The 57671-nt window shown below is 50.0% G+C and carries 50 protein-coding genes and 1 tRNA gene (1 of these 51 running past the window's edge); 20 read left to right on the forward strand and 31 right to left on the reverse strand.

Annotation, left to right across the window (positions count from 1 at the left end):
* A protein-coding gene (locus tag JFL75_RS06905; RefSeq protein WP_215625948.1) for a DUF4954 family protein crosses the window boundary here: on the forward strand, positions 1-1129 show its end. Its footprint begins 1151 nt before the window's first position; 1129 of the gene's 2280 nt are visible here — the last part of the coding sequence; its start codon lies beyond the left edge, outside the window; it ends in the stop codon at positions 1127-1129.
* Between the two features lie 75 nt (positions 1130-1204).
* A complete protein-coding gene (locus JFL75_RS06910; RefSeq protein WP_215625949.1) occupies positions 1205-1894 on the forward strand; it encodes an MgtC/SapB family protein in 690 nt (229 codons plus the stop codon).
* A 9-nt stretch (positions 1895-1903) separates the two neighbouring features.
* Here JFL75_RS06910 and JFL75_RS06915 read toward each other — a convergent pair whose 3' ends face one another.
* From JFL75_RS06915 to JFL75_RS06945, 7 genes are all read right to left on the reverse strand, one after another.
* Positions 1904-2206: a YkgJ family cysteine cluster protein gene (locus tag JFL75_RS06915; protein WP_215625950.1), complete on the reverse strand. Its 303-nt coding sequence runs from the start codon at positions 2204-2206 to the stop codon at positions 1904-1906.
* On the reverse strand, positions 2207-3334 hold the full coding sequence (locus tag JFL75_RS06920) for a diacylglycerol/lipid kinase family protein (protein WP_215625951.1): 1128 nt from the start codon (positions 3332-3334) through the stop codon (positions 2207-2209).
* A gap of 528 nt (positions 3335-3862) precedes the next feature.
* Positions 3863-4519, reverse strand: a complete 657-nt coding sequence (locus JFL75_RS06925) for an HAD family hydrolase (RefSeq protein WP_215625952.1) — start codon at positions 4517-4519, stop codon at positions 3863-3865.
* Positions 4516-5934, reverse strand: coding sequence for a xylulokinase (locus tag JFL75_RS06930; protein ID WP_215625953.1), 1419 nt, complete (start codon positions 5932-5934; stop codon positions 4516-4518). Before JFL75_RS06930 ends, JFL75_RS06925 begins: the two co-directional genes overlap by 4 nt.
* Before the next feature lie 4 nt (positions 5935-5938).
* On the reverse strand, positions 5939-7171 hold the full coding sequence (gene prs / locus JFL75_RS06935; protein ID WP_215625954.1) for a ribose-phosphate diphosphokinase: 1233 nt from the start codon (positions 7169-7171) through the stop codon (positions 5939-5941).
* Positions 7172-7318: 147 nt separating this feature from the next.
* Positions 7319-9199, reverse strand: a complete 1881-nt coding sequence (locus JFL75_RS06940) for an alpha/beta hydrolase (protein ID WP_215625955.1) — start codon at positions 9197-9199, stop codon at positions 7319-7321.
* Positions 9200-9376: 177 nt separating this feature from the next.
* On the reverse strand, positions 9377-10588 hold the full coding sequence (locus JFL75_RS06945) for an OmpA family protein (RefSeq protein ID WP_223292790.1): 1212 nt from the start codon (positions 10586-10588) through the stop codon (positions 9377-9379).
* 83 nt (positions 10589-10671) lie between these two features.
* On the opposite strand from JFL75_RS06945, the gene JFL75_RS06950 reads away from it, so the two are divergent.
* The 5 genes from JFL75_RS06950 (at position 10672) to JFL75_RS06970 (ending at position 14748) form a co-directional block, all read left to right on the forward strand.
* Positions 10672-10745 (forward strand) — tRNA-Ile (locus tag JFL75_RS06950).
* Between the two features lie 314 nt (positions 10746-11059).
* Positions 11060-12040, forward strand: coding sequence for a tyrosine-type recombinase/integrase (locus tag JFL75_RS06955; RefSeq protein ID WP_215625956.1), 981 nt, complete (start codon positions 11060-11062; stop codon positions 12038-12040).
* A 31-nt stretch (positions 12041-12071) separates the two neighbouring features.
* Positions 12072-13175 (forward strand): hypothetical protein, encoded by a 1104-nt coding sequence (locus tag JFL75_RS06960; protein WP_215625957.1) that lies wholly within the window; start codon positions 12072-12074, stop codon positions 13173-13175.
* Between the two features lie 214 nt (positions 13176-13389).
* A complete protein-coding gene (locus JFL75_RS21005; RefSeq protein ID WP_223292791.1) occupies positions 13390-13584 on the forward strand; it encodes a helix-turn-helix domain-containing protein in 195 nt (64 codons plus the stop codon).
* Between the two features lie 147 nt (positions 13585-13731).
* On the forward strand, positions 13732-14748 hold the full coding sequence (locus JFL75_RS06970; RefSeq protein ID WP_215625959.1) for an AAA family ATPase: 1017 nt from the start codon (positions 13732-13734) through the stop codon (positions 14746-14748).
* A gap of 335 nt (positions 14749-15083) precedes the next feature.
* On the opposite strand, the gene JFL75_RS06975 is transcribed toward JFL75_RS06970, so the two are convergent.
* Positions 15084-15413 (reverse strand): hypothetical protein, encoded by a 330-nt coding sequence (locus JFL75_RS06975; protein ID WP_215625960.1) that lies wholly within the window; start codon positions 15411-15413, stop codon positions 15084-15086.
* A gap of 165 nt (positions 15414-15578) precedes the next feature.
* Here JFL75_RS06975 and JFL75_RS06980 point away from each other — a divergent pair, with 165 nt between their 5' ends.
* The 8 genes from JFL75_RS06980 (at position 15579) to JFL75_RS07015 (ending at position 26892) form a co-directional block, all read left to right on the forward strand.
* Entirely contained in the window at positions 15579-15803 is a 225-nt protein-coding gene (locus JFL75_RS06980) for a helix-turn-helix domain-containing protein (protein WP_215625961.1), read from the forward strand.
* A 200-nt stretch (positions 15804-16003) separates the two neighbouring features.
* Positions 16004-16273 (forward strand): hypothetical protein, encoded by a 270-nt coding sequence (locus JFL75_RS06985; protein ID WP_215625962.1) that lies wholly within the window; start codon positions 16004-16006, stop codon positions 16271-16273.
* A gap of 440 nt (positions 16274-16713) precedes the next feature.
* Positions 16714-19158, forward strand: coding sequence for an N-6 DNA methylase (locus tag JFL75_RS06990; protein ID WP_215625963.1), 2445 nt, complete (start codon positions 16714-16716; stop codon positions 19156-19158).
* Positions 19152-20930 carry a restriction endonuclease subunit S gene (locus tag JFL75_RS06995; RefSeq protein WP_215625964.1) on the forward strand — a complete coding sequence of 593 codons (1779 nt, stop codon included), beginning with the start codon at positions 19152-19154 and terminating at the stop codon, positions 20928-20930. Before JFL75_RS06990 ends, JFL75_RS06995 begins: the two co-directional genes overlap by 7 nt.
* A complete protein-coding gene (locus tag JFL75_RS07000; RefSeq protein WP_215625965.1) occupies positions 20923-21945 on the forward strand; it encodes a virulence RhuM family protein in 1023 nt (340 codons plus the stop codon). The genes JFL75_RS06995 and JFL75_RS07000 overlap by 8 nt, the downstream gene beginning before the upstream one ends.
* A complete protein-coding gene (locus tag JFL75_RS07005) occupies positions 21938-25051 on the forward strand; it encodes a type I restriction endonuclease subunit R (RefSeq protein WP_215625966.1) in 3114 nt (1037 codons plus the stop codon). Before JFL75_RS07000 ends, JFL75_RS07005 begins: the two co-directional genes overlap by 8 nt.
* The gene (locus tag JFL75_RS07010; protein ID WP_223292792.1) at positions 25051-25746 is read left to right on the forward strand and encodes a M48 family metallopeptidase; all 696 of its coding nucleotides are present in this window, start codon (positions 25051-25053) and stop codon (positions 25744-25746) included. Before JFL75_RS07005 ends, JFL75_RS07010 begins: the two co-directional genes overlap by 1 nt.
* A 630-nt stretch (positions 25747-26376) precedes the next feature.
* The gene (locus JFL75_RS07015) at positions 26377-26892 is read left to right on the forward strand and encodes a hypothetical protein (protein WP_215625967.1); all 516 of its coding nucleotides are present in this window, start codon (positions 26377-26379) and stop codon (positions 26890-26892) included.
* 236 nt (positions 26893-27128) lie between these two features.
* Here JFL75_RS07015 and JFL75_RS07020 read toward each other — a convergent pair whose 3' ends face one another.
* The 11 genes from JFL75_RS07020 to JFL75_RS07070 form a co-directional block, all read right to left on the reverse strand.
* Positions 27129-27452, reverse strand: coding sequence for an MBL fold metallo-hydrolase (locus JFL75_RS07020; protein WP_215625968.1), 324 nt, complete (start codon positions 27450-27452; stop codon positions 27129-27131).
* Positions 27453-27764: 312 nt separating this feature from the next.
* Positions 27765-29261: an InlB B-repeat-containing protein gene (locus JFL75_RS07025; RefSeq protein WP_215625969.1), complete on the reverse strand. Its 1497-nt coding sequence runs from the start codon at positions 29259-29261 to the stop codon at positions 27765-27767.
* Positions 29262-29628: 367 nt separating this feature from the next.
* Positions 29629-30438, reverse strand: a complete 810-nt coding sequence (locus JFL75_RS07030; protein ID WP_215625970.1) for an MBL fold metallo-hydrolase — start codon at positions 30436-30438, stop codon at positions 29629-29631.
* 2 nt (positions 30439-30440) lie between these two features.
* Positions 30441-31940: a tripartite tricarboxylate transporter permease gene (locus JFL75_RS07035; protein WP_215625971.1), complete on the reverse strand. Its 1500-nt coding sequence runs from the start codon at positions 31938-31940 to the stop codon at positions 30441-30443.
* Positions 31941-31950: 10 nt separating this feature from the next.
* Entirely contained in the window at positions 31951-32400 is a 450-nt protein-coding gene (locus tag JFL75_RS07040; protein WP_215625972.1) for a tripartite tricarboxylate transporter TctB family protein, read from the reverse strand.
* 40 nt (positions 32401-32440) lie between these two features.
* Positions 32441-33448, reverse strand: a complete 1008-nt coding sequence (locus tag JFL75_RS07045; RefSeq protein WP_215625973.1) for a Bug family tripartite tricarboxylate transporter substrate binding protein — start codon at positions 33446-33448, stop codon at positions 32441-32443.
* Positions 33449-33505: 57 nt separating this feature from the next.
* Positions 33506-34483: a hydroxyacid dehydrogenase gene (locus tag JFL75_RS07050; RefSeq protein WP_215625974.1), complete on the reverse strand. Its 978-nt coding sequence runs from the start codon at positions 34481-34483 to the stop codon at positions 33506-33508.
* Positions 34480-35577, reverse strand: coding sequence for a 4-hydroxythreonine-4-phosphate dehydrogenase PdxA (gene pdxA / locus JFL75_RS07055; protein ID WP_215625975.1), 1098 nt, complete (start codon positions 35575-35577; stop codon positions 34480-34482). Before pdxA ends, JFL75_RS07050 begins: the two co-directional genes overlap by 4 nt.
* A 3-nt stretch (positions 35578-35580) precedes the next feature.
* The gene (gene dapA, locus JFL75_RS07060; protein ID WP_215625976.1) at positions 35581-36486 is read right to left on the reverse strand and encodes a 4-hydroxy-tetrahydrodipicolinate synthase; all 906 of its coding nucleotides are present in this window, start codon (positions 36484-36486) and stop codon (positions 35581-35583) included.
* Between the two features lie 18 nt (positions 36487-36504).
* Positions 36505-37659: an iron-containing alcohol dehydrogenase gene (locus JFL75_RS07065; RefSeq protein ID WP_215625977.1), complete on the reverse strand. Its 1155-nt coding sequence runs from the start codon at positions 37657-37659 to the stop codon at positions 36505-36507.
* Entirely contained in the window at positions 37656-38936 is a 1281-nt protein-coding gene (locus tag JFL75_RS07070; RefSeq protein ID WP_215625978.1) for a four-carbon acid sugar kinase family protein, read from the reverse strand. The genes JFL75_RS07065 and JFL75_RS07070 overlap by 4 nt, the downstream gene beginning before the upstream one ends.
* A 208-nt stretch (positions 38937-39144) precedes the next feature.
* On the opposite strand from JFL75_RS07070, the gene JFL75_RS07075 reads away from it, so the two are divergent.
* Positions 39145-40935, forward strand: coding sequence for a sigma-54-dependent transcriptional regulator (locus JFL75_RS07075; protein ID WP_215625979.1), 1791 nt, complete (start codon positions 39145-39147; stop codon positions 40933-40935).
* 4 nt (positions 40936-40939) lie between these two features.
* Here the strand turns inward: JFL75_RS07075 and JFL75_RS07080 are convergent, their stop codons facing one another.
* From JFL75_RS07080 to JFL75_RS07115, 7 genes are all read right to left on the reverse strand, one after another.
* Positions 40940-42319, reverse strand: a complete 1380-nt coding sequence (locus JFL75_RS07080; protein WP_215625980.1) for a hypothetical protein — start codon at positions 42317-42319, stop codon at positions 40940-40942.
* Between the two features lie 236 nt (positions 42320-42555).
* Positions 42556-43239, reverse strand: a complete 684-nt coding sequence (locus JFL75_RS07085; RefSeq protein WP_215625981.1) for a hypothetical protein — start codon at positions 43237-43239, stop codon at positions 42556-42558.
* Between the two features lie 273 nt (positions 43240-43512).
* The gene (locus tag JFL75_RS20915; protein ID WP_215625982.1) at positions 43513-44382 is read right to left on the reverse strand and encodes a cytidine deaminase; all 870 of its coding nucleotides are present in this window, start codon (positions 44380-44382) and stop codon (positions 43513-43515) included.
* A 263-nt stretch (positions 44383-44645) separates the two neighbouring features.
* The gene (locus JFL75_RS07100; protein WP_215625983.1) at positions 44646-44927 is read right to left on the reverse strand and encodes a PG0541 family transporter-associated protein; all 282 of its coding nucleotides are present in this window, start codon (positions 44925-44927) and stop codon (positions 44646-44648) included.
* Position 44928: 1 nt separating this feature from the next.
* Entirely contained in the window at positions 44929-48081 is a 3153-nt protein-coding gene (locus JFL75_RS07105; RefSeq protein WP_215625984.1) for an efflux RND transporter permease subunit, read from the reverse strand.
* Positions 48078-49013, reverse strand: a complete 936-nt coding sequence (locus tag JFL75_RS07110) for an efflux RND transporter periplasmic adaptor subunit (RefSeq protein WP_215625985.1) — start codon at positions 49011-49013, stop codon at positions 48078-48080. Before JFL75_RS07110 ends, JFL75_RS07105 begins: the two co-directional genes overlap by 4 nt.
* A 17-nt stretch (positions 49014-49030) precedes the next feature.
* Entirely contained in the window at positions 49031-50317 is a 1287-nt protein-coding gene (locus tag JFL75_RS07115) for a TolC family protein (protein WP_215625986.1), read from the reverse strand.
* Positions 50318-50453: 136 nt separating this feature from the next.
* Here JFL75_RS07115 and JFL75_RS07120 point away from each other — a divergent pair, with 136 nt between their 5' ends.
* From JFL75_RS07120 to JFL75_RS07130, 3 genes are all read left to right on the forward strand, one after another.
* Positions 50454-51242 (forward strand): response regulator transcription factor, encoded by a 789-nt coding sequence (locus tag JFL75_RS07120; protein WP_215625987.1) that lies wholly within the window; start codon positions 50454-50456, stop codon positions 51240-51242.
* Between the two features lie 107 nt (positions 51243-51349).
* Positions 51350-51781 (forward strand): MarR family winged helix-turn-helix transcriptional regulator, encoded by a 432-nt coding sequence (locus JFL75_RS07125; protein ID WP_215625988.1) that lies wholly within the window; start codon positions 51350-51352, stop codon positions 51779-51781.
* Positions 51782-52066: 285 nt separating this feature from the next.
* Positions 52067-53407: an MATE family efflux transporter gene (locus tag JFL75_RS07130; protein ID WP_215625989.1), complete on the forward strand. Its 1341-nt coding sequence runs from the start codon at positions 52067-52069 to the stop codon at positions 53405-53407.
* On the opposite strand, the gene JFL75_RS07135 is transcribed toward JFL75_RS07130, so the two are convergent.
* Both JFL75_RS07135 and JFL75_RS07140 read right to left on the reverse strand, forming a co-directional pair.
* Entirely contained in the window at positions 53394-54191 is a 798-nt protein-coding gene (locus JFL75_RS07135; RefSeq protein ID WP_215625990.1) for an EFR1 family ferrodoxin, read from the reverse strand. The genes JFL75_RS07130 and JFL75_RS07135 overlap by 14 nt on opposite strands.
* A 117-nt stretch (positions 54192-54308) precedes the next feature.
* Complete coding sequence (locus JFL75_RS07140) at positions 54309-55286, reverse strand: DMT family transporter (protein ID WP_215625991.1); 978 nt, start codon at positions 55284-55286, stop codon at positions 54309-54311.
* A 110-nt stretch (positions 55287-55396) separates the two neighbouring features.
* Here JFL75_RS07140 and JFL75_RS07145 point away from each other — a divergent pair, with 110 nt between their 5' ends.
* A complete protein-coding gene (locus JFL75_RS07145; protein WP_215625992.1) occupies positions 55397-56071 on the forward strand; it encodes a cyclic nucleotide-binding domain-containing protein in 675 nt (224 codons plus the stop codon).
* 22 nt (positions 56072-56093) lie between these two features.
* Here the strand turns inward: JFL75_RS07145 and JFL75_RS07150 are convergent, their stop codons facing one another.
* The 3 genes from JFL75_RS07150 to JFL75_RS07160 all read right to left on the reverse strand — a co-directional run bounded on the left by JFL75_RS07150 (position 56094) and on the right by JFL75_RS07160 (position 57657).
* Positions 56094-56618 (reverse strand): hypothetical protein, encoded by a 525-nt coding sequence (locus JFL75_RS07150; protein ID WP_215625993.1) that lies wholly within the window; start codon positions 56616-56618, stop codon positions 56094-56096.
* The gene (locus JFL75_RS07155; RefSeq protein ID WP_215625994.1) at positions 56615-57031 is read right to left on the reverse strand and encodes an SRPBCC family protein; all 417 of its coding nucleotides are present in this window, start codon (positions 57029-57031) and stop codon (positions 56615-56617) included. Before JFL75_RS07155 ends, JFL75_RS07150 begins: the two co-directional genes overlap by 4 nt.
* Before the next feature lie 137 nt (positions 57032-57168).
* Positions 57169-57657, reverse strand: coding sequence for a DUF2004 domain-containing protein (locus tag JFL75_RS07160; protein WP_223292793.1), 489 nt, complete (start codon positions 57655-57657; stop codon positions 57169-57171).
* Between the last annotated feature and the right edge of the window lie 14 nt (positions 57658-57671).

Consider the following 57671-nt stretch of genomic DNA (forward strand, 5'->3'; position numbering starts at 1 on the left):
CGGGCTTTCGGTCACCCTGAAACACTCCAGCCGTTTCGCCTCCTTTGTGCTCATTTCAAAAGGAGACTATCCCTATGAGCTCAACATCACCCTTCCCTTTTCTCTGGTTAACAACAACACGAAAAAGGACCGCCTGGAGGTGATGCCCGCGTATTTCTGGCTCTACAATATGTACGCCCTGGAACGGAATTCCTGGAAAACCGCGGCCCGGGATAAACGGCTGAAAAAAATCCAGCTGATCGAGACCGACTATCTGGCCCCGGACACGGCGGAGGAAATAATAGAAGCCCTCGGGTTCCTGGAAAACTGGATGGTTAAGGCAGGGTTAAGCGGGGAGGAAGAATTAAACAGGACCGAAGGAAACGGATACGGCCCGCCGGATTCCGGCGGGGATCCTGAGGATCCCGAATACGCGTATATTCCCGCGGCGGATGAGGAAATCCCCTGCACCGGACTGGAACGGCACAGCCGGGGAACGGTTATCCTGAAACCCCGGAAAGCCCGGGCAGCCTACCGGGATATGCTCCGGTATTATTCGGTAAAAACACTCATCGGTTATATGGAATCCCGCCCGGATATGGATTTCGGGGATCTCAAACGGGAAATGGAAGACCGGGAGCCCGGCTGGGCCGCGGCGGCGGCATCCCATGGAAGGGTCCGGGACTGGACCAACCTTGGAGGCCAGATCGTACCGTCATTCAGGATTGACAATCTGAGGGAACAAATCCGCTGCGGAGAGATGCGGAGCTGGGACGACATCCACGCCGAATACGGCCGGATGGCTTCATTGTATCCCCTGGACAAAGCCCGGCACGCGTGGTCGGTGCTGGCCCTTCTCAGGAACGAAGACGGCACCGGGGAAAAATCCGGCGGCAGCGGCGGTATGGATTCCTCCGGGTTCAGGGATGAACTTTTTTACGCAGGAAAAACAAAAAAATGGCTCACCGGTCAGGTGTACCTGAGCAGGGCAAAGGATTTTAATGATCCCTTCAGGGCCATAACATACCGGAACAGAGCGGAAATGGAACAGGTCACCGGGGCACCGGATGGTAATTTCTTCGTCAATCTTATGCGGGAAGAACTGGCGAAATTCGAGGCTTCGGTTACGCGGCTGGCGGCCCGGCTGTAAAAAAACCTCCGGAAGGCAGTCCCGCGGGATTTACACCCTGTGGAGTTTTTTTATATTAGCCGATATAGTATATATATGGACACACCAGTTATTACAGAAATGGATATGGTTATCCGCCTGTGCCTCGGATTTGTGGCAGGGGCCATTATCGGTTTTGAACGCTCCAGCCGGCGGCAGGTCGCGGGGCTGAGGACCCATATTCTCATTGCCACCGGGGCAACCCTTCTGATGATCCTTTCGATCTGGCTTCCCCAGGAATTCAATTCCCTGAAAAACGGGGATCCCGGACGGATTGCCGCACAGGTCGTATCGGGCATCGGGTTTCTCGGCGCCGGTGCCATTATCCGTTTGGGCAATAACGTAAAGGGCCTCACCACCGCCGCGTCCCTGTGGCTTATTGCCGCCGTGGGCCTTGCCATCGGCGCCGGCATGTTCCTGGCAGCCGCGGTGACCGAGATTATAACCCTGGTAACCCTTATTCTTCTGGATGTATTCGAAAAGAAACTCTTCCCTTCGGAACGGAACAAGATTCTCGAGCTTACCTACAAGAGCAGCATCCCCGATACCAAGGAAGCCATGAAAATACTGAAATCCTTCGGAGTCAGGATCCAGTCGGTGGACGTAAACCAGTCCATCGGCAAAGACAAAGGCGCCCGTCTGCGGCTTCTGGTGGGAATGCCCGACTCAACGGATATTTCGAAACTCGCCAAGGCCATGAAAACCACCGGCAATGTGGAACGCTTCGAAATGAAGGAAAAATACTAAAAACCAGTTTTATGAGGAAACAGCCGGCACCGGTTCACTCCGGTCCGGCGCGGTGAGCGCCTCCAGCTGTTCCAGATACGCCAGGGCTTCTTCCCGGGAAGAGCCGCACATTTCCCGCAGCGGTTTGAGGGATCCGCAGACCGGCGGCCGTCCGGGGGTTCCGTAGATGGAACAGCGGAGATCATCGGCCAGGTGAATGCAGCGGACCCCCGCGGGTTTTCCGCCGGGCAGACCGGGCATGGGGCTGGAAATAGACAGGGCGATGCAGCAGGCGCCGCATCCGGGGCGGCACGCCAGAATTTCACCTTCCATTTATAGCTTCTTCAGTATCGGAATAACCGGCTCGGTGAGTTCTATGGCAGCGGGAAAATCGCCGTCCTCCAGACGTACGGTCTCGCCGTCCATCTGGGCCAGGATCGGATACGCGTAGCGGAATTCAACCTTGCTGGCGCTGAATAATCTGGCTTCGGGCTTATCGATATGGGTGCCGGTGGTAAACTGCCCTTTTAAGGCAACCTTTCGCAGCAGGGACATCTGCCGGACCTCGCAGACATTGCGGTCGTCCGGGAGTATCCATTTGTGGGAACCATAGGTCCTGTGCCCGCTGGCGCCCATTGCCAGGAGCAGCACCGGTTCGGTAAAACGGGTCACCTCCCTGCCCGCCTCGTCAAAGGCAGCCACGTCCATGGTCTTTACCTTGTAGATCCGGTCGTACAGCAGGGACGCGATATCCACCCACAGTTTATAGGAATCCCCGGGAAGATTGCCTTTCATCTTATTGGTCATGTGGGTGACAAAGGCGTCGAGCCCCACGGAAAGGATATTGAAGGCCAGGAAAGGGCCCTTGTCCTTATTCGCCGTGGTGAGCCGCAGCGCCCGGGCATACTCAACCCGCGCAGGATGTATCAGCAGGTCCAGGGCTTCACTCAGTTCCCAGCCGTCGGAGCCGTCGTTGCCGGTCCCCATGGGAAGCCGCAGAATAGCGCAGTTTGAACGGACCGCCGCGGGGGCCGCGTACAGCGAGAGCTGCGCCTCCAGGCTGGTCCCGTCCCCGCCGGCGGTGATGATAAGGTGAAATGGCGCCGGCCCGCTCTCAGCGGCCATGGCGCCGGCTTCATCCATAAGAGCCTCCACGATGGCCCCGGCATGCCCCGGACCGTTGGTGGGAACCAGCCCCAAAGAACCAAGCACCCCGGATCCGCCGTCAAATTCCTGGGCAGTCCGGGACGGACCGGACCAGGCGGAGCGGACCGGACTGTTCCGTGCCTTTTCTGCGTAAGAACTCAGCACGGAAAAATGCCTGTTCCACCGGGATTTGATGGTAAAGCCCCCGGCTTTCGGGTTGGCGATTACGGTCCAGGTCAGAGGACGGCCCTGGGCAAGGGGTGTCCGGGAACAGATATCCGACAATCCGGCGGCAAAGGCTTCAATGGCGTCCATGGATCAAGCGTGGCATGAAAAATCCGGCCCGTCAAGGACCGGTCAGGGTGTCTGCAGTATATATATATACTGTGCCGGACAAAGCAGCATGGAGTAACAGATCCGGGGGTCCTGCCTTAGGGTATGGGGTATGGCGGCGCATCGGCCTGCGGCCTCGAAAGCCGCTCATACCCCATACCCTAAGGCACCCCGCGTTACCTATTTCGGACCATGCTGCTTTGCCGCTGCGGTATACTGCAGATACCCTGCCGTGGCGGGGGGGCTGGGTGGTGAAAGACATTTCCAGATATCCCAGGAACCAGAAGTGGGGTTGCTGCAGCCAGGGGTCATGGCCTTCGGACGTGCGCCGCCCTCCCCGCAAAGGGCAGCACCGAGCCGGTTAAGCCTGAAAGCACCTGTCCGCAACGGTAACGCCGGGTGTCGGATGAAAAGAAATACCGCTTTGCGGTGTTTTTTCATCCGACGGGCCCCGCGGCCCCGGTAACCCACGGGTGCTTTCAGGATTGTCAGACTCTGCGCTCCCCCGCATCATACTTTGTTGTTTTGCAGGACCGGGCCGAGTTTGTAGACATCGGACACACTGTCTACCAGAATACCGCCCATGCCCAGTTCCAGGGGAAGGGCGATATCGATATCGTACCGGTCGCCGATGGATACACAGGCGCCGGGTTCCGCGCGCAGGTCCGCCGCGGCTTTCAGGAACGGCGCCTTATGGGGCTTTGAAACGCCGCAGGTATCAAGGCCGATGACGGCTGAAAAAAACGGCATGACCCCAAGGATGGCGAGGGTTTTCCTGGCCACCAGGGAGGGATTGTTCGTGACCACCCCCAGGGAATAGGTCCGGGAAAGCTCTTCCATGGTTTTCTGCAGTTCCCGGTCTTCGGAAAGAAAATCCGCCGGTTCCAGCAGTTCCTCCCGCCACCGGACGCTTTCCTCTATGGGGATACCGAAGGCGACAAAGGCGTTTCCCATGCTCAGGGTTTTGCCGCCGTTGTTCCCGGACCATTCATCGCGGTATTCCTTAAGCTGCTTCATCATTTCTTCAAATGAAACACCCCGGAGTTCCGCCAGCCGCTGTACGGGGTATTCCTGCTGAACCCGGTTGTACTCCGCGTGGGTATAAAGGGTCATATCCATATCGAAAATAAGCGCCTTGATCTGTTCGGGAAGCTGATAACATTTCATGGGAAGAGTGCCTCCAGTTTCGAGCTGATATCCCGGTACCGGCCGTATTCCTGCCGGTACTGTCCGTGAATGGCTCCATTCGGCATATAGGTTTCTTTTATGTGCACGATCATTTGGCATGCCTCATCCAGGTCCGCCGCGTCTCCCAGGGCCGTGAGCGCGAGGCAGGCGTCTCCGGCAAGTTCGCCGTCGGCAATTTCCATGGCATGAAGCACTGTCCCTGATATATCCGCCTTGAGCTGGTTCCAGAGGGAGTTCTTCGCCTGCCCTCCGGAAATCCGCATCTCCGTCACCGGAAAACCGTTTTGTTCAAGAATATCGAGGGCGGAAAGGACCTTAAACCCGATGGATTCCACCACAGCCCGGCCAAGTTCCGGCCGGGAGCTGAGACCCGCGGTGGAAACGAGGGCGCTGGGAACGGTAAGGCTGCCGCCGGAAAGATCCGGAAAAAAGAGACAGCTCCCGGAACCTACCGGACAGCCGTCTTTTCCCTGGGCGCACCGGATAATTTCCTCCAGAATAACTTCATAGGAACGGTCCTTCTGGCCGGTGATTTCCCGGAACCATTCAAAAAGCCGCCCCGAACTGGGGATCATGGCCCCTACACTCCATAAGCCGTCCTTTACATGGGGAAAACTCCCGAGGCCGCTCCCGGAATCCGCTGGAACGGTGCTGCATACGTTGATGCCTTCGGAGCTTCCGGCCCGGTCGCAGACGATCCCCGGTTCCAGAGCCCCGACGCCGATGAGGGCCACAATAAAATCGGGCCCACCGGCGACTATGGGGATACCCCGGGGAATCCCGAAATTCTCCGCCGCCCCCGGGGAAACCCTTCCGGTTACCCGGCCCAGGCCGATATAGGGAGGGAATTTCTCCGGATCGAGCCCGAAGAGCCGGCACTGTTCATCATCCCAGTAGTAGGGAGTATAGGCAGGCGACGGAAGGGTGGTAACCGCGTCCGCCCCCAGGCGCCACGCGAGCCAATCCTGGGAAGCGAAGAGGTACTGCGTCCTGTTGTAAGCGGCGGCTTCATTCTCACGGAACCAGGCGGCGCGGGGCAGGTACATGGATTTCCGGGCGGGATCCCCCGGGGGCACGGAAATAACCTTGTGTTTATCGTGCCAGTGGAGGGGCGGAAGCGCCCCGCCGTCCCGGGTTACGGGCACAAAGGTGGGTCCGTTCCCGGAAATACACACGGCGTGAGGCACAAGTTCGGAATGGCGGGAAAAAAGAAGCCCCAGGGCCCGGCGGAGGGCTTCTTCCCAATCCGCTGCCAGAACGGTTCCGGCAGCGACCTGGTCGCCGGGATACGCCTCCCGGGCAAAGGCCCGTTCCCGGCCGCTGCTGTCAATGAGGGCCGCTTTGAGGGATGAGGTGCCGATATCCGCGCACAGGATTATACGTTCGGAAGTCATTACATTAATTATCGGAAAAAAGCTTGTTTATAACTGCCCGGTTGTCCAGCAGGGAGCTGAGGGAGCGGCCCTGGTGCAGCCGGGAGATGGTCTTGGCAAACAGTTTCGAAATATTGGCGCTGATATACCATTCCCGCTGGAGCAGCGCCTCATGGTATACCGCGTTGGTCCCGATAATCCGGTGGAAATACCCATTCTTATACGCTTCATCAAAATGTTCTATGGCATCCCCGGAAAAGAGCGGCAGACTGACCGCGCAGATAACCCGTTTTGCCCCCTGTTCCTTGAGGAATTTCATAGCCTTAAGCAGGGTTCCGCCGGTGCCGAGTATATCGTCAGCCATGAAAACGGTTTTACCTGATACATTACCCAGGAGCTTGATCTCGGCAATGTTGTTATCCAGGGCGTTTTGGGAAACCTTGGAGTAATCCCGTTCCTTGTACAGAAGGGCCAGGGGTTTTTTAAGGGCCGTGGCGTAGAATTTATTCCGGTCCACCGCGCCGGTATCAGGCGAAAGAACCACAAAATCATCGCTGTCGATGGATTCCAGCTCCGCCAGTTTGCGGATAATCTGGTAACTGGCGTGGAGATTTTCCATGCGCATGAAGTTGAAGGCATTGCCGATTTCCCGGGAGTGAATATCAAGGGTTATGATCCGGCTGACCCCCAGGGATTCCAGAATCCGGCCGACCCGGCCGGCGGTGAGCCCTTCCCTTCCCTTTTTCTTATGCTGCCGGGCGTAGGGATAGGTGGGAATAACCAGGGTAACCCGTTCCGCTCCGGCCTGTTTGGCGGCATCCACGGTCACGAATATGGTCATGAGATGGTCGTTTATGGACATGACCTTGGTGGTTTTCCCTTCATTAAAGCTCAGGGGATAATGGTTTTCCACATCCTGAACAATGTAAAGGTCCTTGCCGCGGATGGATTCAAGGATTTCCGCCTTGATTTCGCCGTTGGGAAACAGGCTGAACCGGGCGGGAACTTTAATGCGCGGAGATCGGTATTTCTGGATCTGCCCGGGAATACAGGCGTTGCTGGAAGCCACATCATTGATAAAATTTACCTTTCTGATGGCCGCTTCTTCTTCCAGACCGTAATGTTTCGCCAGTTCCGATACCATATAGGAAAAATGCTTATGGTATACTTTCCGGAGATGACTGATCACCTCCCCGGCAAAACATTCGCCCCCGGGACATGCAAGAACCCCAAGATTTGCAGGATTGGAATAGTTCATGAATACTAACTTAGTACCATAATAAGCCCCGGAGGTCAAGCCGGGGCTTATTATGCACAAAATCAGTTTTCCAGAACCACTACCAAATATTTAACAGAACTGGGCTTATTACAAAATAAACCCTACCTTCCGGTTTTTAACCGTTTTTTATAAACCGTTTGCGGTAAAATGGCGGCTATGGCACGACATAGAATTCAACATACTGCTCATATAGAATGCGCTGTTGTGTCCTCCGTCCCTTAATTCCCATGTGACCGGTATGCCAAGGGATACCAGATATTCTGCCACAAGCTGAGTATTTGCAGGGCTTACCATAGTATCCTGGAGCCCACAGTCCAGATAGAAATCCATAGTTTTCAAGGTAGCTGCCGGGACTGTATCAATAAGAGTATTAGTTGATGCGCCCACGGCCCCCATGTGGCTTGCTATGGATGAATACAAATCCGTATGCTTGAGGCCTATCTTAAACGCACCGCCGCCGCCCATGGAAATGCCTGTCAACGCCCGGAATTTCTTATCCTGCAAGACCCGGTAATTTGACTCTATCTGACCGCGTATATCTATGGTAATGTGGTCTTCCCAGGGCCCGGCACTGTCTGAAGGACCGCCGGCCGGAGTAGTTGTATTTTCATAACCGGAGCTCTTTCCGGAATCGGGCATAACAACAATCATTTCTTTTATTTTTCCTTCCTTTATCCAAGCCTCCATTTTATCCTGGATTTTATCCACGTTTATAAATGATTGTCCGGTACTGTTAATGCCATGAAGCAGATATACAACTGGATACCTGGCTGTTCTGTCAGTGTAATACGATGGAGGCAGATATACTGAATATACCAGTTCCTTGCCATTCATTTCAGTCAACGCAGAAGTATAGGTTACTGAATAGCATCTGTTATAGTTTCCTTTTTCTTTTAATTTATAATTATCAAAAATAAAATATATATAATAATTTTCATCATCAAGAATAACCTCCGACACAGCCCCCTTCCTGCCGGTAATTACCCTATGGGCTGTATAGCATCGATCTTTATTATTTAGCTTATAAAACCCGTTGTTGGTATCCTCCACAATGATCGTATCATACAGGGAGAACCACTCTGACACCTGGGCAACCTGCTTAGCTTTGTCCAATTCATTATTCTGGTATAGGTCCGATAACGTTGCGGCATAGGCCTTTATGTTCTTTTGCTCAAGTGCTGTTATCTGGGTTGCGACTAATTCACCCAAAACACCGCTTTTCGAGATTGAATCCGTCGGAAGTCCTTTCAGATACCGAGTCGCCGATGCAGTGGCGGATAATGCCATGGTACGATCATAAAACCCGCCGTAGGAATTATTATTATAAACCCGGATACAGATTTCATTTTTTCCGGTTTGGAGTAATGAAGAATCTACCGTATATTCACGGCTAACCTCCCAGTAGGATTTTTCAAACCTAAAGTCACCGGATTGGTCAAATCCTCCTAAAGAAGGGACTAAAGAAGCCGGAGCCTGTGTATTATCTGCCTTTTTAAATCCACTGGCAGCTACCGGAGTTCCGTTGATATACACTACATCCATATCATCAATAATACTCAGGAGCAGCGTAACCGTTGGTTCCGCCAGAAATCCCTCAGAAATAGTTATTTCCTTACACCACCATGATTCAGACCATTTCGGGAAGACATCTGAAGCAAGCAGCGTGTTCCGAGCATCGGTAGTGCTCCCATCATTGGTCATTTGCAACAATCCGCCGGTAGAATAATCATTCGATGGTCCTTGGACGATATCCCATGTTTTAAAAACAGCCGCAGCGGGGATAACCGCGCTGCTGTCATCAGTCCAGGTAACGGTACAAGCGTTATAAGCAAAATATTGAAACATATTTGAATATTTGCGGTAAACCTTAAAATACCAGTCTCCGCTCAGGTCAATATACTGATTTTTAAATTCCTCTTCCGCTGATTTGATATCAGCACCGGAGAACATGTCACATGCCATAACTACAAGACAGAACCCGACTAAAAACCATAATGCCTTTCTCATGTGAAACTCCTTTCTAAAGAATTTATTAGTTACTTACTGAAAGAAATTATCATGACTTTTAGGAATTCGCAACAAAAAAAGAAATAATTTATTTTATGGGAATAATAGACAAAATGTTGTTTATACGAATGCTACTTTCATATAAATGAGAAAAATAACTGATTTAAGCAGAAATACTCAGTTTTCCAGGATGGTGATTTCCACCCGGCGGTTCTGTCTGCGCCCGGTTTCACTGCGGTTGTCCCCCAGAGGCTTATCCGCGCCGTAGCCGCGGACCACCACCCGGTCGGGAGCGCGGACCTGTTTTCCGATAAGGTAGTCCGCCACCACACCGGCCCGTTCCAGGGAAAGCTGCCGGCGGCCGGCTTCGGTCCCGGCCATGGCCGTATGGCCGCCCACCAGAATATCCCGGTCTTTGTACCGGAGAAGGATTTCCGCAATTTTGTCGAGTTTGGCCTTTTCCCGTTCCAGAAGCACCGCGGAATCCGGCTCGAACTGGATATCCTCAAGGCTGATGGCGACCCCTTCGTCGACGATGCGGACCGTGGTATCCTCGATTCCGAGGCGGGCAATATCCTCGGTAATTTCGGTGACCATCCGGCTCTTGTCCATGGCAGGGGCTTCGATTATTTCGGCGTCCGCCCTGCCCCGGTACTCAACGGTCTGGCCGTTGGAGAATTCAAAAATCATTCTGAATGATTCCTCATAGGCAGCGGCCTGGCCAAGGTCAAAATCCCAGAAAACCAGCTGGTCCGACGCGCCCATGATGCGGACCGGCCAGATACGGCCGGAGACGGCCTTGGGTTCGGAAAAAATACGGTATGAAACGGAAAACGCCGGATATTTTGAGCCTTTCCACTCCCTGTTCCCCAGGTAGGTATAATTCGCGGTAAAAGGAATGCGGTACGGTTCCTGAATTCCGAAAACATCCCTGAAATCGTGCATTTCATGGCCCTCGGCGGACCAGGTATCCCCGGGCACCACGTTTCTGCCGGGAAAAACCGGGACATTACGGACCACCGGCATATAGTATTTGGGATCTATGGTGATATACCCCTGCCGGTCCCGGCCGAATACCGACTCGTATTCCCGGGCCCACTGGAAGCTTTGGCCCCCGTATACACCCTCGGACCGTTCAGCGGTCTGGAACCGCGCGGAATGGAGGCCAAGGCCGTCACGGATGTCGGTAACTTCCACCGCGATACGGTTGAGAATCTCCGCCCGGTGGCTCAGACGCCGGTCAACGTACACATCCTCATTGACCGTGGAAAGAATCCGGTACCGGTCGCCTTTGGTATGTTTGTATTCAAACTGTTCCGCCAAAAGCGGCATTCCGAGGATAGTTAATATAATGAAGAAAATCTGTGTTTTATACCGGAATTTATGCATACAAGCCCCCGTATACGTATCGGCAGCCCCGGGGCCTTTATTGACTTTTTCGCCCATTCACGGTAAAAAGAAATAAACGTATAGGGCCTATAGCTCAGTTGGTTAGAGCTGCGGACTCATAATCCGTCGGTCCCTGGTTCAAGTCCAGGTGGGCCCAGAAATACAAATCCTTACTCTGTAAGGATTTATAAGCACGAAGTTAAACGCTTCCACCAGTGAAGGTGTGTTTATTTTCTGACTGTACAAAGGATGTACAAAAGGGGATAAATGCGCCTTTTTTATTTATACAAGCGGACGAATGACGGCTATTGGTATGTCACCTTCACCATTCCTGAAACCGGGAAGCTGGGGGCTAGAAGGAGTACCAGAACCACCAACAGAGGAGACGCGGAGACCATTGCCCAGCGGTGGCTCAAAGAAGGAGTCCCTTCTACCCCCCGGACAAATAAAAATCTATTCTGTGATTACCTCATGGATTTCTGGGATTTTGACACCTCCTCCTATTTCCGAGAAATGAAAACTATGGGCAAGGAGCCCAAACGCCGCCATTCCAGGGATATGCAGAACATCGTCCAACGGTACTATAAGGACTATTTCAAGAAGAAACTCCTCATCCAAATCGATGAGATGGCCATACAGGATTTTCTTGTCCATCTCAAGATAGATAGGGGGCTTTCCGCATCCACCGTCAACTTGGCAAGGAATGCCTGCTTTGTGGCCTTGAAATATGCTAAGAGACGAAAGCATATCCAAAAATTTGATTTTGACGCCGTCCTCCGGGCCAGTGGGAATATTAAAGAAAGGGGTATCCTTGAGCGGGAAGAGGCGGAAAAAATATTTACCCTCCCCTGGCGAGATCCCCGTTCCCGGCTGATAAACCTTATCGCCTCCCAAACTGGGATGCGGCTGGGAGAAGTCAGATCTCTTCGGATTTGCGATATACACGAGGATAAAATCAACGTGGAACACAGTTGGAGCAAAATTGACGGCGGCCTAAAATCAACCAAGAACCGGGAAAGGCGGCAGGTTCCTATTTTGCCGGAACTCTATAATGAATTGCTTGCGTATATAAAAAAACACCACAGAAGCAGCAGTATTAATTGTCTTATGTTCTCAGGGGAAAAGGCGGAAACACCTTATGATGAAAAACAAATAAAGAAAGACTTTTACGCCGTTCTCTACGCGGCGGGAATAAGTGAAGCCGAACGGAAGGAACGGAATATCGTATTCCATAGCTGGAGACATTACTGCGCCAAAAACTTAGCCCAGGTTACTAATCGTACTATTGGTATGGCGATCCTGGGACACAAGACAAGCATTATGTTTGACCACTACGCCAGCCATATTGATAAGGAAACCTTTAACAAAATGGCTCAGGCCATTAAAGAAGGCTTAAAGCCAGGAGGGGGGCAGGAACCCGAAATAATGTTTCCAAAACAAGCGAACGGATAAAATATTGATTAGAATATAAGGTAGGTATGTAATGTTTCAGAATTACATACCTACCTTCTTTATATTAGAGGCCGATATGTGGTTCCTGAAATCACCCCGGAACGCCCAGCCGGTGGACGCCCAAACCTTCTTCTATGAAACATGGCAACAAGACCCGTATAAGCTAATCCCCCTGATTGTACTTCATGAAAAACTTTCTTACTGCCTTCAACTGGATAATGCTTTTACCCTCATCTGCCATTACCATGCGTTGTCGTGGGTGAAAACTCTCACTATGGGAAATGAAGAATATGAACTTCTGGATTCGGTGGCTTTTCCTTCCCCTATGGAACAGGTTGTCCAGTATTACCACCATGAGGCCGATACCATCGACGGGCATTCCATGAAATATTTTAATCCCGACCTTTCGGTGAAGAGCTTCATTGATTCCACTATGCGGAGATTCGCAAAAACAGATGGAAAAGAAAGGGCCCTTTTGCAGAAAGAGATCGCCGGAGAAATATGGGAAACACAAAATGCGGTCTGCCATACTGTTTTCGCAGAGATTGACAAATATGACACCCAAGGATTCTTGAATATTTTCAAGGTCGTACATGGCGTTATAGTAAATAAAAACTATATGCTCCGTTGTTTAGAAGAAGCCCAACGGGAATACCCGGAATATGATCTTCTTCCGGAAGTTTACAAGCTTTGTTCCCAGATCGACAGAAAAGTGGATGAAGTCAAAGAATCCATCAGCAATGTGTTTTATGAATTATCCCAACTTTATAATACCATTCCGAATAAGATTAGGCAGCAGGATTTTCATTGGAGGAAGCTCTATATGTTTGCCAAGTATCCGGATATGTTTGACGTGGTGGAAGCGCTTCAACATCTTGAAGGTTCATCGGGCAGACCTTATATAACCGACAATGGCAATTCCTTTGGCTGGAATGATACTTATGGGGTTCTCGCAGGACTTATCAGGGAACGAATCAACCCCAGCCTTTCGGGAAAGCGGGATTGGGAGCCGTTTATGCTGGCTTTTAACAAAGACACCCTCTGGGATGATGCCCGTAAGGAATTGTCAGATAAGGCCATTGTGAAAATCAAGAAAATCAACAGAGCTATTGACGATTATCTGCAAATGGCTTAAATCCTATGAATCCTTCCTTTCCTATGATTAGTCCATATCAATAATAACTTATTAGCCATAAAATTCTTACATTTCCATCCAGCTTGGAATTTTCCACTGAATCAAGGAATCTTTTCTATTTCTTTCCATATACCATCTCCTTACCTTGCGGTTCATAGAGCCGCTAATAAATTTGAGGAGGTGCATTATGCACACAGACAATTAAACCAGTTCTTTGATTTCTTCATTTGGAGAAATCCTATCCCGCAAACAGGTCGCACGGTTTTTGCAGATCGGAGTTTCCACTCTGGATACCAAAATTCCCCCATCTGCTCTCCCCCGGATTAAATTAGGGAAAAGCGTCCGCTTTCTCCGTTCAGATGTGGAAGCCTATGTCCTGGAAAACCGGATTGGTGGAGGTAAAAAATGATTGGCGAACCCTGGCTTTCTATCTTTCAGCAGATAAAACAAGAGCAGCCGCCCTATGGCAGCATAACACTAGAACTTGTTTTTCATGATGGGGACTTAAAACATTATTATCTCAAGCGGGGTGAACGGTACAACATAGAACCAGTCAATGAAGACACGAAATGAAAACAGGCCTATCGCCGAATTAAATAATCAAGAACTTCATTTTGAAAAGGTGAAAAACCGGAAGGTAATTCTGGATGTACTTACCAGTAAGGAAATCCATGAGACCGATTATCCGGCGATTGAGTTCCTGGTGGATGGACTAATCCCCGCCAGGGGCCTCACCTTACTCTGCGGAGCCTCAAAGACCGGAAAAAGCTGGATGGTTCTCCAACTGCTTCATGTCCTCTGTTCCGGGGGAATCTTTCTTGGCCAGGAGGTTGCAAACCCTTGCTCCTGCCTCTATCTGGCCTTGGAAGATTCTCCCAGTCGGCTTAAAGGCCGGGAAAGAAAGATGGGGGTGGCTCCGGCGGATAATCTTTTTATGACGACCGCCTGTCCGTCCAATGGAGAAGGAATCAAGGCAATAAGGGACACCCTTGAGGCACTTCCAGAGGTGAAGGTAGCGGCTATAGATACCTATGGCCGCTTTGCTTCCGGAAGAAGTGAAAGCACCTTCCAGAATGATTATGACTGGATGGGCAGGCTTAAAACCTTGGCCGATGAATGTAACATAGCCCTTATCCTGGTTCACCATACCCGGAAGATGAGGGATGAACTTGACGCCTATAATGAAATTTTAGGGACCACCGCCAATATGGCGGTGGCCGATTCAATATTACTTCTTATCAAAAACCGTTTCTCCAATGATGGCGAGTTAAGCTGTACCAGCCGTGATTATGAATCTAAAACTCTACCAGTGAGATTTGATACTGCCTCCTGTACCTGGAAACTCCGGGATGCTTCAACGTTCCGGGCCTCCTCCCCGGAACGGCAACGGCTATTAGATATTCTCAAGGAACATGGAGAAATGTCACCAGCAGAACTTGCCACACATATCAACAGCACTCCAAAAAATATTTCCAATATCCTTGCGGCCATGAGTAAAGAAGGCATAGTAATCCATGGGTCGAAACGAGGGTATTGGAAGGTAATATTAGAAAGTCCTCCTGAAGCTATGTAATCCCTACAAAAAGCGAATCACAAAAAAAATCTATGATTCTATTAGCCTCATGTGCTAATAAAAATGACCAAATATGGCCCGCTTTTTCAGGGCAAGATAAAGCGGGTTAAACAAACAGAGTTAATTCATTATGTAATAGAGAGATACTTGTTTAACATCTATCATCGTGTTAAACATACGTTAGTCAAATCACTCTGGCCCAAGGAATTAGATGTTTAACGTTTCTTTTTTCGGGAAAAAATATGTATTGGGAATATTAATATTGTAAATTTGGAATTAAAACACCTTGTTTTTCCATTTGCTTAGCCATTCCGTGATATACTATTTAGCGTGGCCTAACATCGCTCTCTATCAAAATAATCTCTAAATTGTACCAGGCTATTGATAACTGTCTCGATGTCCATTTCGACTCCGTAATAAAGGGAATCAACTAAATCCGCGGCCTCCTTTACACTATCCAAATCGGGTAATAAATGGCTCCATATCCACTTTACCTTGTTTGCCACAGATAAGGACTTAACGGCTAATTCAAGCATATCCTTTTCATTTATTGTTGCCACTGATACCGGCGGCTTCTGCGGAGGGATTCTATCAGATTCCTTAGTTTCCTGGTAATTTCGCTTGGATTGTATTCCAGCCTGATTCTCTGAATAGTCGTTAAACATTTAAGAACTCCTTTGGAATAGGATTAATTTTTCCAGGATATTTTGACAAAAGGATTCACTTTTTATTGGTCAAAGTAAAATTAGTAAGTTTTAAAATATACCTACTGGCAGAACGGAACATTTTCTCATTTTAGTTAAACTCTACCAGTAGAGTCAAGAGAAACTATGCATAAACTAACAAAAATTGCGATAGATAAAATATGCCGCAGAAGAAATGAACTTGGTTTGAGCTATGAAGCTCTTGCCAACAAAGCAGATATTTCTAAAAGTCATCTGTTTTATCTTGAGAATCAAAACAGTCCTAAGTCCATTGATAATCCTAAAATCGAAACGCTGATTAAACTTGCCGAAGCCTTGGATATCCCCTTCTACAAACTATTCATAGATTAAATTATTTTTGTTAAATAGAGCTTGACTCTACTGGTAGGTATGGTATGATGGTGCAAAGACGTTCTACCAGTAGAGTCATTATCAAGAATTAGTTTTCTGCTGATATAGCTTAGCATTCCGCAGAAACAATCCGGGAAAAGGCATAACAGCATTTACTTTTCATTTTTGATTCCGCTGTTTGCTGGCTTTGGAGGTGACCCATGGGGTGGGAAGAAAACAAAGGGGAATTGTTGGAGATAGCCGAAAAAATTAATTTTTTAGCGGTGACAGCCCAGCACATGGAATTCAAAAATGTGAAAGAGGCCCAGAAGTTTGTAACAGATTCGTCACTGGTAATGATGAGGCAGAGCCAGGACTTGTATCATGTTGTGGCGGAAATGGCAGAAAATATACAGGCAGAGCCGCCCTCATACGAAGAACCTACCCCAAGGCCAAAACAAAAAAAGTTAAGACAGATAAAACCCGCATGAAGCTCAATGTGGTCATTAAAAAAATGGTATTTAGCGTTGAATGACGCTAAATACAGCAAAAATGGCCATATTCTTACAGAAATAATGCTGTCTGACAAATAAATCTATATATCATAAGGAGTTATACCATCCATGTCAGACACGGAACGAAATGTCTGACAAATAACTCTATACGACATAAGGAATTAACCCTGTTTGTCTGACATCCTTTATCTTGCCCTGTATGCGGGCCATAAATGGTCAATTTATTAGCGTTAAATGACGCTAAATCACAATTTTTGGAATAACCCATTGGCATGGCCTCAAACCTGCTTTAAAACCATGTAACCAGGAACTCCCATGTCGGAAGGATCGCCATACTGATGAAATACGCATTTTACAATACTCGTTTTTTCAGATACACTTAGCATGGATTGGTAGGCTCATAAGGAAACGAAATAATGGCGATCAAGAAATCTGAATTATATAGCTCTTTATGGGCGAGTTGCGATAAATTGCGGGGCGGCATGGATGCGTCCCAGTATAAGGACTATATCCTGACGCTTCTATTCGTAAAGTATGTCTCAGATAAGTATAAGGGCGTAAAATACGCCGATATTACTGTGCCGAAGGGCGGCAGCTTTGATGATATTGTCGCATTGAAGGGCAAGGACAATATCGGCGAGGATATGGATAAAATTATTGCAAAACTCGCCGAAGCTAACGGACTGCGTACCGTCATAGATAATGCCAAATTCAATGACGAAACCAAGCTCGGCAAAGGCAAGGAGCAGGTCGATAAGCTGACCGGCCTTGTTTCCATATTTCAGCGGCCAGAATTGGATTTCTCGCACAACAAAGCCGAGGGGGATGACATCATCGGTGACGCGTATGAGTATCTCATGCGGAATTTCGCCACCGAAAGCGGCAAGAGCAAGGGACAGTTCTATACACCGGCTGAGGTCTCCCGCATCATAGCCAGTGTTATCGGTATCGATAAAATAAGCAATCCCGACACTACCCTATATGACCCGGCATGCGGGAGCGGTTCTTTGCTTATCCGGGCCGCGGATGCCGCGCCGGTGGAAGTTACAATTTACGGGCAGGAAAAAGACCTTGCTACCGCCGGTATGGCAAAGATGAACTTTGTCCTTCATAACAAGGCCACCGCCGAGATAGCGGGAAATCACAACACCTTTGCGGACCCGCAATACTTCAAGGATAACGACCAGACAGAATTGAAGCAGTTTGATTTCGTGGTTGCCAATCCTCCGTTCTCAATGAAAAACTGGACGGATGGCATTTCCGGCAAGGAGTATGGACGCTTCGACGGATATGGCGCGGCCCCGCCGGAAAAGAACGGCGACTATGCGTGGCTGCTGCATATTATTAAATCCATGAAACCCAGCGGCAAAGGGGCGTGTATCCTGCCCCATGGCGTACTGTTTCGCGGCAACGCAGAAGCGATTATCCGCACATCATTGATAAAGAAAGGATACATTAAAGCAATTATAGGACTGCCGTCAAACCTGTTTTATGGTACCGGAATACCCGCTTGTATTATCATCCTTAATAAGGAAGGTTCAGGGAGCCGCGACGGTATTTTTATGATTGACGCCAGCAACGGTTTCCTGAAAGACGGCAATAAAAACCGCCTGCGCGAGCGCGATATTTACAAAGTTGTCAGCGCGTTCCGGGAATGGCGGGATGAGGAAAAATATTCCCGTTTCGTTCCCCTTGCCGAGATTGAGCACAATGAATACAACCTCAATATTCCCCGCTATATCGACAGCAGCGAGCCGGAGGATATACAGGACATTGACGGACATCTCAACGGCGGGATTCCCTCAGCAGATGTTGATGGTATGTCGCAGTATTGGAAGTTATTCCCCAATCTAAACGATGTACTGTTTGAACCATTGCGGAGCGGCTATTATTCGTCACGGCAGCCAAAGGAAGAAATTTCTCATACGATTTATGCGGATGGCGAATTTTCCTCCTATGCCAACCGTATCGACATGGCCATGGAAAACTGGAAGTCATCTGTCTGGAATATTCTTACAGGCATAACTACCGATACCAATGTTAAGATTTTTATTGAAAGCATCGCCATGGAGATACTGCGAAACTTTGAGTTTGTTACGCTTCTTGATAAATATGATGTCTATCAGGTGCTGCTCTCTTACTGGCAGGAGATTATGGCGGATGACGTGTTCATCATCAAGACTGATGGTTACGCGGCGGCGCGGGAAACCGCAAACCTTGTTACTACAAGCGAAAAGAAAAAGAAGGATGGCAGCAAAGAGACAATAGAAAAAGTGGTTGGCTGGGAAGGAAATCTCATACCGCGCCAAATTATCCGTGATTTTTATTTTCCAGAGGAACAGCAAACCATTACCGATACCGAAAATACAATTGCCGCAAAGGAAAACGAATTAGCCGAACTCATGGAAAATGCCGATGACGGCAGTGTTATATCCGAAGTTTTGAATGAGAATAACAGTTTAAATAAGGCGAAATTAAAGGTAGAACTAAAAAACCTGAAAGATGGCAAGAATACCGAAGACTACGATGAGCTGCAATCACTTGCCGATTTACAGGAAAAGATAGATGATTTCAGCAAACTTCTCAAACAGATGAAGATTGAATTAGAGGAAAAAGAACGCGCAAAATACCCGACCCTCACCGACGATGATATTATTGAACTGCTCATAAACCAAAAGTGGTATGGAGCAATCATCAGCGGAATTGAACAGCTTTACCGCTCCGCAAGTCATAACATTGCCGGCCGTGTGACTGAGCTTGCTGAACGTTATGAGCATACCTTATCTGAACTCGAAGAAGAGGTTGTTACTTATGAGAAAAAAGTCAAATCACATCTGAAAAGGATGGGGTTTAAATGGTAGGGTGGGAGAAAAAGAAAATAAGTGATATAGCGCCATTACAACGTGGATTTGACTTGCCTTCACAAAACATTATTGCTGGTAAATATCCTATTGTCTACTCGAATGGTATCAACGGATTTCATAAGTATGCAATGGCGTCAGCCCCTGGATTAGTAACTGGGCGCTCTGGAACAATTGGCGCATTGCATTTTATTGAACAAGATTATTGGCCTCATAATACTACTTTGTGGGTAACTGATTTCAAAGGAAACGATCCTAAGTTTATTTACTATCTTTACAAATCACTGAATTGGAAGATTTATGCTACCGGGTCGGGTGTCCCAACATTAAATCGAAACGATATTCATGATACAATTCTTTCCATCCCACCTCTCCCCGAACAGAGAGCAATTGCCGCCGCGCTTTCGGATGTTGACAGCTACATTGCCGCGCTTGAACGCCTTATCGCCAAGAAGCGGAATATTAAGCAAGGCGCAATGCAGGAATTGCTGAAACCAAAAGAGAATTGGGAAGAACATTGTCTTAATTATTATGGATATTTTTCATCAGGCAACGGATTTCCGCTATTATATCAAGGTGAAAAAAGTGGTAAATATCCATTTTATAAAGTATCTGATTTCAATAATCCTGGAAATGAACGATTCATGGTTAGTGCTAATAATTATATTTCACAAATGACGGCCAGTCATCTAAAATGTAATATTATTGAAGTCGGAGCAATTATTTTTGCAAAAATCGGGGCAGCTATTTTTCTCGAAAGAAAAAAGCAAGCTGCATATCCCTGTTGTATTGACAACAACATGATGGCGTTTACTGTTTATAAAGAAAAAGGAGACTCAAAATACTTCACTTATGTTTTACAATCAATGAAACTTGGTGATTTGGTTACTGCCACAGCTCTTCCAAGTTTAAGTGGAAAACAAATAGGTGAAATAATACGGAAACATCCGCAAAAACCTGAACAAGCTCGCATCGCTCAAATCCTCTCCGACATGGATGCGGAAATCGACGCGCTTACAGCGCAGCTAACTAAAGCAAAACTCATCAAACAAGGTATTATGCAGGAACTGCTAACCGGACGGATTCGCTTGGTAACTGATAAGACTTCGGATGCGGCGGCTCCAAAGGCAAAAGTTATACCATTTCCTACTGCCGAAGCGAAACCGGCGGCTGCATCATCGAACAAAAAGCATAACCAGCAATTTGACGATGCTGTAGCGTTCTCTATGATAGTTGAAAATTTTTATCACCCTAAATATAGACTGGGGCGCGTAAAAATATTCAAGCTTATGTATCTGTTGCGCCGTTACCAGGAAATAAAAACAGCAGGTTTTACAAAACAAGCGGCGGGTCCATATAAATCGGAGGCCAGGTACAAGGGCGGCGAGAAAATTGCCATAGATAAGGGTTATGTTATCGAGACAAAAGTAAAAGGCAAAGAAGGTTTTATTATCAGCAAGGGTAATAACATTGCAGCAGCTTTGAAATATGCAGAAGACTGGCATTGGCAGGATAATGTCCAATGGCTAATCTCAAATTTCCAGTATAAAACCAGAGACGACCTTGAAACACTTACTACAGTAGACATGGCAGCTTGCGAACTGCGGGAAAATGGAAAAACTGTTAATTTGCAGTCTATAAAAGAAGTTATACGCTCCAATCCCAAATGGAAGCAGAAATTGTCAAAACCGCATTTTGCAGATGCCAACATCGCTCAGGCCATTAAGTGGAGCATTGAGCTGTTCGGAACGGAGGCGCCTCAAAATGCATAAGCCCGAAAATAACCTTATCCTTTACCAGGACGAAAACGGTATAACCAAGGTATCTGTACGGTTTTCGGATGAAGACTTATGGCTCACACAGAACCAGATAGCCGAGATTTATGACACAAGCCAGCCTAACATCAGTATGCACATTGATAGTATTCTGAAAGACAACGAGTTGTCGGCTGAGGCAACTCATAAGAAATTCTTATTGGTTCAAACCGAAGGAACGAGACAAGTAAGGCGAGAAATAAGCCATTATAACCTCGACATGATTATCGCCATCGGCTATCGGGTGCAATCCCAGATCGCCACGCGCTTCCGCCGTTGGGCGACGGCGCGATTACACGAGTATATTCAAAAAGGCTTTGCGCTGGATGATGAACGCCTGAAACAGGGAGGCAGCCGTTATTTCCGTGAGCTGCTCCAGCGCATTCGCGACATCCGTTCTTCCGAACGTAATTTCTATCAGCAGGTTACCGATATTTACGCCACCGCCACAGATTATGACCCCCGCAGCGATATGACTAAACAGTTCTTTGCGACGGTTCAAAATAAGCTGCATTTTGCGGTCCATTCCCATACGGCGGCGGAGCTTATTCATGACAGGGTGGATAGCGACAAACCTCTGATTGGCATGACGAATTTCAAGGGGGAGTACATCACAAAGGATGATGTGAAGATCGCAAAAAATTATCTATCCGAAATTGAACTGACACGATTGAATCTGCTTGTATCCCAATTTCTGGACTTTGCCGAATTCCAGGCGCTGGAGCAGCGTCCCATGGCTATGGCGGATTGGATCGCCGCGTTGGATAACCAGATTCTCTCGCTTCGCCGGAAAGTGCTGCAGGACGCCGGGCGCATTTCCCACAAGCAGGCTATTGAAAAGGCTGAAAAAGAGTTTGAAATCTACCGCGCCCGCGAAATGAAACAGCTTGAAAGTGACTTTGACCGTGCTGTAAAATCGCTTACCCCTCCCAAAAGAGGTAAAAAGCCATCCAGGGGGGATACCGATGCCTAACGCGAAGGTTGGACAGACAGAAAGGGCGACCCAAAACCATGTAATTAAATTGTTCCACGGCCTGCTCGGCTATACCTTTCTTGGCGACTGGACGGAACGGGATAATTCAAACATAGAGCTTGAAATGCTGAGCGCCAACCTCAAAAGGCGCGGATACAGTAATACCCTTGTCCGGCGTGCTGTGGAGGAACTTCATAAAACAGCGATTGTGAACCGTCAAAATGATCTTTATGCCGTCAACAAGGCGGTGTATAGACTGCTCCGCTATGGCGCAAAGGTCAAGGATGATACTGATGATATTCGCACCGTGTATTTTATTGACTGGGAGCGGACTGGTAATAATGAGTTTTCCATTGCGGAGGAAGTTACGGTAATCGGCGGTGTTATGGATAAACGCCCCGACCTGGTTATCTATATCAATGGTATAGCCCTGGCTGTGATTGAACTAAAACGCAGCAACATCTCTGTTGCCAATGGAATCCGGCAGAATATAACAAACCAACGGGATGATTTTATCGCGCCCTTTTTCGCCACCGTGCAATATACTTTTGCGGGCAATACCAGCGAAGGCGTCCGTTATGGTACTGTGCTTACGCCTGAAAAGTATTATCTGGAATGGAAGAATTACACCCCTATAGAGGGAGATAAGTATATTGACGAACTTGGCGCTGATATCCGGAGCGTTTGTCAAGAACGCCCTGACAAGCTTGACTGGCAGCTTTATAGCATGTTCCATAAAGAGCGCTTTTTAGAGCTCATCAGGGATTTTGTCGTCTTCGATAAGGGTACAAAAAAAGTCTGCCGCCATAACCAATATTTCGGTATACGCCAGGCGCAGCTGCGGGTACAGGATAACAGGGGCGGCATAATCTGGCACACCCAGGGCAGCGGTAAAACTTTAACAATGATTTGGCTGTCCAAATGGCTGCTGTCCCATAACGCCAACGCCCGTATTTTGATTGTCACCGACCGCGAGGAGCTTGATGACCAGATAGAAAAAAAGTATGGCGGCGTGGATGAAAAGATTGTCCGAACCACAAGCGGCAAAGATTTAATTGCACGGCTAAATAGCTACGAAGATCGCCTGATTTGTTCCCTGATCCACAAATTCGGACGGCGCGGCTCAGAGGTATCGGAACTCGACTATGATAAATTCATACAGGATATAAAGGCCTCTCTTCCCCCTGACTTCAAGGCAAAGGGCGATTTTTATGTATTTGTGGATGAATGTCACAGAACCCAATCGGGAAAACTTCATGAGGCAATGAAAGCAATTTTACCGGATGCTATTCTCATTGGTTTTACCGGCACGCCACTGCTTGTAAAGGATAAAAAGACGAGTATCGAGGTGTTCGGCGGATATATCCATACGTATAAGTACGATGAAGGTGTAGCTGATGGTATCGTGCTTGATCTCCGGTATGAAGCCCGCGATATTCCTCAGGAGATTACTTCTCAGGACCGAATTGACGCCTGGTTTGACGCAAAGACAAAAACCCTTACCGGTAAGGCAAAAGCCCGTCTTAAAGAAAAATGGGGGAATCTCCAAAAGATATTCAGTTCGGCGGGGCGGCTCGATAAAATTGCTAGCGACATCATTTTTGATATGGAAACCAAACCGCGTTTGTTAGACGGAAGCGGTAACGCGCTCCTGGTTTCCGGAGATATTTATTCAGCATGCCGATTTTATGAGATCTTCCGCAGCAAGGGTTTTAAGAGATGCGCGATTATTACGAGTTACGATGCCTCACCTGGCAACCTGCGTACCGAAGATGTGGGCGGTGATGAAGACACCGAGGAAATCACGAAATATGAAACTTATCTTAAAATGCTTGCTGATTATGGCTATGATGCCGGTCATATCGAAGACTTTGAAACAGAGGTTAAAAAGAAGTTTGTAGACGAACCTGCCAATATGCGGCTCTTGATTGTCGTGGATAAACTGCTGACCGGCTTTGACGCTCCGCCGTGTACCTATCTGTATATTGATAAGCACATGCAGAATCACGGACTGTTTCAGGCCATCTGCCGGGTAAACCGTTTGGATGGTGAGAGCAAAGATTTCGGTTACATCATTGACTACAAGCAGCTGTTCGGTGCTTTAGATTCCGCATTAAAAACTTACACATCCGGAGCGTTTGAAGGTTACGCAAAGGAAGATATCGACGGGCTTTTGAAAGACCGGCTTGATGAGGCTAAAAAATATCTCGATGCCACCCTTGAGGCACTTGCCGATCTTTGTGAAGGGGTTAAACCGCCGCGGGACGAAGTGGACTATATCCGCTATTTCTGTGGTGAAAGCGGCCAGGACGAAAATGAAGATGAGACCTTCGCCCGCTTTCGTGAGCAACTGTATAAACTAGTCAATCGATTAATCCGTGCGTTCTCCGAAATCAAGACCGATATGATTGCGGCGGGTTATACATCTGCGGAACAAGTTGATATTGCATCCAAGGTTGAGTTTTACATTCGGCTAAAATCGACTATTGGTCAAGCAAGCGGAGATGAAATTGATTTCAAAATGTTTGAACCGGGTATGCGGCATCTGATTGATACATACATAGTAGCCAGCGATGCAAAACCGCTTGGCATTGTTGATGACTTTACCCTGCTTGATTTCATACTTGCGCAGGATGAAAAACTAAAATCAGAAGGCCGCGACAAAGAAGCTGCCGCGGAATCCATCGAGAATAACATTCGCCGGAAAATCGTTGCCAAGATGCCGATCAACCCGAAATACTACGCCCGCATGTCTGCAATTCTGGAACAGATTATCAACGACCGTAAAAATGGAGTTATTGCCTACAAAGGGCTGTTGGAATTATACGCGGAACTGGCCAGAAAAGCCGCAAACCCTGAAAGTAACTCCCATTATCCCGAAAGTATACGCCAAAGCGGGGCACTCCGTATGTTCTACGATAATTGCGGAGAAAATGAGGCCCTGGCGCGCAAACTGGATAATGCTGTCCGCGCAAGTAAACAAGAAGGGTTCAGAACGAATCAGGTTAAGCAAAATAAAATCAAACGGGCTCTAATGCAAGTCCTGAACGATGACAGCGAGGTCGAACGTTTGTTCAAACTGGTCATGGTACAAGAGGAATATTAATGCGAATAGCCGGAATCGAGGTGCGGATAGATAAGAAAAAGATTAAAAATATGCACCTCTATGTAAAACCGCCGGATGGTATGGTTTCGGTATCCGCGCCACTGGATATGAGTGATGAGGCCATAGAACGTTTTGTCCGGACAAAGGTCAGTTGGATAAAAGCCCAACAGGCAAAATTCGCCGGACAGCTTCGGCAAACTCAGCGGCAATATATATCGGGAGAAACGTTATACCTTTGGGGAAAACAGTATTTCCTACAGGTTGATTATGGAAAAAGATATTCCCTCACACTTACCGGAAATACTGCAATATTTACTGTCCGGGAAGGCAGTACCGCCGGACAACGGGATAACTTTGTTCGAGAATGGTACCGTGAAAAACTGAAAGCTGAAATCATGCGTCTGATGCCTAAGTGGGAGAGAATAACAGGATTAAAGTGCGATTTTTGGCAGACGAAGTATATGACAAACAAGTGGGGAACATGCAATATTACAAACCGCAAGATTTGGTTCAATCTCCAGTTGGCAAAAAAAACGACAGACTGTTTGGAATACATCATCTTACATGAATTAATACATTTGCAGGTCAAAAACCACAATGCCGAATTTCTGGCGTTGATGGATAAGTATATGCCCCATTGGCGGGCTGCAAAAAAGAAGCTAAATGACCAGATACTGGATTATTGGGAAAAATAGAATTCAGCTTTTCTCAAAGGAAAGGAAGGATTCATAGGAAACCAGGAAGTTGCTTCTTGAGCCATTTCTCCAAATCTTTGTACAAAGGTTTGTACAAAAACATCAGAATAGAACGCTGTGGTTCGTAATAATTACCATAAAACACTATAAAGATGTTGACCATCCTTATTTACAGGTATATTCTTAGGCATAAGAAAACTATATAGAAGATCAGAAGATATTACATACCAATACCTGCTGAGCTCATAATCCGTCGGTCCCTGGTTCAAGTCCAGGTGGGCCCAGAAAGTTAAAACCTTGCCGCAAGGCAAGGTTCTTTTATTTATAAGCCTGGACTTGAAGCGAAGGCCGCGCCGACCAACGGGAGGAAGAGGCGGCAGGATGCCGCCGTCAGCGGCCAAAGCCGGCCCGAAGGACTGAGGCACGACGCCGAAGTCCGCAGGGCAAGTCCAGGTGGGCCCAGAAAGTTAAAACCTTGCCGCAAGGCAAGGTTCTTTTTATTTATAAGCCTGGACTTGAACCGGAGCGGACGCCGAGCGCAGCGAGGGAAAGCGCCCATGGGCAGAAACAATACTGGACAATTTTAATAGAAGGAATTAACATAGATAGTCAAGCAACGAGGAGTGATATATGAAGAAATTAGTATTTTCGTTAATTATAGCTTTCGTACTTTTCTCATGCGATAGCGGTTTCTTCGAAATCGGAGATGATATAACGATCGTCAATTCATCTTCCCGCACAGTGACATTTAAATTACAAGACTCGGATAAAGGTGAAATAACACTGAATCCCGGCGAACAAACTACAGATCATGCCACATATACCATAAAATATTTAGAATCAGACAAGCCATGGGTTGATTACAACATTGATTCCAAAAATAACATTTTAGAATTTATCGATACCACTCCCTGCAATATAGAAGTTGCAAATACCCTTTCAGTGGCGGTAAGCCTCACGGCAGAAAATTATTTGGATACCGAGCCATTTGTTATACCTGCAAATACTAACAGCAGCGGGCAGATATATACAAAAGTACCTTCCTTTACAGTTGACGCGGGCGGTTATTCAGTAACTATCGATTGTAATTACGTATCAAACGACCCCAATGACGGGTATGGTACATTTTTTGTAACGATCCGGTAACTGTACTGCCTTTAAATTGACTAATGCGGAAACGCCGCGTCGGACAGGATGGCGGTGGTCTGTGAGAAATTACGGGATGTCTCCATTCCGCGTTGGCCGTCCCCGCATAATCATTGGGCAATTTTTCTTTCGGTCTTCTACAAAAACACAGCCTTTTGAGGACATTCGTTTACACAATCCAAGTATAAAATACATTTCCTCCGGAAGTTCACGGGGCCAGCCTTCCGGCTGGACCGCTACTGGCAGTACTTCAAAAAATCCTGATACCGCGCGTCCATCTGTTTCGCGAACCCGCCGGGCTCGATAAAGGGATTTACCCCTGTCAGGGTGTTCACCCCCATACCGCCGTGCATGCCGCAGCGGTACCGTTTGCCGCTCTCCTCCATATAAAAGAAGAACGAATAGGTTCCCGGCGTATGGCCCGGACAGTGCCTGGGTGTTACTTCAACGTTTCCAAACCGAAGAGTCTCTCCATCGGTGTAATGGCCGTCTGCCGCAAATAGCTGGAAGAAACCGTTGACCATGTGGATCAGATCGGGCCGTTCCGTCAAAAAGAACATATCCTCTTTTGCGGGCATCCCTGATCATGGGCCATACCAGGGTCAGGAGCGCCACAACCAGCAGGATAAGGGAAACGGGCCTGGTGAAGAACATCATCCCGCAGCTGGCGGAATAACTGATTCCCCTGCGCAGGTTTTTTATTTATAGGCCTGGACTTGAAGCGAAGGCCGCGCCGACCAACGGGAGGAAGAGGCGGCAGGATGCCGCCGTCAGCGGCCAAAGCCGGCCCGAAGGACTGAGGCACGACGCCGAAGTCCGCAGGGCAAGTCCAGGGGATATCGTTCACGGTATCCCCCTGCTTAGTAGAACAATTACTGCGAAACAATAATGGATGCGTAGGCGGCCCAGCTCGTCTTGTATTGCGGCACCGACTGGGAAGGTACGTAAATTCTTAATTTTGGCGTATTGTTGCTGAACATATTCGAGCCTACTGCCGGCGGGGTTGCGGAAAAACAATTAAGGGAAGTCAGGGCGGTACAATTGGCAAATGCGTAATTTCCTATTGCTGTAATTGTTGTTGGAATATTTATGCTGAGCAGGGTTGTCCTGTTATCAAATGCGTAATCTTCAATTCTTATTACCGTATTGCCGCCGATACTTGCGGGAATAACAATATTGTTTTTTCCGGTGTTGGTGGAATTTTCCCAGGCTGTGGACAATCCGGTTATAACTAGATCCCCTCCGCTCGGTGCAGTATTAAACCATGAAGAATCGGAACTCCATCTCGCATATAAAGTCGTGTTGGAGGTGACGGTATTTGTATCAAAATTCCAGAGGGTAGAATACGAATTGTCTTTGTACCATGCAAGAAAAGTCTGGGGCGATAAAGCCGGGTCGGCCGGCTTGGTAATTTTTTTACCGGGAAGTACATTTTGAGAAGGAACCGCGCTGCCGCCGGCGCTGTTAAAGTTTACATACCAGGGGGATGTGTAGACCCGGGCAGTTTCGTGGAGGGACTCTCCGGCGCTGTTAAGGGCTACTATATAATAAGCCATTTTTTGCCCCCGGGACTGGTAAACCTGTACCGATGTTTCGGTGGGTTCAAGTCTTTTAATAAAGATCCTGCTGTTGTACAGCTTCAGTAAAGTGGCATTCGTTGCGTTATTTGTCCAGGTAAGATTCAGAGATATTACTTCCGGATTGGTATCATCCTGTACTGTTATGGCTAAGTCGCTGGGCGCATCGGGTACGGATATTGTTCCCGCAACAGGAATAACGGTTACAGGATTGCTTTGGGTGGAAGCGCCCGCAGTGTTGACCGCGGATATCCAAATATAGTAGGTAGTTCCATTGGAAAGCCCGTTGAATATAAGCTGGAACAGCTTCGTATTTTTTACCGTGGCGCCGGTAAGGGTATTTGAATCATTTATTGAAACCTGATAGGACGTTGCGCCGGGAACCGATCCCCATCTTACCAAAAAAGCGCTGTCAAAGGCCTTCACAAATGATATGACAGGTGTAGCCGGGGGAGCTACCGCGGTGGATGGGGTTCCCGTGGCAGGGCTGCTGATACTGCTTGAAGCGCCGGCCGTATTATAGTCAAGCCAGACATAATAGACCGTATCATTGTCAAGGCCATCAAAAATAATCTCGGTTTGGGTTGTCGTTAACTCGACCGCGCCGGAAAGGGTATTTTCATCATTTAAATATACATCATAGGAAACGGCCCCGGTTACCGCATCCCAGATAATGGAAAGCTGTCCATCGGCGGAAATTATCTGCGGGCTGTTGGGGGCAGGTAAAACAGGATCATCCTTTCCGCCGGATGATGGTGAACTGCAGCCAAAAAGTAAACCTGAAAGAAGCATAACAAGGCATATCAACCTATACATTTTCCCGTATGGGGATTTCTTTTTTAGCATAAAAACCTCTTTTTTAAATAATGCTATTTTACCTTAACTGCTTAATTATAATTTAAAAAATAGTCTTTTTCAATTTTATTGATATTTTTCATAATCAAGTAATTGGATGTTATCCCTTGGCGGATATTGAAAAAGAGGCGGCGGCGATAATGCAAGCCGCCGGCAGGCGGCCTTATTTTTTTCACATAGAGGCTAATACCCGAGGAACTGGTGCCATCGGCAGCGGTCGAATCCAGTCCGGAAGACCGGAGATAAAACTGTAAAGACCGGATCCCGGAAAATCACGGAGTCCAGCCTTCCGGCTGGACTGGCGCTATTGACAGTACTTCAAAAAATCCTGATACCGTGCGTCCATCTGTTTCGCGAATCCGCCAGGCTCGATAAAGGGATTTACTCCCTGCCCTATTCTCGCGGCTTTTTCCAGCATGGCGGCGTGATTTACATGTGAACCGATGGGAACATCCACGGGTTCCTCACGCATCCGCTTCAGGTTCGCCACATAGTCATCCTGTGACGACAGGGGGAGCCCTTTTTCCTTCAGATATTCTTTAGTCAGTGTGTTCACCCCCATACCGCCGTGCATGCCGCAGCGGTATTGGTTACCGTCCTCCTCCATATAAAAGAAGAAAGAATAGGTTCCCGGCGTATGCCCCGGGCAGTGCTTGGGGGTGATCTCCACATTTCCGAACCGAAGGGGTTCACCATCGGTGTAATGGGCTTCCACCGTAAAGGGCTGGAAGAAACCGTTGACCATGTGGATCAGATCGGGCCGTTCCGTCAAAAAGAACATATCCTCCCTGCCGAGCCAGATCCTGGCCCCGGTGTAATTGGCGATCATTGCCGCGCCGCCGCAGTGATCGTAGTGGGCATGGGAGAGCAGAATCCACTTTATATCCCGGGGATCAAAACCCAGTCTGCGGATACTCTCCAGGGTAAGATACACATTGTGGGGCATGGCGGTATCGATGAGCAGCAGCCCGTCCTTCGTATCAATAAGATAGACCGCCACCCAATTATTGCCCACGTAATACAGATCACCGATTACCCTGAAGGGTTCAACCGCGTACTTCCACGGAGACTGGCAGATGTCGTCCATGCTGGCGCTTAAAAGGGGGGGTGCCATATTTATTCCTTCCCCTCCGCGGCGGCCTTTTTCTTGCGGGCGTCCCTGATCATGGGCCACACCAGGGTGAGGAGCGCCACAACCAGCAGGATAAGGGAAACGGGCCTGGTGAAGAACATCATCCCGCCGTTGGCGGAATAGCTGATCCCCCTGCGCAGGTATTTTTCCAGCATCTCGCCCAGAATAAAAGCCATCATAAAGGGAGTCGCCGGAATATTGGCCCAGGCCATCGCGACGGACAACGCTCCCATAGCCAGCATCATACCGATGGTGAATATGGTGTTTGAACTGGAGTACGCGCCGATGAAGCACAGCACGATAATGGCCGGATACAAATAATGATAGGGGATCTGGAGAATCTTGGGAAACAGACGGATGCCGCCGATCTGGAGAGCGAATACGTAAAGAGCGGCGAGGATGGCTGCCCCGAACAGAACATACACATAGACGGGATTGTTCTGGAAGAGCAGAGGCCCCGGTTCCAGACCATGGATAGTCAGGGCGCCCAGCAGCACCGCGGTGGTGGCGTCCCCCGGAATGCCCAGGGCAACCATGGGGATCAGGGCGCCGCCCACCGACGCGTTGTTGGCAGTCTCGGTGGCGAAGACCCCCTCAATGGCGCCGTTGCCGAACTTTTCGGGGGTTTTGGAGGCGCTCTTCGCCTGGCCGTAAGCCACCATATTGGATAGACCCGCCCCCATGCCGGGAAGGAAACCGATCCACAGGCCGATCAGGAATGACCGGATCATGTTGCCGATGTTGGAAATGAATTCCTTGAGGGTTAATCCCTCGCCGCCGGTGGACTTCCCCGAAACCTGGGGCAGGCTGGTTTCACCGGAGGCAAAATTCTTGGCCACCAGATAGATCGCAAAGATACCCAGCATCACCGAGGTACTGTCTATTCCGCCGTACAGGTTATAGGAACCAAAGGTAAACCGGGCTACGGCGTTCACCGGCGCCGCACCGACGCAGGCAAGCAGCAGACCGATGGCGGCTCCCGTTAAGCCCCGGATCACATCCCCCTTGGACAGGGAAACCACCAGAATGATAGCGCACAGACACAGGGAGAAGTATTCCCAGGGTCCCAGCCGCATGGCGATCTTTGCCACGTACTGGCACAGAACCATGGCGATGATGCAGCTCAGAAAGGTTCCGATAAAAGAGGCGACCACACCGATGGTCAGCGCCTTTTTCGCCTTCCCCTGTTTACTCAAGGGATAGGCGTCAAAACAGGTTGCGATTGACGAGGCTGTACCGGGAATACCCAGCAGAGTCGCCGAGATAAACCCGCCGGACACGCCGCCGACCCAGATACTGATCAGCAGGGCAATACCCAGTTCCGAGTTCATCCGGTAGGTCATGGGCAGCAGCAGGGTTACCCCCACCGTACCGCTCAGCCCGGGAAGCGCCCCGAAGATGATGCCCATTATACAGCCAAGGAGCATAAACACCAGACAAACCGGACTGAACAGGTTCTGCATTACTACGGCAAATATTTCCATCCGTCACCTCCTAAAACAGCACACCGGCCGGCATGGCTACGGACAGGCGTTCCTTGAATACGTACCAGACCAGGCCAGTCATCACCAGCGAGTAAATAATGCGGCTCACCAGCCTGGACTTCTTTTCCCTATCCAGCAGTGTGGTAAAGGCAAAGAGGAAGACAGGCGTTGAAATCAGAAAGCCCAGATACTTCAATCCAAAAAGATAGGCAACCAATTCAACGGCTATCAGCAGCAGCCGCTGCCATCCGTCCCGGCCCAGAAAATCCGTTTCTTTGGTCTTTGGGGCGGCCAGGAAAATCAGGATACCGAAGACGAACAGCGCAACGCTGGCAATCATCGGGAAGAGCCGGGACCCCGGGTCGGAGGTGGTATTCCTCACAGGAATCTGCATCGACATCAGTATCGCAGCCGCGCCCAGCAGGGTGACCGCGATCCCCACCGCATGGCTTTTCTTCATCTTTATAGTCATCATGTTCTTACCACACTTTCTGATAGAATCAGTTGCCCCAATCGATCTGCTGTGAAGCCTGACCGACGAGTTTGTCGTAATCATCAAAACTGGCCAGGGAATCGGCGTAGTCCATTGTGCTGTTAAGCATTTTTGAAGATTCCAGCAGCGCGTAGGTTTCCGGGTCGTCCAGCATCCCCTGGAACACTTCGTTTATGGCCTTCGCCAGGGATTCCTTCATGGCAGGAGGGCCAAGGACGCACAGGTTCTGGGTCCAATAGCAGTTCTCATAGCCCTGATCGTACGCGCTCTGGTACGTTTCCGTTCCTTCTTTATCCACCACACCGATGATCTTCAGGTCCCCGGATTCCACATACTGAAGGGCGGCGCTGTGGGTGATGGCCGACATGTCAATATTGCCGCCCGCCACACCGATTATTTTGTCGGTCTGGGATGAAGCGTCCACCAGGCGCAGTTTGGCGTCGGCGGCCTGCATCAGCATTTCGGCAACCAGCTGGGCGGATCCGCCGGTGGCGCAGCCGTAGGTAACGGTATTGGGGTTCGCTTTCGCATAGTTGAGCACATCCGAAAGGGAATTCCACTTGCTGTCGGACTTAACCACAAAAACCTGCTTCCCGTCGTCCCCGAGCCCTTCAAACATAACCAGGGGAGTAAAGTCATCCTTGGGGTTGTATCCGTAGGTGCCGGAATAATAGGTGACATACATACCAATATGCCAGAACATCAGAACGGAACCGTCGGCGGGAGAATTGCGGACCCGCTCAAAAGCTACCATGCCGCCGCCGGCGTTCATGTTGATCACGGTGAAGGTATAGCCGGTGGTGCGCTGGAGATAGTCGGCAACCATGCGGGTAAAAATATCGGTGCCGCCTCCGGCCGCCGCGGGAACATAGATGGTAACATCTTTGGTGGGCCAGGCGGCCGTCCCTTCATCCGCGTTTGAACTTTTTTCGTTGGATGCGCTGCAGCCTACAAATGTGAGCATCAGAACACACATTGCCATTGCCAAAACAAGACCGGTCACTCTCTTTCTCATTTCATACTCCTAAGTCAAAATTTGGAACAAGCTCAATATTCTTTATATTTCCTAAGCTCAGTTTTTCCCCGTCCAGCGGGGATGGTTGTATACGGAAGGATCCGCCACATGGGGCCACTGTTCGCCCCGGCAGACCGCCAGGCAGCCCTCCACACACATCCGCGCCATTTTGATCACCGCTTCACGGGTCTGGGCGGCGGAATGGGGGCTCAAAATTACATTGGGACACTGAAGCAGCGGATCATCCGGTCCCGGGGGTTCACTGCAGAAGACATCCAGTCCGGCGCCGGCGATTACCCCGTCCCGCAGTGCGGCGATGAGATCGCTTTCATTGACGATACCGCCGCGGCCGCAGTTGATGAGCAGTGCCGTTGGTTTCATCCGAGCCAGCTGGGGCGCGGCGATCATGTCCCGGGTTTGTTCCGTCAGCGGCACATGGATGGAGACAATGTCGCTGTCCCGCAGCAGGGATTCGCAGTCTTCGTAACAGACCGCCCCGAAGTCCCCGATCTGCCCGCGGGTCAGCATGGGATCGAATGCCGCGGCCTTCATGCCGCAGGCGGCGCAGATTTTCGCAGTCTCCCGGCCGATGGCGCCGAATCCGATGATTCCCACGGTTTTCCCTTCTATTTCAAACGCCTTGTTGGCGCCCCGGATTTCCCAGTTGCCCTTCTGCAGTTCCAAGTGCCCTTCCAACAGATTCTTTGACAGGGCGAACATCATGGCCACGGCGTGTTCCGCGACGCTGCGGCTGTTGGCTCCCGGGGTGATCACCACGGGAATCCCCCGGGCGGCTGCTGCGGCGACATCAACGGAATCGCAGCCAACACCGGTCCGGCCGATAACCCGCAGGGCAGGGCTGTTTTCAATCACCCCGGCATCACAGGAACCGATACGGACAATCAGCGCGTCGGTGTCCCGCATTTCATCCAAATACTCGTTGGGATTCTGGCGGTTCGCCACATAGATGTCCGCGGTACCTTCCAGAAGCTGCATACCCTCCGGGCAGACAGCCTGGGTCATGGTAAATTTCATTTTTCTCTCCCCTTGCGGTTTTTCGCCAATTGGATGGCATAATCCACCGCGTTTTCCAGGCTGAGTTCGTTTGCCTCTCCGGCACCGGCAAAATCAAATCCCGTACCATGGTCCACCGAAACCCGGATTATCGGCAGCCCCAGGGTGACGTTTACCCCGGCCACAGCGTCCCACCGGCCCGCGTCCCGGTTATACACAAAGCCCTTCACTTTCAGCGGAATGTGCCCCTGGTCGTGGTACATGGCAACCACGATATCGTACCAGCCGCCCAGGGCCTTTGAAAAAATAGTATCCGCCGGGGTTGGCTTCTTTTCGGGAATGCCGATCCCCTCCGCAAGGGCGGCGTCAATGGCCGGCTGGATTTCTTCGATTTCTTCCCTGCCGAACATGCCGTTTTCCCCGCAGTGGGGATTGAGCCCCGCGACACCGATCTTCGGGTTTTCAATACCGACGGCTTTGCAGGCTTCGTTGGCGATGCGGATCACATCCAGGACCCGTTCCTTTTTTACCCGGTCGCAGGCCTCCTGCAGGGAGACGTGGGTGGAAACGTGGACCACCCGGAGTTCGTGGTGGGCCAGCATCATGGTGTATTTCTTTGTACCGGTAAAATCGGCGTAGATTTCCGTGTGTCCGCTGTAATGGTGGCCCGCCATATTAATGGCTTCCTTGCTTATGGCGTTGGTGACGGTGGCGTCGACGTCCCCCGCCAGGGCCAGTTCAATCACCTTTCTGACGTACTGAAAGGATGCCTCCCCGCCTTTTTCCGTCGATCCCAGGCCAAAGGGTTTGGGGCTTTCCGGTACGCCGGGAATATCGTCTCTTTTGATAAACCCCATATCCAGTACATCGATAGTCCCTGGTTTGAATTGCGCCTGGGACACGGCGGCAACGGGATTGATCGCCGCCGCGATTCCGGAGCGGGATTTTTCCGCGGCGGCGGCGTATTCCATACTGGCGGCGTCACCGATGATAAGCGGACGGCAGCGGCCGTAGAGGGCCGGCTTGGACAATGTTTTTACCGAAAGCTCCGGCCCGTTGCCGAAGGGATCACCCATGGTGATTCCTAAAATTGGTCTTTCCGTATCAACTGCCATTTGCTAACACATCCCCTTTGCCTTGTTGTCCGCAAGCACCTGTTTCAGCGCCTGGATACCCGCCTCGGAAATCTGGTTAAAGGGAGCGCGGCACTCTCCCACCCCATAGCCCAGCAATGCCACGGCCTTTTTGGTAATCGTATTCGGGTTTCCGAACCGGAAACAATTGCGCAGGCTCCGGATGCTGTCCTGAAATTCGCGGGCTTCGCTTATATCGCCGGGGGTAAATTTGTCGTAAATGGATGCCATTGTCCTGGGGTACACGTTGGCGCAGCCCGCAATGGCGCCGCTTCCGCCCGCCAGAAGGGTCCACAGAATGAGGCTGTCGTTGCCGGAGAGGACACAGAAACCTTCCACGTGGCGGGTTCCTTCTATATATTGCAGAATATTGTCAAAGTTTCCGCTGGAATCCTTGATTCCGACAATGTTGTCAACGTTTTCCGCCAATCGCTTTACGGTATCCGGTGCCAGGGAATTCCCCGTTCTGGCGGGGATGTTGTACAGCAGGATGGGAAGGGATGTTTCCTTCGCCACCGCCGCGTAATGGGTATACAGCTCGTCCTGGCTGGCCGCCGCGAAGCTGGGTGTAATAATGGAAAGGACGTCGGCGCCGGCACGCTCCGCCATTTGGCTTTGCCTGATGGTTTCCCCGGTGCCGACACAGCCCGTCCCCGCGTAGACCGGAACCTTGCCCGCGGTTTCTTCCATCACGGCTTCCAGGACCCGCTGCTTTTCTTCCGCGGTCAATATGTAACCTTCGCCGTTGGTGCCGAAACAGAAAATTCCGTGAATCCCATTATCCAGCTGGCGCTGCACCTGCCGGCGCAGCTCCCCTTCGTTGATGGTCTCATCGGGGTTCATGGGGGTGATAATCGGTGTAACAATTCCCTTGATGGCTTTCTTTTCCAAAATAAGTACCTCTCTTCTTTATAAAACCTGCCGGTAAATGTCCCGGGCGTCCTGGGCGGTAACGGGCCGCATATTGTTGTTCAGCAGCCGGGTCACGCCCATGCCGGCCTCCACCAGCGGTTCCAGGTCATCCATGGTAACACCGAATTGCTTGAGGTCGGCGGGAATGTCCAGGTGCCGGACAATTTCTTCGATCCTGCCGATCATGGCCGCGCTTTTCGCCGCCGTATCAAGCTGCGGGTCGGCACCGAAACAGTAGTCGTAAGCCTGGGCCAGCCGCTGGCGGCAGGCGGGTTCGTTGAACCGCATCACCGGCGCCAGCAGTATGGCGTTGGAAACCCCGTGGGCAATATGGTACTTGCCCCCCAGAGGGTAACTCAGGGCGTGGACCGCCGTGGTTCCCGAGGATGTTATGGCAACCCCGGCGTAAAAGCTGGCGATCTGCATGGATTCCTTTTCCGCCAGAGCCTCCCGGTCGTCACAGGCCTTTTCAATAGAACTGAGAATCCGCTTCAGCGCTTCCAGGGCAAACAGATCGCTGAAGGAGTTCGCCTTGTTGCTGGTATAGCATTCAACGGCGTGGGCCAGGGCATCGATGCCGGTGGCGGCGGCGATACCCCGGGGCATGGATTTTACCATGGCCGCATCGAGGATCACGTAATCGGCGATCATCCGTTCATTGACAATACCCACCTTCAGTTCCTTCTCCGGAACCGCCACTATGGCGTTGGGCGTCGCCTCCGAGCCCGTTCCCGACGTGGTGGGAATCATCAGTGTTTTGCAGAATTTTTCCGCCAGCTTCGGGTTATCCAGCAGAGCCTTGACGTCGTAGGCGTCGGTCATCAGCACACTGGCCAGCTTCGCCGTATCGAGGACACTTCCCCCGCCCACAGCCACGATGAAGTCGGCGTGTATCTCTTTGCACTGGTCCACCAATTTCTGCGCCTGGACGTAGGTGGGTTCCGGCGGAAGATCGTTGAGCAGGGTATAAGGGACGCCGCTCTTTTCAATGTTTGAAATGGGAACCGCCAGCAGTCCGGCGTCTGAGACACCCTTATCCGCAAAGAGCGCTATCTTTTTTACCTGGTTTTCCTGAAGAATAACCGGTATCTGGTCCAAAGCGCCGGCTCCGGTATATACACAGCCGGGCATTTTTAAACTGCCGAGACTCATGGACGCACCCCGCTTATTACGGTTATTCCCATTTGTTTTAATAGGTTCACGATTAAATCCCCCTCTCCGAATCCGCCGGATTTGGAGATAATATGATAGGTTTTCCCCTGGAGCTCGATGCCTGACAGCACGACCCCCGGCATCAGTTCGCAAACGGGAGTCACTTCGTACTGTCCAACGGCATGCAGATATCCCAATAGGGTATCTCCGCCGGTAAGCAGCAGGGTCGCCTCCACTCCCGTATCCAGTATTTTCATTACAAGGCGGCCCAAGGTCCCGGCAATAACGCCGCGCAGCTGCTCCTTTGGTATTCCGGCTTCCTCCACATACCCGAGGGCATCGCGGCTGCCGTTTGTGTCCAGGATCAGGCAGCCGCTGGTTTCCAGCACCCGGCTCCACTGTTCTATCAGGCGCGCGCACTGGGGGCTCTCCGGCCAAGCCGGATCCAGCTTCTGGGCCGGACTTAACTGCACCCGGGTAATTCCCTGCCCGGCGGCGTATTCCATCTGCCGCCGGGTGATTGGGTTTACGCTTCCGCAGGCCACCAGCAAACGGGGGTTAACCGGCGGCACCACCGGAGCGGCGCCATGGAATTCCAGGACCTCCAGCAATACGGCGGCAAAACCGGCGCAGCCCGCGGTAAGGCGGAGATTGTCCTTGCCGATCCGCTCCGTAACCTGTTTAATTTCCTGGTCCGATTCAATATCGTACAGATGAATCCTGCCCGCATCCACCGCGGCGGTTTCCGGCGTTGTATGCAGGACCACCTCTTTTTCACTCTGTCCCGCGATGATCTGGCGCACATCGGAAACAAGCACCGGCTCAATGGGGGCGTTCCCAAAACTGCTTTCCGCCACGGGAACCGCGTCAATATAATGAATGCCGTTCTTGGTGGTGCGTCCCATTTTGGGATACGCCGGAATAAAAGTTAAACCGCCGCCGTCCGCCGCGTCGATCACCGCCGCGAGCTCACTGCCGATATTTCCCCGCAGGGCTGAATCGGTCTTTTTGTATATATAGCGGACTCCGGCATCCCGGGCCCGGCTCACAATCTGAAACACCGTCTCATAGGCGTCATGGCTGTTCATCTGCCGGGTCTCAGCGTCCAGAACAAGTACCTCGACTCCGCTTTTGTGCGTGTAGTCTCCGTGCAGATCCGTGCAGACCCGGGTTTTTATTCCCTTCGCGGCAAATTGTACCCCCGTATCCAAGGCCCCGGTAAAATCGTCTGCAATAATCAGCATGAGGACCATGTACGCTCCCTGTATACCATTCATATTAGAAACACCATTATGCGGGGCCGGCAGAAACTCTTCCGGATTCCCCTTTATTTTGTATTTACTGCATAGTAATAGGACTTTCTTTCACCCCGCAACTTTTTTTCTCATATTTTTAGTTTATATTTGAAACAGTTTTGAATTTTATTGCTTGTTTCTCAAAAAGCTGATACAATATGTTTCATATTAGAACACCGGCGGTGACGTAATGGCTGCATCAATTCGCATTCTGGGAATCGCTCCGTATCAGGGTATGAAGGATGTGATGAACCGCCTTGCGGCGGAGTACGCTGATATTGAGTTCACTTTTTTTGTGGGAAATCTTGAGGAAGGGGTTGAAATCGCCAAACGGAATTTCCACGCCAACTACGACGTAATTATCTCCCGGGGCGGAACGGCGAAAATGATCCAGGAGCTGCTTCCCCTCCCGGTGGCGGAGATCGGCGTTTCCATGTATGACATTTTATCCGCCGTAAACCTGACCGCCGGCGCATCGGGGCCGGTTGCCATGGTGGGCTTTTCCAACATCACGGTCCACGCGCAGAAGCTTTGTTCTATTCTGAATTACAATATCGACATTACCACCGTCGAGCAGGCCGGCGAAGTCCCAGGTATTCTCCGGGGTCTGCAAAGCCAGGGGTACTGGACGGTGCTCTGCGATGTGATCGCCATGACCACCGCCAAACAGCTGGGGCTGGACGCTTTTTTGATTACCTCCGGCATCGACAGCCTGCGGCAAACCTTTGACCAGGCCATCCGGATGTGCCGAAACCAGCAGCGGCTCCGGGATGAGAACCAGTTTCTGCGTCAGGTAATCCGAAGGCAGATCGGACAGACCATCATCTTTACCACCCACGGCGAACTCTTTTTTTCCTCCCTGGAAACACCCCCTGAGGACGTACTGGATATGCTCAGAAAGGAAATTCCCGAAACCTGCACGGACCGGCAGCGGCGGATTCTGAGAACCCGGGGCGGAATGCTGTATTCCATCCGCGCCGAATGCCTCTCCTCCGACGAGACAGAGTATATAGCGTTCTTTTACTCCGCGAAAAAAACGCCCCTGGCCAACAATCAGGCCGGAATCCGTTTTTACTCCTGCCAGGAAAGTGAACAGTCCTACTATGACAGCTTCTTCAGTGTAACCGGCAGCGTCAATTACTGGCAGGAGGATATAACCCGCATCAACAACAGCACCTCCCCTATCATGATCTTCGGGGAGTCAGGAACGGGGAAAGAACAGATTGTCAATCTGATCTATACCCGAAGCGCCCAGAAAAACCGGCCCATGGTTTCTATCGATTGCGCCTTGATCAACGAGAAAAGCTGGCAGTTCCTTTTTGAACACCACAACTCACCCCTGGCCGACACGGGTAGCACCATCTATTTCAGCCACATTGACGACCTGTCCGGGGACTTCCGCCGCCAGCTTCTGGCGGCTATCACGGAAATGGATGTCTGCAGGCGGAACCGGGTAATTTTTTCATGCACCATTCTTCCCCAGGAATCGACGTCAAAAATCGGGATTCTGTTTTCCAATGCCCTGGGCTGTGTCATTTTAAAAATGCTTCCCCTGAGAAATCAGCTTGACCGCATCCCATCCTATGTAAAGCTCTATACCAACCAACTGAATCTCGGAATGGCCGAGCCTATTCTGGATATTCACCCCGAGGCGCTCCGGCTTCTGCGGGAGTTCCGCTGGGACTATAACTTTACCCAGCTGAAGCGGGTGATCAGCGAGCTGGTCACCACCGCGGCGGAGGAAATCATTTCGGCGGACACCGTCCGCAGGGCGCTGAAAAAAGAGGAAACCCTGGCAACCTCCGCCCCATATACCGGCGGTGAGGCGGCGCCGCTCAATCTGAACCGCAGCCTCGCGGAGATATCCGGGGATATTGTGCGGCGTGTCCTGGATGAGACCAACGGAAACCAGACCCTCGCCGCCAAGCGCCTGGGAATAAGCCGCACGACCCTGTGGCGGTATTCCCAGACAATGACGTAGGCTATTAAAACGCTGAACGGTGAACTACTTTTTCTCCGCCATAATTATCGTAAATAGATTCATTTCCTGCGGCATCCACTTCGATATAGATGGTTTCACTCCCGTCTTTACCGGCCAAAATCGTCAGAACATCTCCATGGCTGACCCATACCCATTCGAGCGTGTAAGACGGAGGTACCGTATAGTAATCCGCTGTCTCGGTTTTTGTTTCCGGATCAAGACGCGAAATCCGGTTATGATTGGTGAGCAAAATATTGGGATTAAAGGCGTATACATACCGGTCCGATAAGGCGGCAATAAAGTCTCCATTAATAAACTGGCTGCCCGCCGATATGGTGTGATAGGTGATATCATCAGGGGCTTTAATAATGCATATTTCATTACCGGTATCAACTGCGGGCAGTCCTATGCCTGCGCTGCTTACAAGGACAGAAAAATGGCTCATCCTTTTTGAGAATTCATGAACCACAGTACGGACAACATCTCCATCCTGGACTCTGTATTCGGAAAGGACGGATTTTTTCCATACAAAACCATCATACATCTGGTCAATGGTGAAAAAACTATCCGGGGAACAGGCAAGCGCGAATGGAGAGCCCGCCGTCACCGCGGGAGTCTCAGGTCCCTCATTAACGAACCAGGGTGTGGTGAACCGCCGTCCATCGGCCTTGATCCAGAGACCTGTCACGTTGCCGCCGCCGCCATCAACGGCCCCCGCATAGACATCCCCGGCATTGTTGAATTGATAATATTCCGTCACATTCCCCACTGTGGTAATGGTGGTGCTGCCGTTCTTTTCATGAATCCGGTATAACGTTCCCCCTAAGGTATAGCCGCCGCCGGTGTAATACACATCCCCTGCCGCGTTGGTTTTTATGTGCCTGGTATAATCGATACCTTCGTTCCCGCCGCCGTCCCATGTAAATTTACCCAGGGGATCGCTGCCAAAATCTGTCCCGCTGTTTGCAAGAGTATCGGGGGTGGTAAAAAGTTTTCCGTCCGCTTTACGGATAATAAAAACACATTTCTGCCACGGAGCTTCTTCCGTATAAACCCGCATAACCGCGTATTTGCTTGAAAGATTCTGCACATAATCGGTGACCGCCGGAACCGTAACACCTTCGTTGTCGGTAAAATTAACGGTCTGGGTTTGATCATCAACGCCAACTTTGTAGAATTTCAATGATTCGTAATCATCGGACGATGCCCGCCCGAAGCCCCGGCCGCCGCTGCTGCCGGTAATGAAGACAGCTTTTGTTCCCGACAGATTTGACTGACTGATGGTAACTAATGTACTGCCGGGTTTAGGGCTTGTTCCTGTATCGCATCCAATAATGACAATACCCAATATAAATAAAATAAAAACATACCGGGCTGTTTTCATACCAACCTCCTCAGGTTTAATAAAACGGGCTGTTTTGAAACAGCCGCATTTTCCAATGATTATCGCTGCCAAACAGCAAACCATTTTTATTCACGCAGTTAGCTCCCTGCGGATACCATCAAACTGCTTGCGTTCAACAGCCGGAAGCAAACGGCCGATGATTGTTTTTCTGAAAGAAAAAATTACTTATTACGAAAGAATAGATAGTCCGATTCCGGCATATACACTCTTGATCTCTAGAACTCAAAGGAAACCATCCCGGGATTTGTCAAATTCAAAACAAGAAGAAGTCCGGCCAGGGCGACGATACAAAGGAGCGGAATATTATACGGGCTGATAAATGCCCTGCCTTTGCTTTGAATGGCAAGTATTATCCACCTGAACAATAAAATGATAACTTTTATTATAGTTAGGAATATGCCGCCAAACAGTAGGACCAAGACACTTATAAGCAGGCCCGCAAAACCAGTCCCGGATGTTCTTTTTACGGTTCGCCCCTGGGAATCCCTGTATTCTTCGGGCTTTTCATGTAAGCTGTCCGTAAGAATGGCGGAGATACTTCCGCTGCGGAAGTATTCAACAATGATAGGAAATATTGCAATCGGAATACCTAGCAGCATAAGGCCGGTATTGCCTTTTTCCGAGAAAAGGGAAAACACAAAGATACCGGCCAGAAGAAAAATGAATGTTCCCAGCAGACTGAAAAAGATACTTCGTATGGAATTGCTGATTTCATTCTCTTTTTCTGATTGTGCATCTGCTGCTTGATCACGGTACTGATTCTCCGCGGCGGCTCCTGTTTGAAACTGTTCATCAATTGTGGTTGCTTCAAGCTGCTCCGCCGAAATGATTTTTTCCGTACCTGAAGCTGATTGATACCCTTCGCTGTACGCTTTTTTTATGTCTTTAAATATACCCATGTATCCTCCGCGGTTAGTTTTTTCCCATCCCACAAGCTATAAAAATCAGAATACACAGCGGCGTTACCGCGGCTGTTAAAAATGTATTGCTGATTCTTTTAATCTGCTTTTTCGTAAAATAAGTGCCTTAATGATATGCGGAGAATATTGTATTAGCTACTTGCCAAATTGGGTGGGCTGAGAAAATTCAGGTGTCTTATATTCCAAAACCCGAGAGCATACCTGTGTTTTGGGTAGGCCCCATGGTTATGATATCCCAGAAAAAATGAATGGTTATTCTTTGACCAGAGCAGAATAATACATATCAAAAAGTTCCGCCCTGCTTTGAATGCCCAGTTTCCGGTACAGGTTTTTTATATGGAACCGGGCTGTTTCATAGCTGATGTTCAGCTTGCCGGCGATTTGTTTGGGGACCCTGCCGGAAAGCAGCATGATTAATATCTCCTGCTCCCGGGGTGTCAGATTGTTCTGGTTTTCGGTGTTGATATCCTTTAAAACCAGTCCCTGTCCGACAAACTCTAAATACTGTTTTTCCGATTCTCCGATCTCTGTTTCGGCTTTAGCCTGCCTGAACGCCTTTGCGCTGTTATGGTATTCCCTTTGGGCGGTAAGATAATCCTCATCCCTTTCGGCCTTCCAAGCCTGATGAAGGTGGTAATAAACATCGGTATGGTTAGTGTTATTCATACTGTGGTGTTCCCGGGAAGGAGGAACGGAAAGCGAGGGGATTGTCAAATCCGCGACCTCAGGTTTGAAAGAATCATAGGGCAGCAGGTTTCCCAATGATATATCCATCCGTTCACGTTCCGAACCGCCGAAACGGATTATCGCATCAGGGAGCATAAATTCACTGTATAAATGACGGCAGGCACCGCAGGGTCCAACGGGGATGGGAGAATCAATGGCGGCAATTGCCAGGGCCGCAAAGGAACGCTGCCCTTCGCTGACGGCTTTAAGCAGGGCAACTTTTTCCGCGCAGACACTCAGACCGTAGGTTCGGTTTTCGACGTTACAGCCGGTATACACTGTCCCATCCGCCGCCAAGACAGCGGCCCCCATCCTGAACCGGGAATATGGGGCGTAGGCTGCTTCCGCCGCTTCTTTGGCTCTTTCAAAAAGGCTGTCCAGATCGATCTTATTCAAAAAATAACCGCCGCACTGTATGATTTCTTACTTGTAAGTATATTCCACAATTCATAATAATGATACCGGAAATCCCGGAGCCGGGAGGGTATGGTGGAGTTATGCGGGCCGGGTGCGCAAGAGTTTTGCCCTGCGGGCGTCTCTCTCAAAACCATTTCAAAGATGCCGATTTTTACCAAAGTGTTAAAAAAAACCGGTAAAAGAAAAGGATACCGGAATATCCGGTATCCTTTTTTATTGATCATATTCTTAAATATGAAACGCTAATTACTGTTCATTATAAAGAGTTTAATCCCCTCCCCGGGGAATATCTTCTTTACTTCCCCTATCACCGCTAAAGCTTTATCTGCGTTTTCATCAGTTACATAACTGATGATCATGAAGTTTTCCTCCGGCCAGGTGGCTGTTCCCAGGCGGTACTGGCTCTTCCCCCTGCCGTTAACCACCGGGATCAAGGTGTAATAAAAATCATCTATCGAATCCTCCAGGCCGCCGATAATTTCGTCCTGCACCGACCGGTTCGCGAATATTTCAATCCGTTTCATATTATTCACCCTCCTGTGCTGCGGTCTCCGGTATTAAGACCGTCTTTTCCTCACGTTTTTTCTTTCCCCGGTGTTCGTTGATCATGGAGTACATCACCGGAATAAAGAAGAGCGTGATGAAGGTTGACGATATAAGTCCGCCGATAACCGTAAGGCCGATGGGCTGTATCATCTGTGATGATTCCCCGGGGAAGAAGGCCATGGGAACCATACCTAATATGGTAGTAAGGGTGGTCATCAATACCGGCCGGAGCCGGGATTCGCCGGCGTCGAGGCAGGCCTGCCGCACCGGGATACCCCGGCCTACCAGCAGGTTGGTATAGTCAACCAGGATGATACCGTTGTTAACTACGATACCTACCAGCATAACCAGGCCTATCATGGTAAAGATGCTCATGGTCTGACCGGTGATGATATAAATCCCCACAACACCGATCAGCATCAGCGGTATGGTACAGAGATTGATCAGCGGGTCCTTGAAGGATTCATACTGTCCCGCCATGACTCCGAATACCAGCAGAATTGCCAGGGTCAGTATGGTTACGAAAACCCCAATGGTCTTCGAGAGTTCACCCCACTGGCCTTCAAAAACCATGGTTACACCGCTGGGCAGTATATAATTATCGTCGATGGCGGTCTTGATTTTATTTTCGACCTGATCAGCCCGGGTATTGGTAATAATGTTTGCTTCAATATGAATAACCCTGGTCTGGTTTTCACGGCCGATACTGACCGGACCGGTCCCCTTATCAAGGGAGGCAAAGTTCGAAAGCGACACTAAGTTCCCCTGGGAGGAGGCAACAAAAATTTTGTCCAGGTCAACCACTTTCTTCCGGTCTTCATCCTGGAACATCAGTACCACGTCGTATTCATCACCTTCGTACCGGTACGTTGTGGCGGTTACCCCGTCCATTGCGGCGGCGATTTCATTGGCGATACTGCTGATATCGAGGCCAAGGCTGTACGCCCGGGTCCGGTCAATCACAATCTCAACCTGGGGCAGACCATCGGACGTATCAATGGTAACCTCCGACACATCGGGAACAAATTCCTCAATGATTTCCTTGATCGTATTGGCGGCTTCCATGCCGGTTACCATGTTGTCAACCCGCAGAACTATATCGATATCCGAACCGCCGGACATCTGCTGGGCCATACTTTCCCCGAAGCTCATGGTCGCGCTGGGGAAATCACCGAAGTGAGCCCGGAGTTTTTCCTTGGCCGTTTCACTGGTATCGGCGCCGTTCTTATTTAAATCCAGGGTGATGCTTAATTCACCCTTGTGGGTATTGACCCCAGTTTCAATGGCCTGGCCGGAGCTGCCCACATTGGCAATAATACTTTTTGCGCCCACAATTTCATCCATGGCAAAATCCTGGAGCTGGAGCATGACAGCCCGGGTATCCTCATATTTTGTGCCCAGGGGCATTTCCACAGAGACCGATACCGAATCCTCATTCATCGCCGGTACCATGACAATATTCATATTGGACATTGCTAATACCGCGCCGATGAAGGCAGCAATGATAATAGCCAAGGTTGCCAGGCGGTGATTGACCGCCGCTTCGAGACCCCGGCGGTACGCCCTGGTTAAGGCCGTCATAGGTCTTTCCATGGCCGCGTCAATTTTCCGCATCACCGAGCTTTTAAGAGGTTTCTGCGTGCGGGTATTTATAGGAAGATAGGTGCTCGCCAGCACAGGAACCAGGAAAATTGCCACCAGGAGACTTGAGAACAGGGCAATGCCGACGGTGAAGATCATCCCTTCAAACATCTGGCCCATCATTTCAAGCTGGTTTTTGAATAATAGAATCGGAATAAAAACACAGATGGTGGTCAGGGTGGATGAGATGATGGAGGACATCACTTCCTGGGTTCCCAGAATTGCCGCTATTTTAGGTTTCGCGCCCCGCTCCCGGAATTTGAAGATATTCTCGATAATTACAATCGAGGAGTCTACAATCATCCCTACCCCAAGGATAAGACCGGTGAGGGTCATCATATTCAGGGTAATGCCCGCCAGGGTCATCACGAGAAGCGTAACCAGAATAGAAAAGGGGATTGAAATACCAATAATAAAGGAACTCTTAATATTCCTGAGGAAGATAATCAGGATGAACACCGCGAGGACTCCCCCGAGAACCGCGGAACTGATCAGTTCATTTATCATGTCCCGGGTCATTTCAGTATCGTCCTGGGTGATTTCCAGGGTTACATCCGCGGGAAGCTCTGCCCTGATCTCATCAAGCCGGGCATACACCTTATCGGCAACGGAAACGGAATTGGTACCGCTCTGTTTGGTAACCGATACATACACCCCCAGTTCACCGTTTATGTAGACCGTGGATTCTTCATCCTCATAACCCCAGGTAACTTCGCCCACATCCTGAAGCCGGACATCGACACCGTTCAGCCTTGTGACCACTGTCTCCGCGATATCATAGAGGGTGGAATATTCTCCGGTGGTTCTGATGGAATAATTTGTCGCGCCGTCAATGATTGATCCCGCGCCAAGTTCAACATTCTGACTTGCCAGGATCCGCGCGATACCGGTGATGGTCAGGCCGTAGGCCTCCAGGCGGTTCTGCGACAATGAAACTTTAACGATCTGGTCCTGGCCGCCGACAATACTGGTTGAAGCAACCCCCTCGATCTGATCAAGCCGGTCGACGATCATATCGTCGGCTATCTTCCTCAGCTCATTCTGGGTCCGTTCCCCGCCCTTAACGGCAATACGCAGGATAGGCATGGACGAGGGATCCATCTGCATGATGATAGGCGAATCACAGTTATCGGGAAGATAATCCCGTATCCGGTCTATCTTATCCCGCATATCGTTTACTTTGTTATCAAGATTTGTTCCATAGTCAAATTCCATCAATATCAAACTGGTTTCTTCATAGGATGTGGAAGTCATATCCTTTAGACCGCTGACATTTGTGAGACTTGACTCCAGAATTTTTGTTACCGATTTCTCAACTGTTTCCGGACCGGCGCCGTCATAGGTGGTATAGACAAGAACCATGGGTACATCAATATCCGGAAACATATCGACGGCCACATCGGATACCATATAAACGCCAACAACCGCAACGAGGGCAAATATTATAATGAATAGTACAGGCCGGTTGACTACATTTTTCGCTACACTCATGCCTGGTTCCTTTGGTTGATTACTTTAACCGAAGCGCCGTCGGTCAGGAACTGCTGGCCCTGAATAATTACCGGTTCTCCCGAGGAAAGGCCGGATTTAATTTCCAGAAGGTCATCCACCGTCACTCCGGTAGCAACTTCCCGCATACTGACCCGGTCAATGCCGTCCAAAACATAGACATAGGTTGAACCTCTGGTTTCCACCAGCGCGTCGGACGAAATGGTTACCACATTTTCATAAGTCCGGGTATTCAGCTTAACCCGGGCGAACATTCCCGTGTTGATCCGGCTGTCATCGGTATCAAATTTTAATGTTATCTTTTTTGTCCTGCTGGCAGGATCGACCACCGGAGAAACATTGGTAATCGTGGCGGAGAACACTTCCCCGGGAAATGCCTGGAGAGTAACATCCGCTTTCAGACCGGTTCTGAGCTGGCCGACTTCCCGCTCGGGAATAAAGGCTTCAATCTCAATATTGCTGGTGACCGAAATGGTTAGGATCGAAGTAGCCGTGGTAACCGTACTTCCAACGGCCATGGGCGTGGTGGTGACGGTCCCTGAAATGGGAGCGTATACCGGGCTCAGAGAATAGCTTGTACCTGGACGGGAAGGATCTACCTCCGCCAGAAGCTGTCCCTTGCGGACCACCGAGCCGAGACCGACTTTAAGGGAAACTATTTTTCCGCCCGCGTCGGGCACTACCGAGACCTGCTGTTCAGTAACAATATCCCCGTTGATTTCGATATACGCCTGGAGGGTCCGTTCTTCGGCATCCTCCGTCCGTACGGAGAAGATCGTTTCCGTCGTATTTCCGCCGACACCGCCCGGGCCCTGGGGTCCGCCGTCACCGTTTCCAGCCAGTATGGAAGGGACAAAAATTAGGCCCGCCGCAATTACAATACATACCGTGATAAGGATGATTTTCTTTTTCATTTGATAACTCCTTTGATTTACTGCCATAATGTTCCGAAGGGAACATTTAATTCTTTTTCAAGATCCAGGGAAACAGAGAGCAGGTTATAATATTCCTGCTGCACATTATGTTTGGCTTCCGATAAACTATCGTAGGCTGACCGGAGACTCTGGAGATCCGCGGTTCCTTTAGCGTAGGATTCTTCATACATAGCGTAGGTTTCTTCCGCCAGCTCAACATTCAGCCTGAGGGAGTCAATGCTTTCCAGTGACTGTTCAATGGACCGCTGATGCTGACGGATCTGGTTTTCCGAATTCATCAGGGCTTCGGTTATCTGGCTCTGGTAATTCGTGATGCTGTCGTTATAGGAATCAATCTGTTCCCGGGCGGATGACCAGGGAAGATAATTATCCAGCTTAAACGATAAGGCGACGGAGAAAGATCCGTTATCGGTCCACTCCTTACTTGAGGACCCGTACGTAGGTGTTGTATTCCAGGATAAATTCAATGACGGCATATAGGCCTGATTCCACGCGGTAGACTTCTGGGCTTCCAGTAATTCCAGTGATTTCCGAAGGGATGACACACTGTATGATTCATTGACATTTCTTATACCCGTCACCTGTATAGTGCCGCTGTCATTATCCAATGTTCCGGTGAGGCTTATATCAGTATCAGCGGGAAGACCCAGGATCTGCTTGAAGGAATCCATGGCATTCATGTACTGGGCTTCCGCGCTCCGCAATGAAGGCTTCAGGTTTTCAAGATCAACCCGGGCGGAGAGCTCGTCCAGCTTCGGAACCTGGCCGGCCTGCGCGCTCCGGTACGCCTGTTCGTACCGTGACTGGGCGGTCTCAATGCTCTGACCGATCAGATCCGTATTTGCCCGATACAGCAGAATCTGGTAAAAAGCCTTCCGTACCTGCAGTTCAAGGTTCTGTTTTGCCTCTTCATAAGTAATTATCCCCGATTCGTAATCGGTTTTTGTCTGTTTGATTCCCGACACGATCGCTGGCGAGAGGCTCCAGGATGCGGAAAGAGATCCTCCGCTGCTCCATTCATCCCTGCCGGCCGAAAGGTCCCCGACTAATGCTGTGCCGTGGCTGACCGAACCCGATGCGGTGACCGATGGAATAAGATTGTTCCAGGAGCGGTCTGAAGCGCGTTTTTTACCTTCCATATCAACCTTTGTTCTTTCCAGGGAAAGGTTGTTTTCCAGAGCTAACTGGACGGCTTCATCTACAGTAAGGTTTGTTTCTGCCGAAAGCGTTCCTGCGCATACCATTATGGTTATGCATACGATCAATACTCTATTGTGTTTCATATAAAACAATATATTTCCCCGGCTGTTATATTTACCATAAACAAAATATTTAATTTATATAAATTATTGTTATATATCGTTTTATAAATTGCATAAACAGTTAGCTTGCTATATTTTATTTTTAGAGGATATAAACATGAAAAGAAAGATTTTACTTATTGAACCGGGTGATGCCATAAGGAATCTCATTGCCGAACTATCAATAGAAGAAAATTTAGAAATTCTGCGGGCAGCAACCATAGCGGAGGCGCTGAATTTCCTTTCTCATTCACCTGAGATTATTGTCATTGACCTGGAATATTATTCATCAGAGGCCTGCCAGTTTATAGCTGCCTACCGGAAAACCGGGACTGCTTTGCTGCTTATGTATCTCAGTCACTTTGATGAAAAACTCGTTATTTCGGGATTTGACAGCGGAGCCGACAATTACATTCTCGGCAATCACCCTCCAAAAATATCATTTGCCCGTATCCGGGCCGCGATCCGAAGGGAATACGGAATGCGGCTCCATAGTACCGATGACGTTATAAACTTCGGGCCCTTTTCCCTGGATCTCAATACGGAGAGCCTGCGCAAGAACGGTGAGAAGATGCACATATCCGAGAGAAACATCAACATATTACTGTACCTGGGCAAAAACGCGGGGAGGCCCGTTTCTCCGGAGGAAATTTACACCCATGTATTACGGAAAGAACACGGCGGTTTAACAATCATTGGGGTGTATATCCAGCGGCTTCGGAAAATAATAGAGATCAATCCGGAAATACCAAATTACATTCAAACGGTTCATGGCTTGGGATATATGCTTAATGCCGCGCCATCCCGGGAAATGCGCTTTCCCTTCAATCTCGAAATATCAAATACGAAAAAGGATATTTATGACAGGGAACTGGAACCCTCCATGCCCTCCGCGAAAACCATATAAAACGGGGGATACAGATTAAGAAGTACAGTGAATTGTTATTTTCAGCGTGTCTCTGTATAGAAACAGATAATGGTATATATTTTGACAGACCCATGGTAAGATTAAGCATGACGAAGTCTGAAGATATTGGGTTTCAAATAAAACTAATCAATGATTTGCTGACAAAGAAAGCGAATCAGAATCTGGAGAAATACGGACTTACTATTTCTCAGTTCCAGGTGCTGCATTTTTTACACCAGCGCAAGAGGTTAAAAACATCACCAAAGGATCTGGAAGTTTTTTTTGAAGTATCGTCCCCCACGATGTCCGGCATTCTTAAACGGCTCGAAACAAAGGGGTTTGTTACCACGGAATTTGATAATAAGGACAGACGGGTAAAACATGTATATCTGACAACAAAAGAACGGAGACTGTTTTATTATATGAAGTCATCCCGGAAAGATACGGAGAATGTAATTACCCGGGGGATTACGGAGGCTGAGCAGGAGCAATTAAAATCATTGCTCGGGAGAGTGTACGACAATATCAACAGTTTCTAGGGAATTAAAGCCGATACGGATACTCGCGCCGCCGGACACCGGCGTTCCGGCGGAAATTTGTCCCCGCCGCCGGACTTTTTGTCCTGCGGTCCTCTTTTACAGGTAAAAAACAAAAAGCCTTTTTTCTATGTTTAGCGGCTGCGGCCATATCCGGCCGGGATACTTAAAAATTCATCATATAACTCACCATCAGACTCTTTGCGCTTGGCTATTTTAATTCAGTACTTAATGCGATAATACAGTACGGCATATTTATCTCATAATGTACGTAATGCGGGTTTATCAATGGATAGCAGCGGTATCTTCAGCAAAAGGGATTTGCGGTATTTAATAATTCCCCTGATTATCGAGCAGACTCTGGCCCTGACGGTGGGCATGTTTGACACGGTTATGGTCGCCAGCGTCGGGGAACATGCAGTTTCCGGGGTATCCCTGGTGGAAAGCATCAATATTCTCCTGATAAATCTGTTTTCGGCCCTCGCCGCAGGCGGCGCTATTGTGGCGGGCCAGTACCTTGGCAGACAGGACAGGGAAAACAGCCAGCGCGCGGCCAAACAGCTGGTTTTTGTGACCCTGGCTCTTTCGGTGGTAATCGGCAGCATCTGTCTTCTGCTGAACCGGCAGATACTTTCCCTCATTTTCGGCAATGTGGAATCCGGGGTGATGGGTCACGCCAGAACTTATTTTTACATAACCACCCTCTCCTACCCCTTTATCGGGATCTTCAACACCGCCGCGGCCCTGTTCCGGATCATGGGCAACGCCAAAGCCGCCATGATCAATGCGTTAATAATGAATGTGGTCAACATCGCGGGAAACGCCCTGTTTATCTACGGGATGAACTGGGGCGTAGCCGGCGCAGCCCTGTCTACCCTCATTTCCCGGGTAATCGCCGCGGTAACCATGATGATTATGCTGCGGAATCCTAAACTGGAGATTTCCCTCCGGTCTTACGGGATAAAGGGAATGGACCCCCAGATGTTTAAACGCATCCTCAGAATTGGCATTCCCAACGGCCTGGAGAACAGTATCTTTCAGATGGGAAAGATTGTCGTAACCAGCCTGGTAGCGTCCCTGGGAACAATCTCCATCGCCGCCAACGCCGTGGCAAACAGTCTCAGCGGAGTCGGAGCCATTCCCGGCGCGGCCATGGGCCTGGCCCTTACCACTGTGGTCGCCCGGTGTGTGGGAGCCAGGGAATACGATCAGGCTGATTATTATGCCAAGACCTTAATGAAGCGGGTGTACCTGTACATGATCATCGTCAATGCCGGAGTTTTGCTGGCACTGAAGCCGGTTTTGGGGCTGTATAACCTTTCCGCGGAAACCTTCAATCTGGCATTTCAGCTCATGCTCATCCACGCGAGTTCCTCCATGGTGATATGGCCGGCTTCGTTCACCCTGCCCAATGCCCTGCGGGCGGCCGGGGATGTCCGGTATACCATGGTCATCTCCATTTTTTCCATGGGAATGTTCCGCATCGGATTCAGCTATCTTTTTGTTCATTTTACCAGTCTGGGGGTCCGCGGGATATGGATAGCCATGATTATCGACTGGATATTCAGAAGCATCTGTTTTATCCGGCGGTGGCGGTGCGGCAAGTGGAAAAACATCACCGTGGTGTGACAGATTCACGGGTAATCCGCATTTCCCCGAGGCTGATATCCCGGTGAATATACCGGGGAGTGTTCTTTTGCAGACGGCCGAAGGTGATGGCCTTCCTGGGGCACCAGTTGAGACAGGCCTGACACACTTCGCAGCCCGAAGAAAACACCGGCTTTTCCCTGCCGGCCACAACAATACATTGGGCCGGGCAGACCGCGGCGCAGATTCCGCAGCCGTCACAGTCATCGGAAACTTTATAGAATGAATTGAGGAGATTCCTGGCCATAAGGAAGAGGCGGCTTACGGCCGTTGAGATATGCGGAACAGGACGGATCCGGCGTATACCGCCCCGGCGGATGGATTCCCCCGCGAGAGAAACCGCTTCCGATTCACTGGCAAGCCTCATCCGGATTTTCCGCTCGCCCTGGGGGCCGAATATGGGGATAAAGTTTTCCACCGTTGGTACCGTAAATCCCGCGGAAAGGGTTAACCCTCTGCCTTTGAGAAGCCGGCTCATTTCCGGAAGCGTCCCGCCGGGGCTGGTGCCGCAGGTTACCAGAGCGGCAATATAGGGCGCCCGTATCTCCGCTTTTCTGACAAAACCGCTCACCATAGCGGGCAGCCCATAGGCATAGGACGGAAACACAAAGACGAGTTTTTCAGCTTCGATTACGGGAAATTCCCGGAGCATCTCCCCGGCGATATTCACGATCCTGCTTCCCGGCAACAGAGAAGCCAGGGTTTTCGCCGCGTACAGGGAATTGCCGGTGCCGGAAAAATAGTAAATCAGAATGTTCTGCGCCATATCCCGCCCTACGGAAACTTGTCTTACCGGTATTCTACAAGGTTTTAAGACGCCGCATCCAGTATCGGCGGCGGGAACCGGTCCGGTTAGCCGGTCCGCGGAACCGGCCAGACCCTCTCAGACAGTAATTTTCTTATGGCGGTACTTCTCAACCAGCCTTCTCTGGTATTCATCTTCGGTCCGTCTCAGCCGTTCCAGACACGCTGTTTGTTTCCGTTCCCTGACAAGAACCACCTGCTCAGCGATCAGGTTTACCGCGATGCCCGCCGCGATGGTAATTCCGCCCGCGAAGGTCGCGTTCGAATAGCCGCCGCCGGTTACCGAATCGAGAAGAATTCCGGTAAAGACCTGCCCCACAAAGGTCAAAACGGTCAGCAGGAACGCGGAAATCCTCGGAACCGTCAGATTGCACAGGAGCACGGAAATCACCCCCAGCGCGCCCCCAAAGTATATCCACGGCGGAGGAGAAATTACAGGATCCGCCGCGGGGAATACGGCCCGGGCCGCGAACACGGCGATGATCACCGTCACCGGCAGACCCACAAGATGATTCACAAGGGAACCGCGCAGAGCCCCGACCTTTTCCGCCAGCCGGGCGTTGACGGTTCTGGAGAGGACCACCGAGATTCCCGCGCCGAAGGAAAGGCACACAGCGAATACCGCCGCGGCGGCGGAACGGTCCAGCATAAGGAAGATTCCGAAAAGGGAAAATATCCACCCAATGAGGGATACTTTCCGGAACGGCCGCCGTTCCATCCCGAATAAACCAAAATGATCAATTATCTGGGCGGTGACCATCTGCCCCAGCAGTCCCAGCGCGATGATACTGGTCATACTGATGTACCCGAAGGCAAAATTGTTGAACACGGTAGTAAAAACACCGATCACGCCGCCAAGATAAATCCATACCGGGGAGTGGCCGCGGAGCGTTCTTTTTTCTTTCCGCAGAATACAAAGCAAAAAAGCAAAGAGGACACCTACAACATGAACAATAACCGCCGCGGGGAATACGCCGTATTGCCGGGACAGATTTCCGTTGACGGAAACCATGACAGCTAGGGTTACACCCGTAATAAGTGCGAGCAGCTGGTACATATTACCGCCTCCTGGTTTGATTATATTGGCATTGTCCCGCGGGGACATAGGACATTTGTCCTACCATTTCGAACCGATGTTTGGTATACTTTGAAAGGGAAAAGAAGCTGATGGACACACGGCCGCTGACAAAAAAACATTTTGACAAACTTTCGGAATACGGTTTGCGGGACATACCGCCGGACTCCTGTATGTGCCTGTATTTCCGGTCAGGGGAAACGATTCTGCGGGAAGGGATGCCGATCAGCTGGCTTGCCATTGTTGTGAGCGGCAAGGCAAAGGTCTGCTCCACTTCTCCCAATGGAAAGGACCTGATTCTTTGCTACTATGTCTCCGGCGGTATGATTGGGGATATTGAATTTATGGCGGGGCTCGAAACGGCAACCGCTAACCTTATCGCTATTTCCGACTTTGAGTGTATCGCCATCCCGTACAGAAAATACGGGGCGGTGCTGAAAAGAAATATGGCGTTTCTGAATAAACTCGGCAATGAACTTTCCCTGAAATTAGTCCGGAGTTCCCGAAGCTTTGTGTCCGCGGCATTATATTCCGGCGAGGAACGTCTCTGTTCCTACATTTTGCAGACTTCACACAACAATGTTTTCAGCGATATCCTGACCGATGTTTCCTGTTCCGTCGGCATAAGCTACCGTCATATATTCCGCCTGCTGAATCAGCTCTGCGAAGAGGGTGTGCTGGAAAAACGGGAAAACGGATACCGCATAACGGACCGGGACGGACTGATCCGCCGTTCGCCCCATCCGGTCACGGAACAGGATGAATAGCCCCGGCTGGTGATGTCCGCGGTTACCGCCCTCCGGCCGGTCCCGGGGACGGTTTCTTTTCGGGATAAAAGGCGGTAAATATTTTTATATACTCCGGCAGCCGGGAAACATCGGGGTTGAAGAACCAGAAGGCGAAGCCGTCACAGAATTCGCAGAGTTTACCGGAAATTGTGTAGCTTTTCCGGTGGCCGCAGGTCCCGTCTTCCCGCTGGTTGTGGCAGTGGCCGCAGCGGCCGTAATCGCCGGTGAACCCTTCCCTGATATACTCCGGCGCCGCTTCGACAGCTTCCCGGCGGCTGTCCACGTCACTGAAATACATCCGCAGAACCAGGTCGCCGTCCCGGATGTACATCCGGGCGTAGGATTTCTTGCTCTTTACCCCGGTCTTGGTATAGATGATCATGTACCGGCCCCAGCAGTAGCCGCCGCCGATGGTCCCGCCGCTGCCGTAGCCGAGACGTTCCATTTCCCGGTCAAAGGCCAGGATAAAATCCCGGTCCGCGGGACTGATAAACGCGTAAGCCTTGTTTTTCAGCAGTTCCTTCAAGGAATATCCTCCCCCAGGGCCCGGCGCAGATCCGCGGCGTAGGTTCTCTGGATTTTCTTCAGGGGCATGGCGATATAGGAAAGCAGCTCCATCACGGGATTTTTAATATACAGAACTTCGGTGAATTCGATCCGCGTTCCCCCGGATTCCACGGAAGAAAACAGCCCCGTCCAGCGGCCGGTGAAGTTTTTATTCTTCATGGTGAACTCGTAGCGTCCGCATGGCTCCTTGCAGGTAATGGTGAATTCCGTGAAAAAGCCTTCTTTGGTGTATTCGATAAAAGTCCCGCCGCCGTCAAGGATATCTATCCGTTCCAGATCGCTCCGCCAGGAATAATTGGTATTGTCCGTCACCATGTCCCAGACCTTTCCGATATCCGAGGCATAGGTTTCGGTAATGGTCGATTTCCGCATGGCTTCTCCTAAGCGCCCCCGATTACCGGACCGCCGTGTTTAAGTATAGTTTAGCAGCGGATATATGACAGCGCCATGTCAGATTTACCATAAAAAATCAGACAAAGGATACTATACCCGCCGACGGGTATAGAGTCTCAGCTTTCGTGGGAAAACCCGGTGACGTTCAGGTCTCGGTCCATTTTTACGCAGAGTATTTCATCGGAATAGTCCTTCGATACCATATAATCCACGGAGAAGTTTATCTTTCCATCTTCTATTCCGAAAAGCAGATCAGGATACCCCAGTCCCGCGGTGGTCCTGGCGATGTCAAATTCATCAAACCGCTGTACGCCGAATATTTTCATCAGAAATTCTTCTTCCAGGGAATCAAAATGGCACTCAAAATAATAAGCGACGGTTTCATCCCCGGGAAAATTCTCAAGTATGGCCTTTCGTGCCATGACGTCTATTTCGGCATATCTATCAAGAATGCCCAGACACGTTTTCAGTTCCGGGCCGTAGAGGCTGCAGTCCGACAGCGATATATGGATCGCCTGGTTCCGGTAGCTCGTTTCGATAAACTCAAAATCACTGGACTCGTCTATGGTGATTTCCCCGAAATACTTCGTCGTGTATTTTCCCATTGTTTCCCCCCGGC

This window comes from Breznakiella homolactica (assembly GCF_016616095.2).
Classification (GTDB): domain Bacteria; phylum Spirochaetota; class Spirochaetia; order Treponematales; family Breznakiellaceae; genus Breznakiella; species Breznakiella homolactica.

Coding starts and splice junctions, on each gene's coding strand:
- JFL75_RS07000 (WP_215625965.1), top strand. CDS start 20,923: ATGCATAAGCCCGAAAATAACCTTATCCTTTACCAGGACGAAAACGGT.
- JFL75_RS06985 (WP_215625962.1), top strand. CDS start 16,004: ATGGGGTGGGAAGAAAACAAAGGGGAATTGTTGGAGATAGCCGAAAAA.
- JFL75_RS07135 (WP_215625990.1), bottom strand. CDS start 54,191: ATGGCGCAGAACATTCTGATTTACTATTTTTCCGGCACCGGCAATTCC.
- JFL75_RS06910 (WP_215625949.1), top strand. CDS start 1,205: ATGGACACACCAGTTATTACAGAAATGGATATGGTTATCCGCCTGTGC.
- JFL75_RS07105 (WP_215625984.1), bottom strand. CDS start 48,081: ATGAGTGTAGCGAAAAATGTAGTCAACCGGCCTGTACTATTCATTATA.
- JFL75_RS07065 (WP_215625977.1), bottom strand. CDS start 37,659: ATGAGTCTCGGCAGTTTAAAAATGCCCGGCTGTGTATATACCGGAGCC.
- JFL75_RS07005 (WP_215625966.1), top strand. CDS start 21,938: ATGCCTAACGCGAAGGTTGGACAGACAGAAAGGGCGACCCAAAACCAT.
- JFL75_RS06955 (WP_215625956.1), top strand. CDS start 11,060: ATGGATTTCTGGGATTTTGACACCTCCTCCTATTTCCGAGAAATGAAA.
- JFL75_RS07040 (WP_215625972.1), bottom strand. CDS start 32,400: ATGAAGAAAAGCCATGCGGTGGGGATCGCGGTCACCCTGCTGGGCGCG.
- JFL75_RS07015 (WP_215625967.1), top strand. CDS start 26,377: ATGAAGAAATTAGTATTTTCGTTAATTATAGCTTTCGTACTTTTCTCA.
- JFL75_RS06960 (WP_215625957.1), top strand. CDS start 12,072: ATGTTTCAGAATTACATACCTACCTTCTTTATATTAGAGGCCGATATG.
- JFL75_RS06980 (WP_215625961.1), top strand. CDS start 15,579: ATGCATAAACTAACAAAAATTGCGATAGATAAAATATGCCGCAGAAGA.
- JFL75_RS06940 (WP_215625955.1), bottom strand. CDS start 9,199: ATGAGAAAGGCATTATGGTTTTTAGTCGGGTTCTGTCTTGTAGTTATG.
- JFL75_RS07020 (WP_215625968.1), bottom strand. CDS start 27,452: ATGTTCTTTTTGACGGAACGGCCCGATCTGATCCACATGGTCAACGGT.
- JFL75_RS07125 (WP_215625988.1), top strand. CDS start 51,350: ATGACGAAGTCTGAAGATATTGGGTTTCAAATAAAACTAATCAATGAT.
- JFL75_RS07025 (WP_215625969.1), bottom strand. CDS start 29,261: ATGCTTCTTTCAGGTTTACTTTTTGGCTGCAGTTCACCATCATCCGGC.
- JFL75_RS06975 (WP_215625960.1), bottom strand. CDS start 15,413: ATGTTTAACGACTATTCAGAGAATCAGGCTGGAATACAATCCAAGCGA.
- JFL75_RS06995 (WP_215625964.1), top strand. CDS start 19,152: ATGGTAGGGTGGGAGAAAAAGAAAATAAGTGATATAGCGCCATTACAA.
- JFL75_RS07160 (WP_223292793.1), bottom strand. CDS start 57,657: ATGGGAAAATACACGACGAAGTATTTCGGGGAAATCACCATAGACGAG.
- JFL75_RS07070 (WP_215625978.1), bottom strand. CDS start 38,936: ATGAATGGTATACAGGGAGCGTACATGGTCCTCATGCTGATTATTGCA.
- JFL75_RS07045 (WP_215625973.1), bottom strand. CDS start 33,448: ATGAGAAAGAGAGTGACCGGTCTTGTTTTGGCAATGGCAATGTGTGTT.
- JFL75_RS06915 (WP_215625950.1), bottom strand. CDS start 2,206: ATGGAAGGTGAAATTCTGGCGTGCCGCCCCGGATGCGGCGCCTGCTGC.
- JFL75_RS06945 (WP_223292790.1), bottom strand. CDS start 10,588: ATGCATAAATTCCGGTATAAAACACAGATTTTCTTCATTATATTAACT.
- JFL75_RS06990 (WP_215625963.1), top strand. CDS start 16,714: ATGGCGATCAAGAAATCTGAATTATATAGCTCTTTATGGGCGAGTTGC.
- prs (WP_215625954.1), bottom strand. CDS start 7,171: ATGAACTATTCCAATCCTGCAAATCTTGGGGTTCTTGCATGTCCCGGG.
- JFL75_RS06970 (WP_215625959.1), top strand. CDS start 13,732: ATGAAGACACGAAATGAAAACAGGCCTATCGCCGAATTAAATAATCAA.
- JFL75_RS07110 (WP_215625985.1), bottom strand. CDS start 49,013: ATGAAAAAGAAAATCATCCTTATCACGGTATGTATTGTAATTGCGGCG.
- JFL75_RS07035 (WP_215625971.1), bottom strand. CDS start 31,940: ATGGAAATATTTGCCGTAGTAATGCAGAACCTGTTCAGTCCGGTTTGT.
- JFL75_RS07115 (WP_215625986.1), bottom strand. CDS start 50,317: ATGAAACACAATAGAGTATTGATCGTATGCATAACCATAATGGTATGC.
- JFL75_RS07155 (WP_215625994.1), bottom strand. CDS start 57,031: ATGCGGAAATCGACCATTACCGAAACCTATGCCTCGGATATCGGAAAG.
- JFL75_RS07145 (WP_215625992.1), top strand. CDS start 55,397: ATGGACACACGGCCGCTGACAAAAAAACATTTTGACAAACTTTCGGAA.
- JFL75_RS06920 (WP_215625951.1), bottom strand. CDS start 3,334: ATGGACGCCATTGAAGCCTTTGCCGCCGGATTGTCGGATATCTGTTCC.
- JFL75_RS07120 (WP_215625987.1), top strand. CDS start 50,454: ATGAAAAGAAAGATTTTACTTATTGAACCGGGTGATGCCATAAGGAAT.
- JFL75_RS07075 (WP_215625979.1), top strand. CDS start 39,145: ATGGCTGCATCAATTCGCATTCTGGGAATCGCTCCGTATCAGGGTATG.
- JFL75_RS07100 (WP_215625983.1), bottom strand. CDS start 44,927: ATGAAACGGATTGAAATATTCGCGAACCGGTCGGTGCAGGACGAAATT.
- JFL75_RS06930 (WP_215625953.1), bottom strand. CDS start 5,934: ATGACTTCCGAACGTATAATCCTGTGCGCGGATATCGGCACCTCATCC.
- JFL75_RS07010 (WP_223292792.1), top strand. CDS start 25,051: ATGCGAATAGCCGGAATCGAGGTGCGGATAGATAAGAAAAAGATTAAA.
- JFL75_RS06925 (WP_215625952.1), bottom strand. CDS start 4,519: ATGAAATGTTATCAGCTTCCCGAACAGATCAAGGCGCTTATTTTCGAT.
- JFL75_RS07085 (WP_215625981.1), bottom strand. CDS start 43,239: ATGGGTATATTTAAAGACATAAAAAAAGCGTACAGCGAAGGGTATCAA.
- JFL75_RS07080 (WP_215625980.1), bottom strand. CDS start 42,319: ATGAAAACAGCCCGGTATGTTTTTATTTTATTTATATTGGGTATTGTC.
- JFL75_RS07050 (WP_215625974.1), bottom strand. CDS start 34,483: ATGAAATTTACCATGACCCAGGCTGTCTGCCCGGAGGGTATGCAGCTT.
- pdxA (WP_215625975.1), bottom strand. CDS start 35,577: ATGGCAGTTGATACGGAAAGACCAATTTTAGGAATCACCATGGGTGAT.
- JFL75_RS07130 (WP_215625989.1), top strand. CDS start 52,067: ATGGATAGCAGCGGTATCTTCAGCAAAAGGGATTTGCGGTATTTAATA.
- JFL75_RS07140 (WP_215625991.1), bottom strand. CDS start 55,286: ATGTACCAGCTGCTCGCACTTATTACGGGTGTAACCCTAGCTGTCATG.
- JFL75_RS07030 (WP_215625970.1), bottom strand. CDS start 30,438: ATGGCACCCCCCCTTTTAAGCGCCAGCATGGACGACATCTGCCAGTCT.